The organism is Plantactinospora solaniradicis (assembly GCF_042658085.1).
Lineage (GTDB): Bacteria > Actinomycetota > Actinomycetes > Mycobacteriales > Micromonosporaceae > Plantactinospora > Plantactinospora solaniradicis.
On the sequence record NZ_JBHSPR010000001.1, the window covers coordinates 992,249 to 1,049,919 of the forward strand.

A 57,671-nucleotide genomic window follows, 5' to 3' on the forward strand; every position below is an offset into this window, starting at 1 on the left:
TGGACCGGGTCTGCCGGGACCTCGCCGCGCGGTTCCACGCCGACTACCGCCGCACCCTCGACGACCTGTTGCCCGATCCGTCGGACGGGCTCTGGACCGAGAGCGCGGCGAAGGGCCTGGGCACCACGGTCGGACACGCCGGGGAGCGGCCGGTTCCGCTCGGCTTCGACGAGCGCACCCCGCACTGGCTGGTCGGCGGTCGGGCCGGCGCCGGCAAGAGCGCCTTCCTGGTCAACGTCCTCTACGGTCTCTGCGCCCGGTACCACCCCGACGAGTTGGCCCTCTACCTGGTCGACTTCGCCGACGGCACCGCGTTCACCGAGTTCGTTCCGGAGCGGGCGGACGGGTTCCTGCCCGAGGACGGCGCCGACTCGGGCCGATCGTGGTTGCCGCACGTACGGGCGGTCGGCGTACAGGCCGATCGGGAGTACGGCCTCGCACTGCTCCGCGAACTCGACGCGGAACTGGATCGTCGGGCCACCGAACCGGAGCAGCGGAGGATCCTCTGCGTGCTGGACGAGTTTCCGACGCTGCTCGCCGAGGACGACGCGTTGACCGCCGAGGCGCTCAGCCGGCTGGAGTCGGTGGCCCGGCGGGGGCGCTCGGCGGGCGTACACCTGATCCTGACCAGCCGGCCGACGCCGGCCCTGGCCGCGCTGCGCGCCCGGCGGGACTCCTTCCTCGCGCAGTTCCCGGTCCGGGTGGCGCTGCCCGGCGGCGCGGACGTGCTGGAGCCGGCGAACGACGCCGCGGCCGGCCTGCCCCTGGGTACGGCGGTGGTCAACACGGCCGGTGGGCTCGGCGGGCCACGCGGCGCGACCCGGGGACACGAACGGATGGTCCGGTTTCCCGACCCGCACACCGACACCGACGCCCTCGCCATGCTGCGGCACCGGCTCTGGGCGGACCGGCCCGCCGGATCGACCGGCCCGGCCGTCTTCACCGGCTACCTGGCGCCGCCCCGGCCCGACGCTCCGGAGCCGGCCGCCGAACCCGCCGGACCGGTTGTCGCACTGGTCGGCCAGGTGGTCGAGGTACCGCTGCGCCCGGCGGCGGTCCCGCTCGACCCGTCGCCGGGCCGACATCTCGCGGTCCTCGGGCCGGGACCGGCCGCCGAGGACATGCTGGACGGCCTGGCCCGGAGCCTGGCCGCACAACACGCCCCCGGCGACGTCCGGTTCGTGGTCGCGTCGCTGGTCCCCGAGGCGGACCCGACGGCGACGGCGTTGTGTGCCGAGCTTGCCCGGCGGCACCCCGTCGACCGGGTCGACGCCGCCGGCCTGGCCGGTGCGCTGGACCTCACCGGGCCCGGCTATCTGGTGGTCTTCGGGATGGACGGGACAGCTCCCGGCGCCGTTCCGGCGGAGCGGCTGCGGGCGCTGCTCCGGGACGGGCCGGGCCGGGGCGTACACCTGATCTCCTGGTGGCGCGGGGTGCGGCGGTTCGCCGACCAACTCGCGGCCGTGGCCGAGCCGGAGCCGACCACGGACGGCGTCCCGGAGCCCGACGGCACGGGCCCCGACCACACGGGCCCTGGCGGCACCGGCCCGGACGGCACGGAGTCGGGAAGCGCGGAACGTCACACCGGGGCACCGGGGAACGCGGCGACGATCGATCACCTGCTCTTCCTCGACGTACCCGAACCGGAGGTGGCCAGGTTGCTGGGTCGGGCCGTACGGTGGCGACCCCGTTCCGGCCGGGCCCTGCTCTACGACCGCCGCACCGACCGGACCAGCCTGGTCGTCCCGTACGCCACGCCGACGGGGGTGAGCACGCGGTGAGTGAGGACGCCTGGCAGGACTACCTGGCCGCCGCCCAGCGGCTGGACGCGGTACGCCGGACCGCCGCCACGGCCGCCGGTGAACAGGCGCAGGGCGTGCGCACCGCCCGGGAGGAGCTGACCGGAATACGGGCCCGGCTGGTGCCTCAGCAGTCCCGGCTGCGGGCGCTGGGCGTACCCGAGGGGGACCTGCGGCCGTCCGAGCCGGAGGTGGCGGCGGCCGGGCGGGCGATGGCCGCCGGCCCCGAGGCGGTGCTGGCGGCGCTGCGGGAGGCCCGGGCGACCGCCGACGCGGCGGACTCGGCCACCGAGCTGCCGGGCGCCGGTCCACTGGCCCGGCCCCGGGTGCTGCTCTACGGTGCGTTAGCGCTGGGGGCGCTGCTCCTGCTGGTCGTGCTCTGCGTCGGCGGGATCTACCTGGCCTGACGCGGTCAGCCGTGGATGATCAGGGACATCGCCTCGGCGCGGGACTTGGCGTCCTGCTTCAGCAGGCCACGGACCGCCGAGGTGATGGTCTTGGCACCGGACTTCTGGATGCCGCGCATCGCCATGCACATGTGCTCGCACTCCAGCACGACCAGCACGCCGCGCGGTTCGAGCCTGGTCATCAGCAGGTCGGCGATCTGCGAGGTGAGTCGTTCCTGCACCTGCGGCCGGCGGGCGTAGACCTCGACCAGCCGGGCCAGCTTGGACAGCCCGGTGATCCGGCCGCTCTCCCCCGGGATGTAGCCGACGTGCGCCACGCCCCGGAACGGCAGCAGGTGGTGCTCACAGAGGCTGATCACGTCGATGTCGCGGACCAGCACCAGCTCGTCGTGGTTGGCCTCGAAGCTCGTACTGAGCACCTGGGCCGGGTCCACCCGCAGCCCGGCGAAGAGTTCGGCGTACGCCCGGGCGACCCGGGCCGGCGTCTGCCGGAGCCCGTCGCGGTCCGGATCCTCGCCGACGGCGATCAGGATCTCCCGTACCGCCTTCTCGATCCGGGCCAGGTCGACGGCCGCCTCGATCGGACCTCCGCCGAGCTTGCCGTTGACCAGCCGGGCGGCGAGGTAGTCCAGCTCGTCGTCGTCGCTGTCCGGTTCGGTGGCGGACACGGCCAGGCCGCCGGCAGAATCGCCGGCGGCCTGGTCGGTGCTGCTCCCGTTCAGTGGGGGCCGTCCGAATTCGGCGCGGTGTTGTTGCTGTTGCCTCCGATGGCCGCCCGGAGGCCGTCGGCCTCGGCCTGCGCCTTGAGCTTCTCCTTCTCGCCCGGGGTGAGCACCGGGGGCTCGGTGGACGGCTGCCGCTTGCCGAACCCGTTGTACGGGGCCATCGGCGGCCGCTTGACCACCCGGGCACAGATCCGGGCCATGTCGGCCGTGGAGAGGGTCTCCTTCTCGATCAGCTCCAGTACGAGGTTGTCGAGGACGTCCCGGTATTCCACCAGGATCTCCCAGGCCTCGTCGTGAGCCAGTTCGATCAGCGACCGCACCTCGGCGTCGATCTCGGCTGCCACCGCGTCGGAGTAGTCCCGCTCGTGGCCCATGCTGCGGCCCAGGAACGGCTCGTCGCCGCTGGTGCCGTACTTGATCGCACCGAGCTTGGAGCTCATGCCGTACTGGGTGATCATCGCTCGGGCCAGCGCGCTGGCCTTCACGATGTCGTCTGCGGCACCGGTGGTCGGCTCGTGGAACACCAGTTCCTCGGACGCCCGACCGCCCAGCGCGTACGCCAGCGTGTCGATCATCTCGGCCCGGGTCTGGGTGTACTTGTCCTCGGTCGGCAGTACCAGCGTGTGTCCGAGGGAGCGGCTGCGGGAGAGGATCGTGACCTTGTGCACCGGGGCGGAGTGCGGCAGCGCCCAGGCGACCAGGGCGTGCCCGCCCTCGTGGTAGGCGGTGATCTTCTTTTCCTTGTCGCTCATCACCCGGGTCCGGCGCTGCGGGCCGGCGACCACCCGGTCGATCGACTCCTCCAGCGCGTCGTTGGAGATCGCCCGCTTGTCACCACGGGCGGTCAGCAACGCCGACTCGTTGATCACGTTGGCGAGGTCCGCACCGGTGAACCCCGGGGTACGCCGGGCCACCGCGTCGAGGTCGACGTCCGGTGAGAACGGCTTGCCCTTCGCGTGCACCCGCAGGATCGCCTTGCGGCCCTCCATGTCCGGGGTGTCCACCGCGATCTGCCGGTCGAACCGACCCGGACGCAGCAGCGCCGGGTCCAGGATGTCCGGCCGGTTGGTCGCGGCGATCAGGATCACGCCGCCCTTGGTGTCGAAGCCGTCCATCTCGACGAGGAGCTGGTTGAGCGTCTGCTCCCGCTCGTCGTGCCCGCCGCCCATGCCGGCGCCACGGTGCCGACCGACGGCGTCGATCTCGTCGACGAAGACGATCGCCGGGGCGTTCGCCTTGGCCTGCTCGAACAGGTCGCGCACCCGGCTCGCGCCGACACCGACGAACATCTCGACGAAGTCGGAGCCGGAGATGGAGTAGAACGGCACGCCGGCCTCGCCGGCCACGGCCCGGGCCAGCAGCGTCTTACCCGTACCGGGCGGACCGAAGAGCAGCACGCCCTTGGGGATCTTGGCGCCGAGGGCCTGGTACTTCGCCGGGTTCTGCAGGAAATCCTTGATCTCGTGCAGTTCCTCGACGGCCTCTTCCGAGCCCGCGACGTCGGAGAAGGTGGTCTTCGGGGTGTCCTTGGTGATCATCTTCGCCTTGGACTTGCCGAAGTTCAGGACCCGGGAGCCGCCACCCTGCATCTGCGACATGAAGAGCAGTAGCAGGATCACCAGGATGGCGATCGGCAGCAGGTTGACCAGCAGCGACACGAAGATGTTGTCGCCGGAGACCTCGGTGTCGGTCGGACCGGTGATCCGGCCCGCCGCCTTGGCCGCGGCGACCTGGTTCCAGACCTCGTCGCCGACCTCGTACGGGAACTGGGCCTGGATCTTGTCCGTGTCCGTGTCGCCGAACTTGGCCGAGTCCTTCAGGTCGAGCTGGAGCGTCTGCTCCTTGTCCTGGAAGATGGCCTTCTGAATGCCGCCCTTGTTGAGCTGGTCGAGGACCACGTTGGTCTCGACCTTGTGATAGCTCGGGCCGCCACTGAAGAATGAGCTGAGCGCAATCGCACCGATGATCACCAGGATGATCCAGACCACCGGGCGGCGGAAGAAACGCGTACGTTCCATGCTGTATCGAGCGCCGTAACGCCCGGACCCTCCTGATCGACGTCCTGATCGTCTGGTTGCCTTCTGTCGTCGCCGAAGCGACGGCCGAAGCCGTCTATGTGCTAGCCGGCTCGACACCGGGCGCTAAGTACCGCGCCGCGGTCATTCGACGGTACACCGTGAACGCGAGGAGCAAGCCTGCGAGCCCTGGGGTAACGGGTTCACTCCCGCTCGTGTGCCGGGTGACGGCAGACCAACTCCGGCCATCCGCCCTGGATGGTCGACCCTTTCGGGTCAAACAGGGCAGGAGGCCCGGCGCGGGATGCTTGCGTGCCACCACCGCATACCGTAACCGTGAATCCTGGGAGCGCGCTGTACGTCGACTCGATATTTCCCCGCCGACGATCAGGACGGGCGGGGCGCAGCGGACGGCTCGGCGGGTGCCGGACCGCTCCGACCGGCAGCTATCGGGACGGACGCCCCGGATCAGGACCGGGCGTAGACCTCGGGCTTCAGCACGCCGACGTAGGGGACCTCGCGGTAGCGCTCGCCGAAGTCCAGGCCGTAGCCGACGACGAATTCGCTCGGAATGTCGAAACCCACGTACTTGACCGGCACCGAGACCTTGATCGCGTCCGGCTTGCGGAACAGCGCGACCACCTCGACGCTGGCCGCCGCCCGGGACTCCAGGTATCGGAGCAGCCAGGAGAGGGTGAGCCCGGAGTCGACGATGTCCTCGACCACCACCACGTGCCGGCCGGCGATGTCCCGGTCGAGGTCCTTGCGGATCCGTACCACCCCGGACGAGGTGCTGCCCTGCCCGTACGAGGAGAGGGCCATGAACTCGAGTTCGGCCGGCGGCCCGTGCCGGCCGAGCGCGCGGGCGAAGTCGGCCATGAACATGACCGCTCCCTTGAGCACGCACACCAGCAGGAGTCCGTCCGCGACGGGGGCGTAGTCCGCGGCCACCTGTTTGGCCAGTTCCGCGATCTTTTCCCGAATCTGCTCCTCCGAGATGATCACGTGGTCGATGTCGGCGTCGTACCAGGAGCCCTGAGCCATGGGCCTAGCCTGCCGTACGCCAGTTCGGGCCCGTCGCCGGGGCGGCACCTTCACGCGGTGTCCACCCCGGCTGGCCAGGCACGCACTTCTCGGCGCCGTCGTCAGGAACGCGGCGAGGATCGCCAGCCACCGTTGCTGGGCCGCCAGTCGGCCGAGTCACGGCTGTCGGAGGTGAACCCGAGCAGGGAGGCGAGGAGCAGGACGAGGAAGAAGAGGGTGAGGAAGAGTTCCATGGCGGCGTGACCTCCCGGTCAAAATTCCGATCGGGCCGGGACGGATTTCCCGGTCTTGATCAGGTGTTCTGGGATTTCGCCGCCGGTGCGCACCGGCTGATGGGTCAATTCTCGGCCGGGCGGGCCGAACCGGACAGTGGCAGCTTTGCCATGCATCATCGATTTCCTGCCACTGTTCGGGTAGCCTCGGGACATGCTCCGCAACGTGGCAGTGATCGCCCTGGACCCGGTGGCCACCTTCGAACTGGGGGTGCTCTGCGAGGTCTTCGGCACCGACCGGACCGAGGACGGGTTCCCGGGCTACCGGTTCCACCTCTGCACCGCCGACGGGCAGCCGATCCGGACCCGATCCGGCTTCGGGCTGACCCCACACGCCGACCTGACCCCGGTGGAAGACGCCGACCTGGTCGCCGTGCCGGCGGCACACACCATCGGCGCGTCGATCCCGGACGTCGTACTGGACGCGCTGCGCCGGGCCGACGAACGCGGGGCGTACGTGCTGAGCGTCTGCTCGGGCGCCTTCGTGCTGGGCGCGGCCGGTCTGCTCGACGGGCGCGCGTGCACCACCCACTGGCGGTACGCCGACGACCTGGCCCGGATGTACCCGAAGGCGGACGTGCGGTGCGACGCCCTCTACGTGCAGGACGGCAACCTGCTCACCGGCGCCGGCACCGCCGCCGGAATCGACGCCTGCCTGCACCTGGTACGCCAGGAGCACGGCTCGGCGCTCGCCACCAAGCTGGCCCGGCGGATGGTCGTCCCACCGCACCGCGACGGCGGGCAGTCGCAGTACATCGAGGCACCCATCCCGCGTACCCCGGACGCACCGACCCTCGAACCGGTGCTGAGCTGGTTGATGAACCACCTCGACCGGCAGCTGACCGTCGACGACCTGGCCGGACGGGCACACATGGCACCCCGGACCTTCGCCCGCCGGTTCCGGGCCGAGACCGGCACCACACCGCACGACTGGATCACCAACCAGCGCGTCCTGCTGGCCCGGCGCCTGCTGGAGGAGACCGAGCTGGGCATCGAGGCGGTGGCCACCCGGGCCGGATTCGGGGACGGCGCCACCCTCCGGCACCACTTCGGCCGGCGCGTCGGCGCCACCCCGCACGCCTACCGGTCGACCTTCCGGGGCCGGGTTCCGGCAACCTCGGGCGACTGGGCACCGGCGGCGAACTAGCCCTCGATCCATCGGGCGGCGCCGAGCGGGCCCAGGGTGGCCGGCCTCGGCCGGCCACCCTGGCGGAATCGGCACCCGTTGCGCTCAGAACCGCATCGCGACCCGCGCCCGGTTGTTCTCGCGCGCCTTCTCGCCGTACCCGAAGTCCGGATACGCCCGCACCATCACCGGGCCCGGCTGTGGCGCCTCGGTGCGCGGCGTGAACTCGAACCGCAGGGTCTCGCTCGCACCCACGTCGACCAGCCGATCGACGCAGGTCACCCGCGAGTCTTTCCCGCTGGCGTCGACGACGCAGCCGGGGGCTTGCTCCAGTTGGAACCTTCCCCGCAGATCCAGGAAGACCGTGTACGGCACCTTCGCCGGACCGAGGTTGCGGACCGTCACCTCCATCGAGCCACGGCGCAGACCGTCGACCGGCGCACCGAAGACCAGGTCGGTGGCGTCCACCGTCAGGTCGGCGGCCGCCCGGTCAACCGGGGACGCCGCCCGGGCGAACCGGGATCCGTTCCAGGCGAAGGTCCGCCATTCCTGCCGGGCGCCGGGCGGCGGCTCGGCAGCGCAGTGCGTCGGGTGGTCGACCACCAGGACCGCCACGGTCCCGCCGACGCCCGCCGCGACGTCGCAGATCGCCTCGACCTCGCCCGTCTGTGCCGCGACCTGCCCGACGGTGCGGATCCCATCCTGGCCGTACCGGTCGAAGGCAACCACCTGGAAGGTGCTCGCCTGGTTTCCGCAGGACAACCGGTTCACCATCTCCGGCGTGCCGTCACCGTCGATGTCGATCTCGACGCCCCGGTGGAGTTGGAGCCGGAGCGGACCCTGGGCGGTGTGCTCGCCTCCGACGAAGGCCAGCGAGCCGGACGGGCAGCCCGGCACGATCGCGTCGGGCGCCCAGGCCGGTACGTCGAGGGTCGCGTTGGCGGGGTCCACCGGGTCGCCCGCCGACGTGGCCGGGCGGACCCAGTGCCCGCCGGACGCCGACGGCCGAGCAGCCGGGTCGACGTCGACGGCCAGCGGCGCGCGACCAGGCTCGGTGCCGACCGCCGCGTACGCCGCCACGGGTCCCACCACGAGCAGCACCGCGAGCGCGCTCGTGGTGATCGCGCGAACCCGCGTTCGTCCGCGTACCGTCGCGTGCGCGGCGGCCACCCCGGCGGGCCGGACCAGAGGCGTCGCGGAGTTGCGGAACCTGGCGAAGGCACTGGTCAAACGCTCGTCGTCGGAATCAACCCTCATTGCGCTCCTCCTCCGTCAGTCGAGCCGCGAGCGCCGCGCGCCCCCGGTGCAGCCAGGACCGGACGGTGCTCTCGTTGACACCGTCCTGCCGGGCGATCTCGTTGACCGGCAGGTCCGCGAGGTAGTACAGGATCACCGCACGACGCTGCCGGGGCGGCAGGGTCTCCAGGGCCGCGGCCAGCGCGACCCGGTCCGGGCTGGGCGGCTCGACGTGCCGCTCCTCCCGCTGCCGCCGGAGGAACTGGGTCGCGGTCCTCGCCCGGCGCCAGCGGCTGGTGGCGAGGTTCCAGGCGACCCTGCGGACCCAGGCGGCCGGATCGTCGAGGGTGGCGACGCGTCTCCAGCGTGCGAGCGCCCGGCAGAACGCCTCCTGGACCACGTCCTGGGCGGCAGCCATGTCACCGGTGTACGCGAACAGTTGGATCGTCACCGAATGGAAGTGCGCGGCGTAGAACTCCTCGAAGTCGAGGCTGTGCGGCGGGCCGGTGTCGGTGGCCGCGACGAGGTCGCCCTCGTGGCGCAAGATGATCACGCTGCCCTTCCTCCTCTGGCGCGACCGGTCCGTCCCGGCCGTTCGGCGACAACACGTGCCGGCCGCTGATCACGTTGCAGACGCGATCCGGGATTTCGGGGTGCGGGGAGTTCGGGCGGGTCGGGAGACCCTGCTCAGTACCCGATGGCGCACCCGTCGGCGCGCGGTTCCGAGCCGGCCACGTAGCCGCCGTCGGGCAGCCGCCAGATCGCCTGGCCGTACCCGAAGGCGGACGGCTCGGCCTCGACGGTGATCTCGTGCCCCCGGGACCGCAGCCGCCGGACGGCGTCGCGGCCGGACTCGTCGGCCAGCAGCGCCGGTTCGACCAGCACCGACCGGTCGGCGTGCCAGTACCAGCGCGGGTGGTCCAGCGCCGCCTGCGGGCCGAGGCCGGCGTCCACGGTCGACGAGATGACCTGCACGTGCCCCTGCGGCTGCATGTGCCCACCCATCACCCCGAACGGGCCCACCGGCTCACCGTCGCGGGTCAGGAAGCCCGGGATGATGGTGTGGAACGGGCGCTTCCCGGGTGCCACCACGTTGGGGTGGGCCGGGTCGAGACTGAACCCGGCGGCCCGGTTCTGTAGTCCGAAGCCGAGACCCGACGGCACGACGTACGAGCCGAAGCCGAGGTAGTTGGACTGGATCAGGCTCACCATCATCCCGCTGGCGTCGGTGGCGCACAGGTAGACGGTGCCGCCCTTCGCCGGGTCGCCCGGTGCCGGCGTACCGGCGGAGGAGGTGACCAGGGACCGGCGGGCGGCGGCGTACTCCGGCGTCAGCAGTTCCGCCGTCGGCACCGTGACCCGGTCCGGATCGGCCACGTACGCGTGCGCGTCGGCGAAGCCGAGCTTCGTCGCCTCGATCTGCCAGTGCAGCCGCTCGTCCGGGGACATCGCGGCCAGGTCCACCCCGTCCAGGATGTTCAGCGCGAGCAGCGCGGCCACGCCCTGGCCGTTCGGCGGCAGCTCCCACACCTCGTGGCCCCGGTAGGCCGCCCGGATCGGATCCACCCAGCTCGACTCGTGCTTGGCGAGGTCGGCGCCGGAGAGCAGCCCGCCGGTCCGGGCGGCGTACCCGGCCAGCAGCTCGGCGATCTCCCCGGTGTAGAACGCCGCCGAGCCGCTGGCCGCGATCCGGCGCAACGTGCCGGCGGCGTCCGGATTGCGCCAGCGTTCCCCGGCCCGGGGTGCCCGTCCACCGTCGACGGTGAACACCCGGCCCCATTCGGCGTACTCCTGGCCGACCAGTTCGGCGTGCTGGCGTACCGCACGGTCCCAGCTCGCCGCGACGTTGGGCGACACCGGGAAGCCGTGCTCGGCGTAGCCGATCGCGTCGGTGAAGAGGTCGGCGAAGGGCAACGCGCCGAACCGGTCGTGCAGGTCCCGCCAGCCCGCCGGTGCGCCGGGCACGGTCACCGAGAGCCAGCCCCGGGCCGGCATCGCCGCCCCGGTGGCCTGCGCCCCGCCGTGCGCCCCGGTCGGCTCCGCGCCCCGGCCACCGGTCGCGGCGAGTACCGCGTCCCGGGTCAGCGCGGCCGGCGACCGGCCGGAACCGTTCAGCCCGTGCAGCCGCTGCCCGTCCCAGACGATGGCGAACAGGTCACCGCCGATGTCGTTGGAGCCGGGCTGGACCACGGTGAGCGCGATCGCGGTGGCGAGGGCGGCGTCCACCGCGTTGCCGCCCCGACGCAGCACCGCCAGCCCGGCGGCGGCGGCGAGCGGCTGACTGGTGGCGACGGCGCCGTTCGGCGCGAAGACCGGCTGTCGAGGGTAGGCCATGGGTCATGTCTACTCCCCGAACGGCCTGTCGCTCCACTCCCCGTCCACGCCGTCGGCCTGCTCCACGAGCGGCCCGTCGTTCTGCTCCGCGACCACCCCGTCGGCCTGCTCGGCGACCACCTCGTCGGCCTGCTCCGCGACCAGCTCCGCGCCGCGTCGGCTCGCCCGGATCCCGCCGGGCAGATGCACCGGACCCTGTCCCCGCCATCCGGTGACCAGGGCGTCGAGCGCCGCGACGTGCCGATGCGACAACGCGGCCGGCGACGCGCCCAACTCCCGGGACCACAGGTGCAACACCCGGGTACGCACCGCGTCCGGCATCGCCGCGAGCACCGGTACCCCCAGCCCACCCGGCCCGGTCCGCGCCTCGGCGTAGCCGGCCCGGGCGAGTTCGTCCAGCGCGGCGGTGTCGGCGGCGGCGAGCCGGGCGGTCCGGGCCAGGTTGTCCAGCACCCCCGGACCGAGCGTCCGGACCAGCACCGGCAGCACCTCGGCCCGGACCCGGGCGCGGGCATACCGGTCGTCGGTGTTGTGCGGGTCCTCCCACGGAGTCAGCCCCAGCATCGCGCACGCCTTGCGGGTCTGCTCGCGGGAAACGTCCAGCAGCGGGCGGGACAGGACCACGCCGGCCAGTTCCCGGTTCACCGGCATACCGGCCAGCCCTCGCGGCCCGGCCCCTCTGGCGAGCGCCAGCAGCACCGTCTCGGCCTGGTCGTCCCGGGTGTGCCCGAGCAGCACCGTGGACGCGTCGTACCGGTGGGCCGCGGCGACCAGGGCCTGGTAGCGGGCCTCCCGGGCCGCCGCCTCCGGCCCACCCGGCCGCCCGGCGACCTGGACGGCCACCGCCTCGGCCGGCACGAACCCGAGCCCTCGCGCCCACGCCGCCACCTCGGCGGCCCGGCGTGCCGAACCGGCCTGTAGGCCGTGGTCGACGCTGACCAGGCCGGCGGCCACGCCGAGCCGGGGCGCCACGAACGCGGTGGCGGCGGCCAGCGCGAGCGAGTCGGCGCCGCCGGAGCAGGCGACCAGGACCGGACGACCCCGGGGTACGTCGGTCAGCGCCCGCCGGACGGCGACCCGGACGGCCGCGACCGGCGGAGGCAGGGCAGCCACGACGCCTCCGGGTCAGCCGGTGGCGGCGACCGGTCCGACCGGACCGTGCACCCGGGCGACCCAGGCGTCGGGGTCGGAGAGTTCCTCCAGCCGGGGCAGGGTGAGCGGAGAGCTGAAGATCCGGTTGAAGCCGTCCATCCCGACCCGGTCCACCACCCCGTGCACGAACTTCCGCCCCTCGGCGTACTGGCGCATCTTCACGTCCACGCCGAGCAGCTTGCGGATCGCCTTCTCCAGGGGGTTGCCCGACTCCCGGCGCCGGTTGAACCGGGCCCGGATCGTCTCCACGCTCGGAATGACCTCCGGCCCGACACCGTCCATCACGAATTCCGCGTGCCCCTCCAGCAGGGTCATCAGCGCCGTCAACCGGTCCAGTACGGCCCGCTGGCCGGGCGTCTGCACGATGTCGAGCACGCTGGCCCGGCTGTCCGGGTTACGGACCGAGTCGGAGAGCATCCCGACCCCCCGGCGCAGCCGGTCCAGGAAGTTGTCGCCACCGGCCTGCGAGGCGTCGACGAACGCCTGCACCTCGCCGAGGAAGTGTCCACGCATCCACGGCACGGCGGTGAACTGGGTCCGGTGGGTCACCTCGTGCAGGCAGACCCAGAGCCGGAAGTCCCGGGGATCGGCCTGCAACTTCCGCTCGACCTCGACGATGTTGGGCGCGACCAGCAGCAGTTGGCCCGGGTCGGCGGAGAAGACCTCGTACTGGCCGAGCACCCGGCCGGAGAGGTACGCGAGCACCGTACCGGCCTGTACGCCGGTCAGCCGGGACCCGATCGTGTCGGTGATCACCCCCGGCGGTTTGTCCCCGGACAGCCGGTTGATCAGCGGAGTGATCACCTCACGCAGCCCGGCGATGTTGGTGGCGGCCCAGTCCCGGCGGTCCACCACCCGCACCGGCGGATGGGCGACCTGTGGCCGCAGCCCGGTGTACGCCAGCACGTGCCCAGCGGCCTCGTCCGTCAGCCGCCGTAGCTCGGCGACCACCTCGGTGGCCTCGTCGTAGGAGACCCGAGGTCCCGATTTTCCCAACGCCCCGGCGGTGGCGGCGGCCAGATCCCAGTCCACGAACTGCGCCATGCATCCCACCGTACCCGGACCACAACACCCCTGACGTGGTGTAAGGAAGGGCCCCTTCTTATCGCTTTTTGTATAAGAAGGGGCCCTTCCTAACACTCTCGGAGCAGCTCAGCGGCAGCCGCACTGTGCCAGGGCGGTCACGATCCGGTCCAGTTCGGGCTGCGCCTGGTCCTGGCCACCCGGAACCTTGTTGGCGAGCACCGCGAACGCGAGCAGCCGGCCGTCGAGCGTCGTCACCACGCCGGAGATCGCGTGCACCCCGCTCAGGGTGCCGGTCTTGGCCCGTACGACTCCCGCTCCGGCCTTCGTCGGGCGGTCGCCGGAGCGCTCGAACCGGTCGTCGAGCGTGCCCGACCAGGCCGCCACCGGCAGTCCGGGGAACAGGCCCGCGAGTTCCGGTCGGGTCCCCTTGGCGGCCAGCGCGAGCACGTCCGTCAGCAGCCCGGGGGTGACCCGGTTGGAGCGGGACAGGCCGCTTCCGTCGGCGAGCGAACTCTCCGACGCCGGCAGGCCGAGTTCGGCGACCATCTCGTCCATTGCGGCCGCGGCCCCCTCGAACGAGGCCGGCTTGTTCCGGGCCAGCGCGACCTGCCGGGCCAACGCCTCGGCCACCACGTTGTCGCTCTCCCGGAGCATGAACTCGACCAGCCGGATCATCGGCGGCGAGTGGATCTTGCCCAGTTCGGTGCCGGGGGCGATCGTCGCGGGGCTGGCGCTGGCGGCGGCGGCCGGTGAGGCCCCGGAGGACGCCGGCGCCTTGCCCTCCACCACCGCCGACGTCGGCAGGTCCAGCAGCTTGGCGAAGGACCGGCCGGCGGCCTGGCCGGGCTTGTCCGACCGTTCCGGCCCACGGGACTTGTCCGTCGGATCGATCCGGGCGCCGTTGGTCATCAACGCGGTGATGACCGCCCCGAAGCCGCCGACGTGGGCGTCCGCATCCCAGCCGGGACCGACGATCGGGCCGGGGAAGAGGCTGCCGTCGACGATCACCTTCGTCGGGGCGATGCCACCGAGCGCCTTCTTCACCTGGGCGGCGAGCCGGTCGAGCCGCCCCGCGCCCGGGTACCAGGCGGTGGCGTCCACCGCCAGCGTCGGATCGCCGGACCCGATGATCACCACCTCACCCGGATTCGGCCCGGCGACCACCCGGGTGGGGATCCGGTACGCAGGCCCGCGGGCCGCCAGGACGGTCGCGGCGGTGACCAGTTTCGTCGTCGATGCCGGCACCGTCGGAGTGTCCTGGCCGTTCTCGTAGAGCGCCTCACCGGTGACGGCGTCGACCACGGAGATGTTCACCTCGTCGCCCAGCACCGACGAGGTGAGCAACGGGGTGAGCACGGCCCGTACCCCCTCGGGGGTGGGTGCCGGGGCGCTGGTCCCGGCGGCCGTCAGCACGGGCGGGGGCGGCGGCTCGCTCGGATCGGCCTCGGCTGCGGGCGTGGCCGGGCCGCCACCCAACCAGCCGTCCACCGGACCGGGACGGACCACGACCACTCCGGCCAACGCCAGACCCAACACGAGTACGGCCGCGAGCGTGAGGACCAGGCGGCCCCGCCGACGTGGCCGCCCCGCCGGTACGCCTTCCGGCGGTACGCCGTCGGACGGTGGTCCGCCCGCTCGTGGCCCTTCCGGTGGCTGGCCGCCCCGCGAGGGCTCGCCGCCCGGCGCCGCACTGGTCGGCTGGCCCGGCCACTGCGGCGCTCTGGCCTGACCGGAGAAGGCCGGCGGGCCCTGCGCGGGTGTCCCGGGCAGGTTCGGTGGCCCGGACTGCGCCGGTCCGGCCAAGCCCTGCGGCTGATCCGACGCGGCCCGCCCCGGCCACTCGGGCGGCGGCACCGACGACCATCCGGAACGGTCCGGCGCGACCGGCGGCGGCTGACCGACCCGGCCCGAAGCACCCGTCGACGGCACGGACGGCAGCTGACCCGAGCGGCCCGGCGACAGGGGCAGGGTCTGACCGGCCCAGCTCGGAGCGCCGGACGGCGGAGGGGCGGGCTGACTGGAACGCTCCGGCGACACCGGCAGCGTCTGACCGGCCCAATCCGGGGCACCGGACGGCGGAGGGGCCGCCTGACCGGGCCGCTGCGGCGGGCCCGACGGAGTCGCCGAGGGCGGGATGGGCAGCGTCGTGGGCAGCGGCACGACGGCCCGGCCCCGGGCCGGCGGCGAGCCGGCAGCGGGCTGCGGTCCTCCGGCGCCGGGCACCACGACGCGCCCGCGCGGACGGTCCGACGGGCTGTCACCCGTCAGGTCCGAGTGTGAATCTTCACTCCCCACCGGCCCCTCCTCCCCGTCGAATTCTGCCTAGGCGACACTACTTTGGTCCGAACACCGCACGGCGGCCGGCGCGAACCAGGTGAATCGCCAGATCACCCGCGCCGGTATGCGACGTTGTGGTTCCGTTGGCCAGCGCCGGCAAACGAGGGAGCGTGCGAGATGGATTTCGACGTCACGGTTGAGATCCCGAAGGGTCACCGCAACAAGTACGAGGTGGACCACGCGACCGGCCGGATCCGGCTGGACCGCACGCTCTTCACGTCGACCCAGTACCCGGCGGACTACGGTTTCATCGAAGGCACACTGGGCGAGGACGGCGACCCCCTCGACGCTCTGGTACTGGTACCCGAACCCACGTTCCCAGGTTGCCTCATCCGGTGCCGGACGATCGGCATGTTCCGGATGACGGACGAGAAGGGTGGCGACGACAAGGTCCTCTGCGTGCCGTACGAGGACCCGCGTCAGGAGCACCTCCGGGACATCCACCACCTCGGCGAGTTCGATCGCCTGGAGATCCAGCACTTCTTCGAGGTCTACAAGGACCTGGAACCGGGCAAATCGGTCGAAGGCGCTACCTGGGTCGGTCGGACCGAGGCCGAGGCCGAGATCCGGGCCTCCTTCCGGCGCCAGCAGGAAGCCGTCGAACGGGGCGAGTCGGCGCACTGACGCCGGAAACCACCGTCAAAGCCGACAGCCCTTGACCGGCGGAAGTCCGTAGGACTCCATCGGTCAAGGGTTGTCGTGCGGCATCCGCCCCGAACACCGGGGCCGCCGGGATTCAGCCGATCAGGCTGCGCGCCTGGGCGTACAGGCCCAGCACCGCGCACGCCACCGGGACCACCGCCACCACCATCAGGGTGTCGATGATGTCGGCGGTCCGGCCGAGGTATGGCCCCGGCTCGCGCTTCGAGTAGGTCGCGCCGGCACCGATGGTCACCAGCGCGAGCCCCAGCCCGCCGGCCGCGAGCAGGAGCAGGCCGGTCTCCTGGACCCGCAGCAGCAGGGCGATCCCGAGCACCACGAACGAGACGACCCCGGCGACCACCAGCGGAACCCGTTGCCGAACCGTGACGAAGAGCCGGGACCGGAGCAGCAGCGCGGCCGCCGAGACCGCCACCATCAGCCGGCCGGAGAACCCGCCCGAGACCACCAGCAGCAGCGCCGCCGCGACGGCCAGCACCGCGTGCCCGATCAGCATCCCGGTGAGCATCTCCTCGGTCCGGGCGACCGCCGCGAAGACGCGTCCCCGGTCCGGCCGCTCCCGTACGCCGCCCTGGGTGGAACTGGCCGCGCTGAAGCCCTCCGCCGCCTCCGCCCCGGTGGGCAGGGTGATCGGCGGCATCGGCAGTTTGCCGAACCTGATCGCCAGCAGCGGCAGCATTCCGATCGCACAGACCAGCACGGCCATCAGGATCGCGGCGGCCCCTGCGGCCGACAGTACGAACCCGGCGAGCGCGGTCAGCGCGCCGAGCAGCCCGATGGAGACACCGGCGGCGAAGACCCGCAGCCCGGAAGCCACCCCGACCAGGCCCAGCACGGCGATCAGGAGCAGCGCCACCGAGCCGGCCAGTGCCTCGGGTGCGCCGAGCCAGCCGACCGGACCGAGCACTCCGACCCGGTCGCCGGAGGCCACCAGCAGGGCACCGCCGAAGAAGGCGAACGGCATCGCGTACCCGCCCAGTGCGGCGCCCGCCGTCGCGTCCCCGTACGCCCGGGAGGCCACCACGGCACCCACCGCCAGCAGTACGGCGGTGCCGAGCGCGACGAAGGCGCCGAGGGACCAGACCGTGCCACCGGCGACCACCGCGAGCAGCCCGACGGTGAGCAGCCCGCCCGCGGCGCTCAGCGTCCCGATCCGGGTGTTCCGCCCGGACCACGCGCTGCCACGTCGACGGGCGCCGTCGGCGATCGCCTCCACGACGTCGTCGTACTCCAGTTCCGGCCACTGCGCCCGGGCCGGCACGAGATGCAGCACGTCGCCGTCACGTACGCCCTGCGGCAGCAGGGCCTTGCCGGCCGCCAACGGTTCACCGTCGGTCCGGCGCAGCAGCCACCCGCCGTGCTTCTCGCCGTCGTCCGCCAGTCCTTCGCCGGCGTGCCGCAGCACCTCTGGTAAAAGTTCGGCCAGCGGCAGGTGTTCGGGCAGCGCGACGTCCACCCGTCGTTGCGGCGCGCTGATCGTGACGCGGGCAAGCCCGGTACTCATCGACAGTCCTCCATCGAGGGGGCAACCCATGGCTGCGCGGACGACCGCACTTTACCTAGGATGGGGCAAGCTCGTCCGACCGAGCACGAGGACATTTGCGACGCGGCCGCGTCGGATGGCCCGCCGGCACCGGATAACTGCTCCATTGCCGCGGCCTTAGGGGAGGTCTCACATGGACACGGGTAACCAGTGCCGGTGCGGTGTCAACCGCGCCGGACGGGCCCGCAGGCTCGACACCGGGCCGCCGCCGGGCGACCGATTCCGGCGGGAACCCGCTGGTCGGCAGGGCGGAGGAGCACGGTGAGCACCGTCGTCATCAAGCGCCCTCCCCGGCGGCCGGCACCGGACATCCCGACCGGCGAACTGACCGTCGAGCCGCCACCCGAGATCCCCCAGGCCACCGGCAGCAAGTGGCAGCAGATGATGATGGTGCTGCCGATGCTCGGCGGCTCGGTCGCGATGGCGATGATGTTCGGCCGTGGCGGCGGCGCCTACTCGTACGTCGTCGGTGCGATGTTCGGCGTCTCCTCGCTGGCCATGGTGGCATCGTCCTGGGGCAGTTCGTCGGGAACACCTAAGAAGTCGGAAATGATGGCCGCCCGCCGCGAGTACCTCCGACACCTGGCCACGCTGCGGCGCCGGGTCCGGGAGACCGCGTCGAAACAGCGGTCGGGTCTCTTCTACCGGCATCCCGACCCGGCCCAGCTCTGGTCCACTGTGGGCAGCTACCGGGTCTGGGAGCGCCGCCCGAGCGACGGCGACTTCGGCGTGGTCCGGGTCGCGGTCGGCCCGCAGACCCTGGCCACCCCGCTCGTGCCGCCGGTGACCCGGCCGCTGGAGGACCTCGAACCGATGACGGCCGGCGCGCTGCGCCGGTTCCTCGACGCGTACTCGGTGGTGCCGGACCTGCCGGTGGCGCTCTCCATCCGCGGCTTCGCCCGGGTCTTCATCCGCAACGCGCCGGGCGGGCGGGACCAGTCCCGCGATCCGGCCGGCGGCGACCCCCAGGCGGTGGCCCGGGCGGTGCTCACCCAGCTCTCGGTCTTCCACGCGCCCGAAGAACTGCTGATCGCGATCTGCGCCGGTCCGGAACGGCGGGCCCGGTGGGAGTGGACCAAGTGGCTCCCGCACGTGCACCACCCGACCAGCACCGACGCGCTCGGCCCGGTACGCATGGTGGCCAGCTCGGCTGTCGAACTGGAAAAGCTCATCGACGACGTGGTCGGCAACCGTTCCCGGTTCAGCCTGTCCGGCCCGGCGACCGACGGTCCGCACGTGGTGATCGTGCTCGACGGCGGTGACCTCAACGGCGCCAGCTACCTGGCCGGCGACAGCGGCATCGACGCGGTGACGATCATCGACCTGGACAGTTCGCCGCCCCGGCTGCTCGACCGCGCCACGCTGGTCCTGGAGCTGACCGGTGGCCGGCTGAACACCTTCACGATGGACGGGCAGGCCGAGGTCGGCACCCCGGACCGGCTCAGCCTCGAAGAGGCCGAGGCGGTCGCCCGCCGGCTGGCGCCGCTCCGGCTCGCCGCCGCGACGAAGGGCTCCACCGACGCCCCGCTGGCCACCGAGATGACCCTCGGCGAACTGCTCGGCGTGGGCGACCCGGAGAACTTCAGTACGGCACAGGGCTGGGCCCCACGCCCCAACCGGGACAAGCTGCGGGTGCCGATCGGCGTGGGCGCCGACGGCGGCGCGATCGACCTGGACCTGAAGGAGTCGGCCCAGGACGGTATGGGCCCGCACGGCCTGCTCATCGGCGCCACCGGTTCCGGAAAGTCCGAGCTGCTGCGTACCCTCGTGCTCGGGCTGGCGGCGACGCACTCCTCTGAGGCGCTCAACTTCGTACTTGTCGACTTCAAGGGTGGCGCGACCTTCGCCTCGCTGGACCGGTTGCCGCACACCGCCGCGGTGATCACCAACCTGGCCGACGAACTGCCCCTGGTCGACCGGATGGTCGACGCGATCAACGGCGAGATGATCCGCCGGCAGGAGTTGCTCCGCAAGGCCGGCAACTACGCCAACCTGAAGGACTACGACAAGGCCCGGTCCGGCGGGGCGGCGCTCGCACCGCTCCCCTCGCTGCTGATCATCTGTGACGAGTTCTCCGAGCTGCTCAGCGCGAAGCCCGACTTCATCGACCTCTTCGTCCAGATCGGCCGGTTGGGCCGGTCGCTCGGCGTACACCTGCTGCTCGCCTCGCAGCGGTTGGAGGAGGGCCGGCTGCGCGGGCTGGACACCCACCTGTCGTACCGGATCGGTCTGCGGACCTTCTCGGCGCTGGAGTCCCGGGCCGTGCTCGGCGTGCCGGACGCGTACGAGCTGCCTCGGGCACCCGGACACGGCTACCTGAAGTTCGGCACCGAACCGCTGATCCGGTTCAAGGCGGCGTACGTCTCCGGCCCGTTCCAGAAGACCAGCGCGAGCGGCCCGGGTGCGCAGGGCTACACCGGTCCCCGGCTGCTGTCGTACTCCACCCACTTCGTGCCGGTCCCGAAGCCGGTGGTGCCGGCCACCCCGAAACCGGGACCGGAGGAGGCCACCGGGGAGAGCCTGCTCGACGTCATGGTGTCCCGACTGGTCGGGCAGGGCCCACCGGCCCACCAGGTGTGGCTGCCCCCGCTGTCCCAGGCAACGGCCCTGGACGAGATCCTCGGCCCGGTCATCACCGACCCGGCCCGTGGGCTCACCTTCGGCAACCCCGAACTGCACGGCGCCCTCCAGGTGCCGGTCGCCCTGATCGACAAGCCCTTCGAGCAACGACGTGACCTGCTGTGGCTGTCCCTGGAGGGTGGCGCCGGGCACGTCGCCATCGCCGGCGGGCCGCAGTCCGGCAAGTCGAGCCTGCTGCGGACCCTGGTCTGCGGCCTGGCCCTGACCCACACACCGGCCGAGGTCCAGGTCTACTGCCTCGACTTCGGTGGCGGATCGCTCGCCGCGCTGCGCGACCTGCCGCACGTCGGCGGGGTCGCCGGACGGTCCGAGGCGGCGGCGGTGCGGCGTACCGTCGGCGAGATCTCCACCCTGCTCAACGAGCGCGAGCAGCGGTTTGCCGAACTGGGCGTGGAGTCGATGCCGGCGTACCGCAAGCGGCGGGCCGCCGCGGGCGGGGTCGGGGTCGGCGCGGACCCGTTCGGTGACGTGTTCCTGGTCGTGGACGGCTGGCCCACCCTGCGGGGCGAGTACGACGACATGGAGCCGCTGATCACCGACATCGCCACCCGTGGCCTGTCGTACGGCGTGCACGTGATCGCCGCGGCGCCACGCTGGATGGACTTCCGGCCGGCGATCCGGGACCTGTTCGGGTCCCGGCTGGAGTTGCGGCTCGGTGACCCCACCGACTCGATCGTCTCGCGCAAGGCGGCGGCGAACGTGCCGGAGAAGTCGCCGGGTCGGGGCATCACCGCCGAGAGCCTGCACTTCCTGACCGTCCTGCCGGAGCTGTCCAGCTTGGGCGGCGGGCAGACTCAGGCACTGGTCAAGGCGGTGGCCGGCAACTGGGGTGGCGCGCCGGCGCCCCGGGTCCGGCTGCTCCCGCCGATCCTGCCGTACGCCGATCTGGACGTGGCCGGCGCGACCGGCCTGCGGCTGCCGATCGGCATCTCGGAGGCGGATCTCCAGCAGGTGGCAATCGACTTCGCCTCGGAGCCGCACTTCCTGCTCTTCGGCGACGCCGAGTGCGGCAAGTCGTCGTTCCTGCGTGCGCTGGCCATCTCGATCACCACCCGGTACACGCCGGAGCAGGCCCGGGTGATCCTGGTCGACTTCCGGCGCAGCCTGTTGGGCGTGGTCCAGTCCGACCACCTCATCGGGTACGGCACCGCCGCCGCCGCGACCAGCGAGCTGATCGAGTCGGTGGCCGGTTACATGCAGCGCCGGCTGCCCGGCCCGGACGTGACCCCGCAGCAGTTGCGGGACCGGTCCTGGTGGACCGGACCGGAGCTGTTCGTGCTGGTCGACGACTACGACCTGGTCGCCACCGGCCCGAACAACCCCCTGACGCCGCTGGTCGAGTACCTCCCGCAGGCCCGGGACGTCGGTCTGCACCTGGTGCTCACCCGGCGCTCGGGCGGTGCCTCGCGGTCGCTCTACGAGCCGATCATCCAGCGGCTCCGGGAACTCTCCTCGCCCGGTCTGGTGATGTCCGGAAGCAAGGACGAGGGTGCGCTGATCGGTTCGGTACGCCCCGGACCGATGCCGCCCGGCCGGGGCCGGCTGGTGACCCGGAAGGAAGGCATCCGGCTCGTGCAGCTCGGCTACCTGCCGCCCACCTGACGGCCCGGTTCGACCGGTGACCGCCCAAGGTCACCGGTCGGACGTGGGGGCGAGGTCAGCGGTCGGCGGGCGGTCCGTGAGCACATGGTTGGCGTTCCGACGAGGTCGTCGCGAAGTTTCGCCCCGCGACGGGGGTGAAACGGGGTAACCTCCGTGCATCATGTGTCTCCCGGGGTGAAATGGCCATGCTGTGACCAGGCTGCCGCATCAACAGGACCGCGCTGTCGCCCGGGTCGCCGGGACGGCGTTGCTCGCCACGGCCGGGCTCGCCAGCTCGCTGGTCGCCCCGGCGCCGGCAACCGCCGCCGTACCGGCGCGTCCGGTCAGTCTGCCCGTCGTCGCCGACGCGATCCGCGACAAGCAGTGGCAATTGGACATGTTCAACGCGAAGGCCGCCTGGCGGGTGTCGACCGGCAAGGGCGTGACGGTCGCGGTCATCGACTCCGGAGTCGACGCCTCACACGCCGACCTCGCCGGGCAGGTGTTGCCCGGAATCGACCTGGTCGACGGCACCGGCAACGGGCAGACCGACCCGGTCGGGCACGGCACCACGGTTGCCGGGCTGATCGCCGGGCGCAACGACGACACCCGGGGCGTCGCCGGCCTGGCTCCCAAAGCCAAGATCCTGCCGGTCCGGGTGCTCGACGAGGAGAACCGCTACGACGACGCCCTGATCGTCGCGAAGGGCGTGCGTTGGGCGGTCGACAACGGCGCCCAGGTGGTGAACCTGTCCCTGGGCGGCAGTGGGGACAGTCCCGCGCTGGCCGCCGCCCTCGACTACGCCTTCGCCCGGGACGTGGTCGTCGTCGCCTGTACCGGCAATCTGGGATCGTCGGCCGGCAAGCGTGTCTGGTATCCGGCCCGGGAGCCGGGCGTGGTCGCCGTGGCCGGTCTGGAACGGGAGAGCGACGCGCTCTGGTCGGGATCGATAACCGGCCCGGAGACGGTGCTCTCCGCGCCGGCAACGGGGCTTTCCGGTGCCCGTCCGGGCGGTTTCTGGCAGGTCCAGGGCACCAGCTTCGCCGCGCCGCTGGTGGCCGCCTCGGCGGCGCTGGTTCGGTCGCACTGGCCGAAGATGTCCGCCGGTGACGTGGTCAACCGGTTGATCAATACTGCCCGGGACGTCGGTCCGTCCGGTCGGGACGACCGGTTCGGCTTCGGCGTCGTCGATCCCGTCGCCGCACTGAACGGCGAGGTTTCCACCGTGCAGCGGAACCCGCTGGACGACGGAGAGGCGGCGCCCGCCGTCTCCGGGTTCGGATCGGCGCCCGGCCAGGAGCAGTCGCCGGAGCGGGCGGAGGACGGCTCCGGCACGGTGGGAACGGCGGCTTCCGGCCGCTCGGCGAACTGGTCGGCCGAGCCGGCGGGCAGTCCGATCCCCGGCTCCCGGAACGGTCTGTTCAGCAGCGGTCTGCTGTTCGTCGTGGTCGTCGCCGGGGGCGTCCTGCTGGTCCGCCGGCTGGGCCGCAAGGGCTCCTGACGGGGCCGATCCCTGTTCAGGTGCAGGATCCGGTACCGGTGACCCGGGTCCGCTCGACTCCGGCGGCCGCGGTCGACCGCGCCTCGTCGGCCGTCACCGCGAACCCGGTGTTCGGGTCGTCGGCCGCCGCCGCGAAGATCACGCCGAGCGCCTGGCCACCGGTGGTCACCAGTGGTCCGCCCGAGTTCCCGCTCCGGACCAGTCCCCGGATCGTGTAGATCTCCCGGTTGACCCGTCCCGACTCGTAGATGTCCGGACCGCTGATCTCGCCGACGTCCCGGATCCGGGCCGGCTGCGCGTTGTACGGGCCGTCCAGCGGAAAGCCGAGCACGATGGCGTCGTCCTCCACCTCCGCCTCCCTGGCCGCGAACGGCATGATCGGTGCGGACAGGTTCTGCACGAAGAGCACGGCCAGATCGCGGTCCGGGTCGTAGACGACCACCCGGGCGTTGTGCCGCTCGCCCGCCAGTTCGACGGAGACGCTCCGGGTCCCGGCGACCACGTGGGCGTTGGTCATCACCCGGTTCTCGGCGTACACGAAGCCGGACCCCTCGATCCGGCGGGAACAACTGGGCGCGTTGCCGAGCACCTTGACCACCGAGCGCCGGCCGTTCACCACGGCCTGGGAACCGGCGAGCGCCGGATCCGGCGAGGCCACCTCCCGGGATCGGGTCGGGGTCAGCCCGCCGAAGACGTCCGGGAAGCCGTTGGTGTCGACCGTGTCACGCAAGGCCCGGGAGAGCGCCTGGGCCTCCGGCGGCAGCACCCGGTCCACCACGGTCAGCAGCGCACTGTTGCGGACGGCGCTGGCGAGCCACGGCAGCGAGGACGATGCCAACGGTACGGCCACCAGCCACGCGACGAGCAGTACGGCGAGCAGCGAGACGACGGCGCCGCCGACGTCGTCCGCCCGCCGCCCCGCCTGGCTGGTGATCGCGTGCCGCAGATGCGAGCCGAGCCAGCCGGCGAGCGCCTGGCCGAGCACCGCCAGGCCGAAGATCGCGATCAGCGCGACCACGACCCGGGTCGAGTTGTTCGAGAACTGCTCCGCGAGCAGCGGGCCGACCTGCAACCCGATCAGCGCGCCACCGAAGAACCCGGTGAAGGAGAGCAGTCCGATGACGAAGCCCTGCCGGTAGCCGCTGATCGCGAACAGCAACATGAGCAGGATGAGGACGACATCCACCACCGACACCCGTCCAGGGTACGGGGACGACCTGAGAATGACGCCGCCACGACGGAGACAGCCGAATCACTTTCCGACCCGGTCGACCCGGCGGACGGTGGGTCGTTCTGTTACTCCGCCTCGTCGGCGCTCGCGTCGGGTGCCGGCGGAGGGCTGGTCGGCGGCAGTTCCAGTACCCGGTCCTGTGGCCAGGGCCGGGCCCAGCCGGCCATGTCGAGCAGCGCCGCCAGCACCCCGGCCGTGAAGCCCCAGACCAGCATGCCGCGGGCCTGGAAGGCCGGGCCGATCCACCCGCTGGGATGGCGTACCCGGACCCGGTTGGCCGGGTCGACCAGTTCGGTGATCGGCAGCCGGGCCACGTGCGCCACCTCGGCCGGCTCGCGGGGGTGCACCGGATGGGGCCGGTGCCACCAGGCCAGGACCGGGGTGACGACGAAGTCGCTGACCGGAATCCACAGCCGGGGTAGCTGGGCCAGCACGGTGACGCTGTCCCGGTCGAGGCCGACCTCCTCGTGTGCCTCCCGCAGCGCGGTCGCGGCGGCGTCGGAGTCCTCCGGGTCGCAGGCGCCACCGGGGAAGGCCGGTTGGCCGGCGTGGGTACGCAGGGTCGCCGCGCGTTGCAGGATCAGTACGTCCGGCCCGTGTGCCGGCTGTTCACCGAGCAGCACCAGTACGGCGCTGGCCCGCCCACCGTTGACCGGGGTACGCAGCCGGGTGAAGTCCTCGGTACGGGCCGACCGGACCCGGGTGAGTAGCGGCTCGCACCACGTCGGGAGTTCACGGTCGGTCACGACGACACCGCCACCCCCAGATGCTGTCGTACGAGGTCGGCCAGCTCCGCGTCGTCCAGCGCGCCCGTCTCGTCCCGGTGCCGGATCCGCCCCTCCCCGTCGACGAACAGCGTGATCGGCATTACCGCGCGCCCGAGTGCCAGCCGCAGCCGGTTGTCCGGATCGTAGAGGGTGGGAAACCGCAGCCCGAAGTCCTCCCCGATCGACTGCGCGGCGGACCGCCCGGTCTGGGTGCTCACTCCCACCACCCGCAGCTTGCCGGCGGTCCGCTCGGAGAGGCGTTGGAAGGCGGGGAGTTCCTTGCGGCACGGCCCGCACCAGGAGGCCCAGAGGTTGATCACGGCGGGCCCGCGCAGCGCGCCGACGGACACCTGCGTACCTCCGGTGAAGCAGGGCAGGTCCAGGGCCGGCAGCGGTTCGCCCGAGCCGGCTGCCGCCTTCGTATTGGCGGACGGGGACGGGGCCAACGGTGTGGTCAGGGTGCCGCAGTCCGCGAACGCCGTGGTGGTCGCGGCGGTCTGGCCGGTCGGCGCCGGGCGAGCCTCGGAGTCCGCGTCCGACCCGGTGCAGGCGGTGGCGAGCAGCAGCAGCGGCACGAGCGACCCGCCGAGCAGCAGTCGTTTCACGGTGCGTCCGAGACGACGGCGGTCGCCGGCACCAGATCGGGGTCGACCCCGGCCTGTACCGCCAGTTCGCGGGCCCGGGGGCCCTTGAGGAGTTTGGCGGCGGCCGCGGCCTCGGTCGGCCCGGTGCCGTACGACGGACAGACCTTGGCCAGCGTGCAGGCCCCGCAGGCGGGCTTGCGGGCGTGGCAGACCCGTCGGCCGTGGAAGATCACCCGGTGCGACAGCATCGTCCAGTCGCGCCGCTCGAACAGCGCCCCGACGGCGTGTTCGATCTTGACGGGGTCGGTCTCGGTGGTCAGCTCCCACCGGTGCATCAGGCGCTGGAAGTGGGTGTCGACGGTTATCCCGGGCACCCCGAAGGCGTTGCCGAGGATGACGTTGGCGGTCTTCCGGCCGATCCCGGGCAGTGTCACCAGGTCGACCAGCCGGCCCGGCACCTGGCCGTCGTACCGTTCGACGAGCTGCTGCCCGAGGTTGATCAGCGAGTTCGTCTTGTTCCGGAAGAACCCGGTCGGCCGGATCATCTCCTCCAGCTCGGCCCGGTCCGCCCCGGCGTAGTCGGCCGCCGTCGGATAGCGGAGGAACAGCTTGGGCGTCACCTCGTTGACCCGCTGGTCGGTGCACTGGGCGGAGAGGATGGTCGCCACGGCCAGTTGCAGCGGCCCGGAGTGGTTGAGCTCGCAGTGGGCGTCGGGGTGGGCCTCGGTCAGCAGCCGCCCGATCCGCCGGGCCCGCCGCTTTCGGCCAAGATCGGTTTCTACCGTACGGCGAGACGGCCGCGCGGCCCGGATCGCCTTGGTCGCCGCGCCGGGCGCCGTCACGACCCCGGTGTCGACGGAATCGTCTGTCGCACTCACGTCGGCCAGCCTACGTCGCGGCGACGACGGCGAGGTCCGGGAGCCGGACGAGGCCGAAGCACGGGACGCGTGCGGCCGGGTGGTCAGCTCGCGGCGGCCGAGGGCGAGATCTTGCCGTCGGCGGCGAGCTTCGCGCCGGTCTTCGGAAAGTCGGACTTGCCCAGGTCGCGTACCAGGCCCAGCGCGCGCTTCTGGCCGTCCATGGTCGGCTTGCCCGCATCGTTCATGTACGTCGAGATGAGCTGCCCGCCGGCCCAGCTGCCGTCGGAGGCGAGCGAGACCTTGAGGACCGCGCCCCAGCCGAGCCGACCGTCGTTGCTGAGCGTGCCGCCACCACCGGCGAAGTTCCCGAGGCTGTACGCGATCAGCCGGCCCTTGTAGAACTCCATCGCCCGCATCACGTGCGGCCCGTGGCCGACGATCAGATCGGCGCCCGCGTCGATCATCGAGCGCGAGAACTTGATCGGATCGCCCCGGTTCTCCCCGAGGAACAACTCGGTGCCCGGCCGGACCCGGGTCTTCTCGGAGCCCTCGCCGCCCATGTGCACCTGTACGACGACCAGGTCGGCCATTGTCGCGGCCTTCTGGATCACCTTCTTCGCCGAGGCGATGTCGGTCAGGCTGTTGGACCAGGGGTACGACGAGAAGCCCGCGACCGCCACCTTGACGCCCTCGACCTCGGCCACGGTGATCTGGTTCGGCGCGCCGGTGTGCTGGAGGTCGTACTTCTCCAGTGCGAGCTGGGTGTTCCGGTAGCCCGCCTTGCCGAAGTCGTACCCGTGGTTGTTCGCCTGGTTCAGCAGCTCGAAACCGGCTTCCTTCAGGTGCGCCGCGTAGGACGGCGGGGCCCGGAACTGGAAGCAGCGGGTCGAGTTGGCACCGCACTTCGAGGTGCCGGTGTCGTCGGTCAGCGGCTCCTCAAGGTTGCCCATCACCAGGTCGGCGGCGAGCGCCTTCTTGACCGAGTTGAAGAAGCCCTTACCGCCGCCCGAGGGCAGCCGGCCCGGGGCGTTGCCCATCACGATGTCCCCGGTGGCCGACATGGAGATGACCTTCGGCGCCGGCTTGCCGGTCGGCGACGGGTCGGCCGACGCGCTTCCGCTGGCGGCACCCGGCGTCTCCGGCGCGGCGGAGTCGTCGCCCATGACGTTGAACACCGCCACTCCGGCCACACCGGTACCCAGGAGCACCGTCAGGACCGCGGTGACGATGAGGAGGGTCCGGCCGGTGCGGCGTGGCGCCCGGCGGGACTTCGGCGGAGGTCGATTGGTGTCGTACATCGCCCGGTGACAGTACCGGGAGTGGGCAAGACGGGCGACCGCCGACAGGCCGGAATCTGCACCCCGATTTGCCAGCCGCCGTCAGCGGCTCAGCCGTCTGGCTCGGTCACCGGTCCGACCAGGGGACGCCGGGGATGGTGCCGCCGACCCGTACCGCCTGACATGCGGCTCGGGCCAGTGGGCCGCCCCAGCGGGAGCGCGGACCGCCGTACGGGGCGGCCGGGCCGTCGGGCGGGCAGAGCAGGGTCACCGCGTCGGTGGCGGTGCCGGTGGCCGGCAGACCCAGTTCCCGGAGCGCCTGGGCCTTCGCCTCGGCGACCGTGGCGACGGCGTTGACCAGTGCCGCGTCGCTCAACCGGACCGGCAGCAGCGCGACGATGTTGACGGTGCCGACCGGCCGCGCCGGCTCCATCTCCCCGGTGTCCGGCTGTATCTCCCTGGTGTCCGGCTGTGCGGCGTCCCGCTGCTCCGGCGCCGGAGCATGCTCCCGGTCGGGGGCGGCGGCCCAGATCGGGGCACCGAGGCCCACGGTGGCCCAGAGCCGGACACCGGTGTCGGTAGCGGTCACCACCTGGCCGACGTCGACGCCGGTGAGCAGGCCGATCCCGGGTCCGCGCAGGGCCAGCCGGTCGGCCAGCTCACCGAGGTGGACGTCGGGGTCGTCCCGGCGGTACGACATCGGCACGGTCGCGTTGACCACCCAGTGCCGTACGCCGATCCCGCCGCCGAGCGGAGCGGAGCTGATCGCCAGTACCGGGGCGGCGAGGCGCCAGACCAGTACCGGAATGTCCCGCCCGTCCTCGGTACGGAACGTCAACTGCGGCTCGGACGACACCGGTCGACCCTACGACCCGCCCGGCTGCCGATCGATTCCCCACCGGCCACCTGCCGTTTCCCGCCCGATCGCGGTTCCGCAGGCTGTCCGGGCCAGTATGATCCGGGCCGAGCCGGACTCGCCCGGCTGGTGACATGGCGGGTCGAACCGGGCGTACCCCCGCTCATCTGCTCTTACGCGCGTTCGACTCCGGATCAAGATTCCAGGGGCCACCTCCGATTACTCTTCACATGCGCCTAGACTTGGCGGCGCGCGGGGGATCACCGGCCACGAACCCTGGCCGGCGGGACGGCCCGCGTAGGCGGAGGTGCGCAATGGACGAGGTACTTGCCCGCAGCGGGATCTTCCAGGGCGTCGACCCGGAGGCTGCCGAGGCGCTCGCAAAGGACATGGAGACGATCGAGGTCCGTAAGGGCGAAATCGTCTTCAACGAGGGCGAGCCGGGCGACAGCCTTTATATCGTACTGAGCGGCAAGATCAAGGTTGGTCGGCGGGCCGCCGATGGGCGGCAGAACCTGATCGCCGTGATGGGCCCCTCGGACATGGTCGGCGAACTGTCGCTGTTCGACCCCGGTCCCCGTACGGCGACCGCCACCGCTGTGATCGACACCCGGCTCGCCCGGCTGCGCAAGCAGGCGCTGCGGCCGTGGCTGAACAACCGGCCGGAGATCGCCGAGCAGTTGCTGCGGGTACTCGCCCGCAGGCTGCGCCGGACGAACGACAACCTGGCCGACCTGATCTTCACCGACGTGCCCGGCCGGGTGGCGAAGAACCTGCTCCAGATGGCGGGCCGGTTCGGCACCCGGGACGGCGGCGTACTCCGGGTCACCCACGACCTGACCCAGGAGGAGATCGCCCAGCTCGTCGGCGCCTCCCGGGAGACCGTCAACAAGGCGCTGGCCGACTTCGCCTCGCGCGGCTGGCTGCGTCTGGACGGCAAGAGCATCATCATCCTCGACCCGGAGCGCCTGGCCCGGCGCGCCCGCGTTTGACCGAGCGCGTCCGACCGACCGTACCGACCTCCGAGGCTGCCGGCCGTGAAGCCGGCAGCCTCGTTCGTCGTCGGCTGACCCGAGCCGGTCAACGGCAGGTGGTTGGATGTGGTCGTGGATCAACCCGTTCTCGAGCGCGACGCCGATGACATCCGCGCGTACCTACGGGGCCGGGTCAACAGCGCGATCCGTCGCCTCGGCGTGTTCGGCGGCGAGGTCAGCCTGGTCCTGCTCGGCGAGGCGCTCGCGTACGCCTGTGGCCAGGAACAGCAGTGGGAGCGGCAACGAGCGGAGTTGAAGGACCGGGACGCGTTCTACCCGACGGGTGTGACGGGCGCGGCCCAGGACGTCCTCCGCCGCGACGACCGACCCGACGATGCCGTCGCCTCGGTCTACGCCGAACTCGCCCACCGCAACGGCTGGCTGAACCTTGATCGCACGCTGACCGTGGCCAAGTACGACCGGTTGAGTGAACAGATCGCGGCGATGTGCAAACGCGACTGGACCCTGACCGAGCTGACTCTGCGGCTGGGGGCACCGTCCGTGCTCTGCGGGGGCGGCAACCCGAGGTACCCTAGCTCCCTCGTCTACCTCGCCGAGGACCCCGAGCGACCCGCCGTCTGCCTGCACTTCTGGAACGGTGCCGACGAGCGCACCGGACAGTGGCCGAAATTCTCCGAGCCGATTCTGTTCGCCGTCCGCCACGGTCCGGGGCGCTTCCGGGAGTCCTTCACCTTCACCCCGGCCGGCAGCGCACACGTCCAGCGTTAGCAGCCGTTGTACGGCGGTCCTTCACGGGCCTCGGCGTCCGCCGCCGCGTCGGCGGTCCGGGCGGCGATGATCAGCGCGTGCCGGACCCTCGACTCGTTCCCGTCCGGGTCCGCCGACTCCCCGTTCGGCTACTCCACCGGGGCTGCGCCCGGAGCGTAGCCGCCGCGCTGACCGGCGTACGCCGTCGCTGGTCCGATCGCGTCGAGTACGGGACGGGGCCGCCGAGCCCATCGCAATCACCGATCGAGGGGAAGGCAGCACCGCACCGGCGGAGTGGACGCGACGCGCGGCCGTACCGTTGCCGACAGAGGTCGTGTCGTCGTGTCCAGTCACAGACGGTAGAAGTGACGTGACGGAAAATGATTGCGTCCTGCAATCAGCCGAGTTGGTGGTCCAGCCCGACGATTGCGGCGGCCCGGCGCATTGGCTTGCTGAGCGCGTTCTTCCTCGTCCTGCGTATGACCACCGCTATGGCATTCCGTACGGTCGGGCGCAGCCGGATGAACTGCGGCGCTATCGCCTCGGCGCGGAGGAACGCCGCAATCGCTTCCTCATCCCGCCGCTGACTGACCAGAGCCTGTCCGAGGTCCAGGTAGAAGGGCGCCTGACGGACCGCCAACGGAATCCGCTCGGGTACCACCGATGCCGCCCGTTCGATGGCCAGGCCCGGTTCGCCGAGTTCCAGTTGCACGGCCAACCGCCAGATCTCGACGTTGGTCGGCCCGAACGCGAATCGGGCGAGCCCCAGATTCTCCGGTTCACCCAGTGAATCGGCGGCGTCCCGTGCCTCCCGCAGATGGTCCCGAGCGTCGTCCGGACGCCGGTCCACAGCCGACCGCAGCGCGGCGTACAGGTGCAGCATGCCGTACGCCTGGCGCATGTTCGGATCACCGATGCTCGGCTGGAGGTCGTCAGCCATCCGCTGCGCGCGGGTGGTGGGCACGGTGGGCAACTCGGGAGGCAGGCTCAAGATCCGAATGAACTCCGCCGCGCCGATCCAGGCCGGATCCTCCACCTCTTCCGCCGCGAGGACCGCCAGCCGAGCGGCATCCCGAGCAAGATCGGGATATCCGAGGTGCTTGAGCGTGAACACGGCCACATGGCAGACCTGGATCAGGTCGGGGCCGGTCAGCCCCGCAAGCAGACCCGACAGGATGGGGGCGGCGGCGGCGAAGTCGTAGGCGCCGCCGGCCCGCATCAACTCCTCGACGCTGCCGACCGGCGACCGGCCCTCCCCCACCTCCCGCATGATCAGCGTTTCCCGGATCGCGGGCACGCTCGCCGATGAACAGTTCTTCGCCAATCGTGGCCGGCATCTGCTACTCCCGAGGAGGCTGGCCGGAGACCGCTGCCGCAGCCCGCCACCCTGGACGGTACTCCGGCGCCATGGGCGGCGCCGACCCGCGACTGGGAACGGCTAGACCGGCGGGGACGACCGCAGCGGACTCCGGCTATGGACCCGACCTGGGTTCCAGCAGCGGGCGGAGTCCGACGTTGTCCCGGAACCGGCCGGTCCAGTTCGAGATCAGGTCGAATCTCGACGTCGTGCTGTCCTTGAACGAGGTCGTCCAGGACCCACCGGCGAGGCTCAAGTCCCCGTAGGCCAGATCGCCGAGGACGACCTCGTAGACATTGCCGATCAGGTCCCGGACCGGCGCGCGGTCGCCGGGAAACACGCCCACCTCCAGTGGGTGGGCCGCGATCGCCCCGCCCGCGACGTACCGGAGGTGGGCGTGCCGGCCCCGCTCCGGGTCGGCGTCGCCCCACGGCCAACGCCCGGTGGTCGTCGCCGAGAGTCCCAGCCACTCGTCGGCGGTGGGGAGTCGCCACCGGCCGTGCTCACCGAACTGCTCGTTGAGCAGACGTACGATCTCGTCGATTTCGTGCCGCGACTTCAGGGTGTACGGGCGGATCGGGTGGGACTCGCACAGTGACTCATCCCGGCGGAGCATCCCGACCTGGTAGCGGGTCAGCGGGTACTTCGTGGCGGCCAGCGGAGCGCCGACCGACACCGTCATGGGCGGCATCGCCATCCCCGGATGGGCCCGTACCGAGGCGGCGAACCAGGCCAGGGATCTCAGGGTTACGTAACCGGCGTCGGCCGGGTTGTCGAGCGTTTCGAGCACGCCGTTCCGGGTTGCCTCCCGGGCCCGCTCGTCGGCGGCGGCGTACATCGCGGTGAGGATGTCCGCCGGCTTCTGCTGGCGCAGCGCCCGGGGGAGCAGCTGGCCGAGGAACACGTCGGGATAGCGGGTGAGCGTGCCCAGCAGCGTGCCGACCTTCGCCTCCTCCTTCGCCGCCGCCCACTGGAGCAGTGAGTTGAAGTACTGCCCGCGCTGGCCGTACCGCCGACGCGGCTCGTCGCTGAGGAACGACGCGTACGGCTGCACCTCCACCGCGTTCGCGATCGCCGTCACCACCTCGAACTCGGCCTCGTCGTCGAGGTCGGCCGGGACGGCGGCACTGGTCGCCCCGACGATCACCGTACGGTTGCTGGTGCCGATCTCGACTCTCCGCTCGACGGTCAGCGGCGAACATCGGAAGATCTCGTCGATCACCTCGGGCACCTGCGCGAAGTCGAGTACGGCGATCGGCATGATCCCGCTGCGGCGCAGCGCCGGCGAATTCGCGCGGATGGCGGCTATCGACATGATGGCGTACCCGCCCCGCCGGTAGGTCAGCTCGACCGACCGCAGCGACTCGTTGACGTCGTCGTCCGCGAAGCCGAAACCGATGAACAGGGGCCGCAGTTCGAGGACGCCCCAGAGTTTGCTCAGCCGGCCGTCCGCCAGGTAACCCTCGTCGTACGCCCGCTGCTCCAGGACCCAGGAGTCGGGGTCGTGCAACGTGCCGTGCACCTTTACCAGCACCGGTCCGGTACGCGCGGCTCCCCGCAGCAGGCGTTCGGCGTCCGGCTGGCTGCCGACGATGACGTTCTCCGGTCGAAGTGCCCGGCCGGCCAGCTCGAAGGATCGTTCGAGCGCGTAGTCCAGATTGGTGGTGAAGACGTGCCGGACGTTCGCCCCGACGATCGCCTGGTGCGCGAGACTCGTCTGCTGGTCGGAGGTGGAGAGCCACTGCTGCACGAGCGTTTCGTACGCCGAGACGCCTAGGCTCTGACGGAACCTGCCGAAGAGTTCGCCGGGCCGGTCGCCCGGTCGCTGCTCGACTCCGGAGGCCGCGCAGAGCCGGCCGACCAGGCCGCTCCAGGTCGGGGCGCCGAGCGGCACCGACAGGCCGGCCCCGACCACCGGTGCCAGGCGCCCGACGTCCCGCCGCGCCGCCTCGAGCGGAATTCGGAGGTACTGCTCGCGCTCGTCGTCCGTCAGTTCAGGCACCGCGGGCTCCTCGCCAACTCGGATCGCCGTCACTGTAGAACGCCGCCGTAACCGTTACCAGCGGTCGTGGGAGCCGACGACCGATCCCTGCGCCGAGACCGGCGTCCGGGCAAACTGCCCGTCAAGCGGACGACTGGATGAGACCCAGCAGCCGCTGGTACGTCTGCTCCACCTCCCCCTCCACGGAGGGCAGCACTCTCGTCATCGGCCGGGCGGCGACGACCCGCATCAACCGGTCGTACATCGCCGCCAGCTCGTCCAGTCCGCCGGGACGGTCCAGCAGCTCACCCGCCTCCACGTGAGCCGGTTCGGCCGCCGTACGGGTCCGCTTCTCGAATCGCCGAAGCGCGTTCTCCCTGCCGTCGAGCAACACCACCTCGTGGAACTCCGCACCAACATCCCGGGCAACCCGCTCGATCTCCTCGACGAACTTCAGATCGGCCACGAGCTGCGGAATCACCACGTCGTAGCTGGCCGCGACATGGGTCCGCGCGGCGGCGAGCGCGATCGCCCGGGCGAGCAGGCCCGCCGCGTACGCGTCCTCGCGCCACCGGCCGAGCAACCTCCGGACACAGTCGATATCGAGGTTGAGCGCGAGCGGGTGCTCGTCGACGTACCGCTGGGCGAGCGTCGACTTGCCGCAGGCCGGCGGCCCGTTGAGCAGGATCAGTCGCGGCACGCGGCAAGCTTATGAGCCATCGCCGGGCAGGACGCCGGCGACGTTCTGCGGACAGCCCCCGCCTTCACGGAACCCGCCCGTCCGACCCGGCCCCGGACCTGCCCCGGCTCACCGCCTCCGCCGACCTGACGACGTGACGGCGCGGCGCGAGGAGATCCTCACACGAGTATTCGGAGATGTCGCTCAACCTTCCCGCCCGACCCGTCGTCCTTGGTGGCGACGGAAGGAGAGCCCGTGCGCTGGAGAAAGAGCTTCGAGGGGTTGGACACCCTCGTGGCCGAACGGGGCAACGCCCTGCTCGCCACGGCTGTGTTGCTGACCGGCACCCGTCCGGCCGCCGAGGACCTGCTACAGGCGGGGTTGGAGCGGCTGATGCGGCGCTGGAACCGGGTGCACGGCGACAAGGAGGCGTACCTGCGCCGCGCGATGTACCACCTCGCGGTCGACCAGTGGCGGAGCCGCAAGCGACGGCCGGAGGTCCTGGCCAACGTGGAGCCGCCGAGCACGGCTGACGGTACGGACGTGCTGAACCTTCGACAGGCACTCATCCAGGCGCTGGCCACGCTACCGCCCCGGCAGCGGGCGGTGCTGGTACTGCGCTACTGGGAGCAGGTCAGCGAAGCGGAAGCCGCCGAGATGCTCGGATGCTCGATCGGCACCGTCAAGTCCACGGCCTCGCGGGGGTTGTCCCGCCTTCGCGAGGTCATGACTACCTGGGCGGTTGAAGACGCCCCGGCTCGGAATGGAGCAGGAAGATGACCATTGACATCGAAGAGCAGTTGATCGCGGGTATGCACCGGGAGACCGCCGGCGTCACGCTGACCTCGGACGTCGTCGGCGCGGCGAGGCGGCGGCACCAGCGTCGGACGGTTCTGCTGCGGGCGACGTACACCATGGGTGTGCTGGGCCTGGCCGGGGTGACCGCAGCGGTGCTGACGGTCGGCGGGAACGGGCAGGCCGGGCCGACGGCGGGCCCGCCACCGGTCACCAACGCCGCAGCGCCGCAATTGAAGCTGGTCGCGGCGGTCGCGGCCAGTGAGAACGTCAGCTACCGGATGCGGCTGACCACCGGCAACCAGTCCGGGCAGGGCGGACTGACCTACGAGGGGGCGTTCGACCCGAAGGCCAGGACCGGGTACGTCCGTGTGCCGCAGGACGACTCGGTGATGACCGAGCTGCTGATCAACGGCACCAGGTACATCGGCGGGGAACCGCCGCTGGGCGAACTGCCGCCCGACAAGGGACCCGGTGAGAAGTACGGCCGCTATGGCCAGTACCCGGGCAAGCACGACCGGCTGTCCCTCTACGGCGACGGGGACACCGTCCTGGATGCCGCGGCACCCGACCCGGCGGCGCTGTTCAAGGCGCTGAGGAGCGCGAACGCGACCATCAGCGAGAACCCTGACGGCAGCCTGCACTTCGAGTACGCCACGCAGTCCAAGGACGGCTCGAACACCACGTCCGGAGACGTCACCCGGGATGCCCAGGGCCGGGTCGGGAAGGTGGCCCTCAGCGGTACGTGGCAGTCGACGGCGAAGGGCCGACTCGACACCGGCACGTACACCGCGACCCTGGAGCTGTTCGACTACGGCGTCGAGGTGAAGGTGGAGCGCCCGACCGACGTCGTCATGGCCAGGTAGGTAGTTCGCTCCTGGACGACCACTGTCGTGGTCCCACGCATTCCATTGCCGAGCTGCCCGCGACCGGACGGTCACGGGCAGCTCGGTCTTCTCCCTACTCGAAGAAACAAGCAGGCTTGACTGTTTGTTTAGGGGCCGGCAGGCTGGGCTGGTGTCCGGCGCACCGACCCGTACGCCTCAGCAGGAGCGCAGCCGCGCCACCCAGACCCGGGTGCTGGAGGCCACTGTGGAGTGTCTGTTGGCGCTGGGCTGGTCCGGCACCACGACCATCGTGATCGCCCGCCGCGCGGGCGTGTCCCGGGGTGCCCAACTGCACCACTACCCGACCAAGAGCGCGCTGGTGATGGCGGCCGTCGAGCACCTGGCCGAACGCCGGGCCGCCGAGATCCGCGCCGAGGCGGCCACCCTGCCCGCCGGCCCCGAACGCCTCGACCGGGTGATCGACATGCTGGCCACGGCGTTCACCGGGCCGCTCTTCGTCGCCGCCCTGGAGCTGTGGGTCGCCGGGCGGACCGATCCGGAGCTACGGAACGCGCTGGTGCCGCTGGAGGCCCGGGTCGGCCGCGAGATGCACCGGCTCACCGTCGACCTGCTCGGCGCCGACGAACGGCAACCCGGGGTACGCGAAACCATCCAGGCCACCCTCGACCTGTTACGCGGACTCGGGGTGGCGAACCTGCTCTCCGACGACTCCGCCCGGCGTACCGTCCTGCTCGAGAACTGGAAACGGCACCTCGCCACGACCCTGGCTTCGACGCCGGCACCGTCCCGCGCCACACCGGAGCCCAGCGCCACACCGGAGCCCAGCGCCACCCCAGTGCCCAGCGCCACACCGGTGCCGACCACCGCCCCACGGACCGCCGCCGACTGAACCGACGTCCACCGCCGCATCGCCGTCGCACAAGGAGCTTCGCATGGTCGACCTCGACAGCCTGCTGACGGATCTCGCCGCCGAGTCGGACGAGCTGGACGCCCTGGTCGCCGGGCTGCCGCAGGCGGACTGGGCCCGGCCCACCCCGGCTCCGGGCTGGACCATCGCGCACCAGATCGCCCACCTGGCCTGGACCGACCATGTCGCACTGCTGGCCGCCACCGACATCGACGGCTTCGCCGAGTCCATCCAGCACGCCGCCACCGACCCGTACGGTTTCATCGACCGGGGCGCGGCGGAGTTCCTCGCGCCCGTACCGGAACTACTGGCCCGGTGGCGGTCCGGCCGGACCGCCCTGGCCCGCGCGCTTCCCGGCATCCCGGCCGGGGTCAAGCTGCCCTGGTACGGCACCCGGATGTCCGCCACCTCGATGGCCACCGCCCGGATCATGGAAACCTGGGCACACGGCGAGGACGTCGCCGACGCGCTCGGCCACACCCGTACGCCGACCGCCCGGCTCCGGCACATCGCCTACCTCGGCTCCCGTACCCTCGGGCACAGCTTCGCCACCCACGGACGCCCGTTCCCCGATGCGCCGGTCCGGATCGAGTTGCGCGGGCCCGACGGTGACGACTGGTCCTTCGGCCCGGCCGACGCGGTCAACCGGGTCTCCGGGCCGGCACTGGACTTCTGCCTGCTGGTCACCCAGCGACGACACCGCGCCGACCTGTCCCTCGTCGCCGTCGGGCCGGTCGCCGACGAGTGGCTCGACATCGCCCAGATCTTCGCCGGCCCGCCCGGCACCGGCCGCGAACCCGGGGCCGGCACCGGCAGCCACGAACCTGGGGCCGCCGCCGACAGCCGAGAACCCGGCGCCGACAGCCGCGAATCCGGGAGCGGTCAGGAGCCCGGTGGCGGGATCGTCGCCGAACCGGGCCGGCCGCAATGACGAATTCGGGCCTCGGTGGCACCCCGGACGTCCTCCGGATCGGCAACGCCTCCGGCTTCTACGGCGACCGGTTCACCGCCTGGCGGGAGATGCTCGACGACGGCGAACTCGACGTGCTGACCGGCGACTACCTGGCCGAGCTGACCATGCTGATCCTCGGCCGGGACCTGCGCCGCGACCCGGAACTCGGCTACGCGAAGACGTTCCTCCGACAGCTCGAATCCTGCCTCGGCATCGCACTCGACCGTGGCGTACGGATCGTGACGAACGCCGGCGGGCTCAACCCCGCCGGGCTGGCCGCCGCGCTGCGTACCGTCGGCGACCGCCTCGGGGTGCCGGTCCGGATCGGGTACGTCGAAGGCGACGCAGTGCGCCGTCCGGACGCGTTGACCGCGAACGCCTACCTGGGGGCGTTCGGCATCGCCGCCTGCCTCTCCGGTGGCGCGGACATCGTGGTCACCGGCCGGGTCACCGACGCCTCGCTGGTCGTCGGCCCGGGAATCGCCCACTTCGGCTGGCGGCGTACCGACTTCGACCCGCTCGCCGGGGCGACGGTCGCCGGCCACCTGCTCGAATGCGGCGCCCAGGTCACCGGCGGCAACTTCAGTTTCTTCACCGAACTGCCGGACGGCGGGCGCCGGCCTGGCTTTCCCATCGCCGAGTTGCGGGCGGACGGGTCGGCACTGCTGACGAAGCACCCGGGCACCGGCGGCGCGGTCAGCACCGAGACCGTCACCGCGCAACTGCTGTACGAGGTCGGCGGCCCCGGCTACCTCGGCCCGGACGTGGTGAGCCGGCTCGACTCGGTGACCCTCACCCCGGACGGCCCGGACCGGGTACGCGTCAGCGGCGTGGTCGGCACACCCCCACCGCCCACCCTCAAGGTCGGCGTCACCCGGCTCGGCGGCTTCCGCAACTCGATGACGTTCGTACTCTGTGGACTGGACATCGAGGCGAAGGCGGCACTGGTCCGGGCCCAGCTCACCGACTCGATCGGCGCGGACGGGCTGGAGTTCACCCTCGCCCGTACGGACCACGTCGACGCGGCCGACACCGAGGCGGCGAGCGCGCTGCTGCACGTACACCTGCGGGACGGTGACCCGAAGCGGGCCGGACGGGCCTTCTCGGCCGCCGCCGTCGAACTGGCGCTGGCCTCCTATCCCGGCTGCACCCTGACCACGCCGCCCGGCGACGCCACCCCGTACGGGGTGTTCAGCGCCGACGAGCTGCCGCAGGACGAGGTCCGGCAGGTCGCCGTCCTGCCCTCGGGGGAGCGCGTCGACATCCCGCCCCCGGTGGTGACGGCGAAGCAGCAGGCATCGAGCCCTGATCCAGGGACTGACGGCCAAGCGACCACCTCATCCGATGACGGCCGGCCGACCCGGCGGGCGGCGCTCGGCGAGGTCGTCGGGGCCCGGTCGGGCGACAAGGGTGCCGACGCCAACCTCGGGGTCTGGGCCCGCTCGGCCGCCGGATACGGCTGGCTGCGCGAGTGGTTGACCACCGAACGGCTACGCGGCCTGCTGCCCGAGACCGCCGACCTTCCGATCGACCGGTACGAGTTGCCGAACCTCCGAGCGGTCAACTTCGTCCTGCACGGCCTGCTCGGCCAGGGCGTGGCCGCGTCGACCCGGTTCGATCCGCAGGCGAAGGCGCTCGGCGAGCTGCTGCGCTCCCGAATCGTCGACCTGCCCGCCGACCTGCCCGCCGGGCCGGTGGAGAACCCGGCCACACCGACCGCCGACCCGGGCCGGCTCGGAGGCGGGCGATGACCAGTAGTCGCCTCCTGCCAGCACGGGAACGGGCCGACGAGAGCCTCGAACGGCGGCAGCTCCGCGAGCTGACCCGGCAGTTCGTCCAGCGGGACGTGTTGCCGTACCTCGACGCTTGGGAACGGTCCGGGGAGGTGCCCCGTACCCTGCACGCCACCGCCGCCGAACTGGGGCTGCTCGGCGTCGGCTTCCCGGAGCAGGTCGGCGGCAGCGGCGGCGATCTGCTGGACAGCCTGCTCGTCGCCGAGGAGCTGATCCGGGCCGGTGGTTCGTCCGGGCTGGTCGCCGCCCTCCTCACCCACGGCATCGCGCTGCCACACATCGTCGCCGCCTGGCGGGACGCCGGCCGACCGGAGCCGACCAGCGACGCCGGCCGACCAGAGCCGACCAGCGACGCCGGCCGACCGGAGCCGACCAGCGACGTCGGCGAACTGGTCGACCGATACGTCCGGCCCACCCTGGCCGGCAGCCGGATCGGGGCGCTCGGCATCACCGAGCCGGACGGTGGCTCGGACGTGGCGGGACTGCGTACCACCGCGCGGCGGGACGGGGACCACTACATCGTCAACGGAACGAAGACCTACCTCACCAGCGGGGTACGGGCCGACTTCGTCACCACCGCCGTCCGGACCGGACCTCCGGGACCGGGTGGCATCTCCCTTCTGGTGATCGACAAGGACTCTCCGGGCTGCACCGTCGACCGCCGATTGGACAAGCTCGGATGGCACTGCTCCGACACCGCCGAGCTGTCGTTCGTGGACGTACGGGTGCCGGTGCGGAACCTGGTCGGCGCGGAGAACGCCGGCTTCGTCGCGATCATGCGGCAGTTCGCGACCGAACGGCTCTCCCTGGCCACCCAGGCGTACGCGACCGCGTGGCGCTGCCTCGACCTGACCGTGGCCTGGTGTCGGGACCGGCACACCTTCGGTCGTCCGCTCGCCGACCGGCAGGTCGTCCGGCACCGGCTCGCCGAGATGGCCACCCGGGCGGCAGCGGCGCAGGCGTTCGTCACACAGGTGGCGACCCGCACCGCGGCCCACGACCCACTGGCCGGTGCGGCGTTGGCGGCCGAAGCGGCGATGGCCAAGAACGCGGCGGTGGCGGCCTGCGACTGGGTGGTGGACCAGGCCGTACAGCTGCACGGCGGGTACGGCTACCTGCGCGACGCCGAGGTCGAGCGGCACTACCGGGACGCCCGGATCCTCGGCATCGGCGGCGGCACGACCGAGATCATGAACGAGATCATCGCGAAGGGCATGGGGATCTGATCGTGAGCGTGCTACGCACCGCCGTCGATCCGGCCGGTCCGGCGTACCAGGAGAACCGGGCGGCGATGCTGGCCCGGCTCGCCGACCTCGACGCGGCGTTGGACGCCGCCCGGGGCGGTGGCGGCGAGAAGTACGTGGCCCGGCACCACGCCCGGGGCAAGCTGCTGCCCCGGGAACGGATCGAGCTGCTGCTCGACCGGGATGCTCCGTTCCTGGAACTCTCCCCCGCCGCCGGCTGGGGCACCGACTTCCCGACCGGTGCCAGCGTGGTCACCGGAATCGGCGTGGTCGAGGGCGTCGAGTGCGTGATCGTCGCCAACGACCCGACGGTACGCGGCGGCGCGGTCAACCCGTACTCGTTGAAGAAGACCCAGCGGGCCGGCGAGATCGCGTTCGCGAACCGGCTGCCGATGATCAACCTCGTCGAGTCCGGCGGGGCGGACCTGGCCAGCCAGTCGGAGATCTTCATTCCCGGCGGCCGGGTGTTCCGCGACCTGACCCGGCTCTCCGCGGCCCGGATCCCGACCGTCTCGGTGGTGTTTGGCACGGCGACGGCCGGCGGAGCGTACGTGCCGGGCATGTCCGACTACACGATCATGGTCCGGGACCGGGCCAAGGTCTTCCTGGCCGGACCGCCCCTGGTGAAGATGGCGACCGGCGAGGACGCCGACGACGAGTCACTGGGCGGCGCCGCGATGCACGCCGGCACCTCCGGGCTGGCCGACTTCCTCGCCACCGACGAGCGCGACGGCCTGCGGCTGGCCCGACAGTGCGTACGCCGACTGAACTGGCGCAAGCACGGCCCTCCGCCCCGGACCGCCCTGCCCACGGCACCGAAGTACGACCCGGAGGAACTGCTCGGGATCCCCGGCACCGACCTGCGGGTGCCGTTCGATCCCCGCGAGGTGCTGGCCCGGATCCTCGACGGCTCCGAGTTCGACGAGTTCAAGCCCGGCTACGGGACCGCGCTGGTGACCGGCTGGGCGGAGCTGCACGGCTATCCGGTCGGCGTACTGGCGAACGCCCGGGGGGTGCTCTTCTCCGAAGAGGCCCAGAAGGCGGCCCAGTTCATCCAGCTCGCCAACGTCGCCGGAACGCCCCTACTGTTCCTCCAGAACACCACCGGCTACATGGTCGGCACCGAGTACGAGCAGCGCGGCATCATCAAGCACGGCGCGCTGATGATCAACGCCGTCTCGAACTCGACCGTGCCACACCTGACCGTCAACCTCGGCGCGTCGTACGGGGCCGGCAACTACGGCATGTGCGGGCGGGCGTACGACCCACGGTTCCTCTTCACCTGGCCGAACGCCAAGTCCGCCGTGATGGGGGCGGCACAGCTCGCCGGAGTGCTGTCGATCGTCGCCCGGCAGGCCGCCCAGGCGAAGGGCAGGCCGTACGACGCCGACTCCGACACGGCAATGCGGATGATGGTGGAGCAGCAGGTCGAGTCGGAGTCGGGCGCGCTCTTCCTCTCCGGGCGCCTCTTCGACGACGGTGTGATCGACCCCCGGGACACCCGTACCGTCCTCGGGCTCTGCCTCTCTGCGGTCCACAGTGCACCCGTCACCGGCGCCGCCGCCGGCTTCGGCGTCTTCCGAATGTAAGGAAGGGCCCCTTCTTATCGTTTTCTGTAGAAGAAGGGCCCCCTCCTAACACCTCAAGGATGGAGCGGCGGATGATCCGCAGACTTCTGGTGGCGAACCGGGGCGAGATCGCCCGCCGGGTCATCGCCACCTGCCGGGCGCGCGGCATCGAGACCGTCGCCGTGTACGCCGACCCGGACGCCGACTCCCCGCACGTGGCCGAGGCCGATGTCGCGGTACGCCTACCCGGCGCCGCGCCGACCGACACGTACCTCCGGGTCGACCTGCTCGTCGCGGCGGCCGTCCGGGCCGGGGCCGACGCGGTGCACCCCGGCTACGGCTTCCTCGCCGAGCACGCCGGATTCGCCGAGGCCGTCATCGACGCCGGGCTCACCTGGGTCGGCCCGCCCGCCAAGGCGATCGCGGCGATGGGCGACAAGATCGCGGCGAAGGCGCTACTGGCCGACGCCGGGGTGCCGATGCTGCCGACGTACACCGATCCGGGCCGGGTCGACGCGTTTCCAGTACTGGTGAAGGCGGCAGCGGGCGGCGGTGGGCGCGGGATGCGGATCGTCCGGGGTCCGGACGACCTGGCCGAGGCGATGGCGTCGGCCCGGCGGGAGGCGGCGGCCTCGTTCGGCGACGGCACGGTCTTCGTCGAGCGGTACGTCGAGCGGGCCCGGCACATCGAGGTGCAGGTCCTCGCCGACACGCACGGCACGGTGCTCTCCCTCGGCGAGCGGGAGTGTTCGATCCAGCGCCGCCACCAGAAGATCGTCGAGGAGGCTCCCTCGGCGGCGGTCACCCCGGAACTCCGGGCCGCGCTGACCACGGCGGCGGTGGCCGCGGCCCGCACCGTCGGCTACCTCGGGGCGGGCACCGTCGAGTTCGTGGTCACCCCGTCCGGCGAGTTCTACTTCCTGGAGATGAACACCCGGCTCCAGGTCGAGCACGCCGTCACCGAGTGCGTCACCGGCACCGACCTGGTCGGGCTGCAACTGCTGGTCGCCGAGGGCGGCGCGCTTCCGGCGGCGGCCCCGCCGGTGGTCGGGCACGCGATCGAGGTACGGCTCTGCGCCGAGGACCCGACCGCCGACTGGCTGCCGGCCACTGGCACGCTGCACCGGTTCGCCGTACCGGGGGTGACCACCGAGTTCCGCCCCGGCACCGGGGGCGGTTCCGGGTTACGGCTCGACTCCGGGGTGCGGGACGGCTCCGTCGTCGGGGTGCACTACGACTCCATGGTCGCCAAACTGATCGCCTGGGCGCCGACCCGGGCCGAGGCCGGCCGGATGCTCGGGAACGCCCTCGCCAGGGCCCGGCTGCACGGCGTGACGACCAACCGGGACCTGCTGGTCCGGGTGCTGCGCCATCCGGCGTACCAGGCCGGCGAGATCGACACCGGCTTCCTCGACCGGCATCCGGAGGTCTTCGCCCCCCTCCTCTCCTCGGCCGACGGGGTCCGGCTGTCCTGCCTGGCCGCCGCGCTGGCCGGCGCCGCCGCCCGCCGGGCCGCCGCGCCGGTGCTGGCCTCGCTGCCGTCCGGCTGGCGCAACGTGCCGGCCGGGCCACAGACCATCGGGTACGACTGCCCGTCCGGCCCGGTCGAGATCGGCTACCGGCTCGACCGCGCAGGCGTTCTGGCCACCTGGTGGGTCCGGCCCTGGCCCGCCGCGGCAGAGCAGCCCGCCGCGGCAGAGCAGCCCGCCGTGGCAGAGCAGCCCGCCGAGCCCGACCCGGTCGACCTGCCGTCGGTGACGGTGGTCCGGGCGGAGCCGTCCCGTACGGTGCTGGAGGTCGACGGCGTACGACTCGACTTCGCCGTCCAGCAGGTCGGTGCGATCTCCTTCGTGGACGGTCCCGAGGGCGCCGTCACGCTGACCGAGCGTCCCCGCTTCCCCGAGCCCGTACCGGAGGTGGCCGAGGGTTCGCTGCTGGCGCCGCTGCCCGGCACGGTCAGCCGGGTGCACGTCGTCGCCGGTCAACGGGTCGGTGCCGGCGAGCTGCTGCTCACGCTGGAGGCGATGAAGCTCGAACATGCCGTCCACGCTCCGGTAGCGGGCGTGGTCGCGGAGCTGCCGATCACCGACGGAGACCAGGTGGATACTGGCGCTGTACTCGCCGTCCTCACGCCCGAGTAGCCCGGTTCCGAGCCACGAAGCACTCCCCGGACATCCATCTCCCGTGGAAGGCGCCCTCATGGACTTCGACCTCACCCCCGAGCAGCAGCAGCTCCGCGACGCCGTCGCGTCCCTGGGGCGGCGTTACGGCCACGGATACTTCGTCGCCAAGGCGAAGTCCGGCGGACACACCACCGAACTGTGGGACGAGGCCGGTCGGCTCGGCTACCTCGGCGTCAACATCCCGACCGAGTACGGCGGTGGTGGCGGCGGAATCACCGAACTCTCCATCGTCTGCGAGGAACTGGCCGCGGCCGGCTGCCCGCTGCTGCTGCTCGTGGTCTCGCCGGCGATCGCGGCGACGGTCATCGGGCGGCACGGCACCGAGGCGCAGCGCCGGCGATTCCTGCCGGGCTTCGCCGACGGGTCGCTGAAGATGGTCTTCGCGATCACCGAACCCGAGGCGGGCTCGAACTTCCACCGCCTCGGCACCGTCGCCCGCCGCAGCGGCGACGGTTGGATCCTCTCCGGCCGCAAGTGCTTCATCTCGGGGGTGGACGAGGCACCGTACGTCCTGGTGGTCGCCCGGGTCGCCGACGACGAGCCGGACGCCGCCGGCAGGTCCGCTAGCGCCGACGGTTCCGCCAGTTCGGCCACCGACCGGCTCAAGCCGGCGTTGTTCATCGTTCCGACGGACGCACCCGGCCTGACGCGGTCGAAACTGGACATGGAGATCGTGTCTCCGGAGAACCAGTGGTTGCTCTATCTCGACGACGTCCGGCTGCCCGCCGACGCCCTGCTCGGCAGCGACACCGGGGCGGACTACCGCAGCGGGCTGGCCGTCGGGCTTCCCGCGCTCTTCGCCGGGCTGAACCCGGAGCGGATCACCGTCGCCGCGATGGCCGCCGGCACCGCCCGATACGCCATCGAGCGGGCCTCCACCTACACCGCGAGCCGACAGGTCTGGGGCCGCCCGATCGGCGCGCACCAGGGCGTGTCGCATCCGCTGGCCCACGCCGCCGTACAGGTGGAACTGGCCCGGCTGATGATCGCCAAGGCCGCCACCCTGTACGACGCCGGCCGGGACACCGAAGCCGGAGTGGCCGCCAACCTGGCCAAGTACGCCTCGGCCGAGGCGGCGGCGCTGGCCGTGGACACCGCCATCCAGGTGCACGGCGGCAACGGCATGACGACGGATTACGGGGTGGCCACCCTGCTCGGCGCGGTACGGGCCGGCCGGATCGCACCGGTCAGTCGGGAGATGATCCTCAACTTCGTCGCCCAGCACGTCCTGCGGCAGCCGAAGACCTACTGACGGCGGCGGGTATGCGGATCAGCGCGCGGCGGACGCGGTCGCCCGGCACGTCGCGTCGACCCGGGTGACCGGACGTACCCGCCGGCCCATCCCCTCCAGCAACGAATCCTCCACGTGGAAGTCCCGGACCCGCAGCCGGTAGCGGGGCAGCTCGCCCTCGGTGGGGCAGAGCACCTGCGCCACGACCTGGTCGGCCGGCACGTACCGCACCCCACCGCGCTCCTCAAGGATCGCGGTGCTGACGTCGTCCACTGTGATCACATGGCCGCGGATGTCCTCGGTCGCGTCGGCGTCGGCCCGGACCGTGGTGACGGTCAGCGGCAGTACCGGCGTGGTGATCACCGGTAGGGCCGCCCAGCACAGCATCGCCAGCACGGTCCACTGGGCCGTCATGGCCAGCGGACGCGCGACGACCGGGGGGATCGGTCCGGAGACGAAGAGCGCCAGTACCGGCGGGGCCGCGATCACCAGCACGGCGAAGGTCTCCCGCTGTTGCCACGCGTCCCAGAGGGTCGGCAGCATCAGGTACGCGTAGCCGGCCAGCAGCCCGCCGAGCAGCAGCAGCCGGGGCACCCGTCGCTCGTCCAGGCGGTCCGGGCTGAACTGGAGGGCGGCGGCGAGCGCCGGCAGCAGCAACGGCAGGTAGAGGATCGGCCAGGTGGCGAGCGCCACGGCGAAGGTGGCGACGACCAACCAGGGTGGGGTGATCGCCCGCCAGCGCGCGAAGAGCGGCGGGTGCCGTCCGATCCAGTGTGTCGGCGCGGCGGTGGAGCTGGCCGCCAGAACCGCCCCGATGGCGAAGATCGCCACGAGGCCGGCGGAGGCCAACCGGGCCGCCGTGGTGACCAGCGCCGCGGCCAGGTTGACCGGATTCACGTTCGCGACGAGCAGCAGCGTCGTCTGCAACTCACCGCCCGCCTCCACACCCAACCGAAGTACGGAGAAGATCGCCGGCACCCCGACCACCAGTGTCCAAAAGGACTGGCTGGCCCGGGACTTCCGATCGGTGAGGTCCGGCACCCCCCAGTCCCCGCCCGCCGGCCCATCGTCGCCCGCCGAGCGACCCTCGGCGGCGGCCGGTGGCGCGTCCCGGCCCGCCCGGTCGTGGTCCGGTACCGGCGGATCGCCGGGCGCCGCGGTCCGGGGAACCGTCGACTCCCGGCCGGACAGGGTCACACCGGTGCCTTGTCGTCGAAGTCCACCAACTCGGGAACGTTGAGCGGCGGCGGCTGCTCCCGCTCGCCATCGAGCCAGGGGCCCAGGTTCTGGTGGTACGCGGTGAGCCACGGGCTGGTCTTGCCGCTGCGCCCGGCCAGGTAGCTCTGGTGCAGGAAGTACGCGACCAGGTCCCGAAGGGCGGGGTCGCTGATCGGCACTCCCACCCCGAGTTGTTCGCTGGTTCCGAACGGCAGGTCGACGATCTCGAACTCGGTCGGGTACATCGACCGGAACCCGGCGAGGATCGTCTCGTCGGAACTCACCGCGTCGTACAGGCGCTTCTTGTTGCGCATGCCGTTGACGCAGTCCCGGACGTTCTTCACCACCAGCGTCTTGATCCCGTGCTTCTCGAGTTCCGCCTCCGTGGTCGAACCGCCGCCGACACAGACGCGGTAGTTCGGGTTGCGCAGGTCCTCGATGGTCCGGATCTTGTTCTTCATGGCGACCGGGATCATCACCTCCTGAGTGGTGACGAAGTACGGGCCGGCGAAGCTGACCAGCTTCTGACGTTCCTCGGTGATGGAGAAGCTGGACACCACGATGTCCACCTGGCCGCTCTGGAGCGCGGGGATCCGATCCTCGGTGGCGAGGTGGATGAACTGGATGGCGTCACCCTCGTACCCGAGCGATGCCGCGATGTACCGGGCGATGTCGATGTCGAAGCCGACCAGCTTGTTGTTCTCCAGCACTCCCATCAGCGGCTCGTAGGTCGCCACCCCGATCCGCAGCTTGCTCTGGCCGAAAATGTGCGTCTGCTCGAGTTTCTCCTGCACCGAGGGCAGTTCCGGATCCCGCTGGCTGTCGCAGCCCGCGCCGGCCGCGAGCAGGAGGGTGAGCACGACCGCCATGGTCGTGGCGAGCAGTCGGACACGTCCTCGGAGCGATGCGTTGATCATCGGCGGACCCCGGGTCTGAAGGGCGGGATGCGAAAGCCCAGGGTAGCGGGCAAAGTCCATTCTGGTGATCGGACGGGGCGGTGTCGGGCGGGGCGGGGCGCGCGGTCAGCTGGCGGTGAGGGTGGGCCCGGCGAGCTGGTTGACGCCCTTGCCGGCCAGGCAGCGGAACGTCCGGCTGGCCGGACCGGCCGCACCGGTGGTCTGCGGCGGCAACACCTCGAACCGCCAGCCGTCGGTCTCGATCAACGTCGTGGTCAGCCGGAAGACGTTCGTGTTGCAGATCCCACGTACCGTCGCGTCCTGCTTCACCGCCGCGTGATCGGTCGCGTCGACCTCGAGCGGCAGGTCCCCTTCGGCGTACGACTCCCAGGTGTGCCGGCCGGTACAGGGCAGTCGCTCGGCCTCCGCCTCGGTGTTCCTGACCCGGACCGGCCCGAAACACTCCAACTCGACCGGACACCGGGCGCCACCGGGCAGCGACACCAGGCAGCCCCGCAGCGCGCCGCCACCGGGGAAGACGCGGGTGGCACCGGTACTGGCCGGTGCGGTGGTGCCACGGCTGCCGCTCTGCGACGGGGCCGGCAGCCCCCGGTTCGCCGCGTACCAGGAGCCGCCCGCGATGGTGGCGACCAGGACGATCGCGCCCAGCCCGCCGAGGAACCAGAACAGCGAACGGCGACGACTGGGGCGGGGTGTCATCGGCTGCTCGTCGCCCTGGGACGGGTCGGCGGCGGACCGGGGCGGTGGCGGGGTGTAGGAGCTCGACAGGTAGACGCTCGGCGGCGCACCGCCCGAGGTCGGCACCCCGGAAACCGGTACCCCGGAGATCGGGGCCGCGGAGACCGGAGCGCCCGACGTGGGCGTGCGGGGTGCGGGTGCCCCCGACGCCGCTCCGGATCCGGAATCCACCGCCGAGCCGGCGGACGGCGGAGCGGCGCCGCCGGCCGGAGCGGACCCGGAAGCCCCGGACCAGGAGCCGCCGGACCCCGACCCGCCCGACACCGGTATCCCGGAGACCGGTACGGCAGCGATCACCCCCGGGTACGGACCGGCGCCGCCCGTGGGAGGGTCCAGCGGGACGCTGGCGAGCAGATCCCGCAACTGCTCGGCGGAGGGCCGGTCCGAGGGATCGTTGGCCATTCCGTAGCGGAGCAGGTCCAGCAGCCTGGTCGGCACGCCCGGCAGCTCCGGGATCGGCTCGGTGAACAGCTCCAGCAGGGTGAGCAGCCCGGGATTGCGGTCGGCCTGCCAGCGCGGCGGCTTGCCGTGCATCACGGCGTACAGGGTGGCGCAGAGTGCGTACACGTCGACGGCCGGCGAGGGCGGGCTGTGCCGGAACATCTCCGGTGGCGCGTACGCCGGGGTGAGCACCTCCATGGTGATCGCCGTATCCCGGGCCTCGGCGAGAACGGCCAGTCCGAAGTCGGCCAGCGCCGGTTCGTTGAACCGCGAGTAGAGGATGTTGGCCGGCTTGACGTCGCGGTGCAGCACGCCGAGCTGATGGGCGTCGGCGAGCGCGTCGGCGATCTTCACTCCGACGTCGCGTGCCTCGACCGGGGTGAGCGGCGAGCTGCGCATACGCTCCGCGTACGAGCCGTCACACAACTCCATGATCAGGTACGGGTGCTGGTCCTCGGTGACCCCGGCGTCGAAGAGGTCGACGACGTGCGGGTGGGACGACATCCGGCCGGCGGCCCGGGCCTCGCGGAGGAATCGCCGCTGGTCCCGCTCGCTGTCCAGGGTGCGGTTCTCGACCTTCACCGCGACCTCGCGCCCCACGGACTGCTGGGTGGCCCGGTAGACCGTGGCGTAGCCACCTCGGGCAAAGACCGACAAATCCGTCAGGCCGGGCACCACGGGCAGAGGCAGCGCGCCGGGCGGGGTGTCAGTCACAGACTCGAAAATACCGAAGACATGAGACGATTCAGCCCCCCGCACCCGTGGCTGTTACCGCCTGGTTGCCAATCTGACGCCGGTCCAGCCACAACGCGACGCCCGTGGCGACCGCTCCGACCCCTTCCCAGAGCGCGACGCCGAGGAAGCGCGGCGGCGCCACCTCGGTCACCACCAGCACCGTGAACACGGTGAAGGTCAGCAGCCGGAAGACGACGGTGAACCGGAAGAACGGCTGCCAGCCCGAACTGGCGGCGAGCAGGTAGTAGACACCCATGTTGAACGACGCCATCGACGAGGCGATGACGAATGTCCGGGTGTAGTCGCCCGAGGCCCGTCCGGCAGCCGGAAGCACCTCGAAGCCGAGCAGCGTGAGCAGCGTCTCCGGCCGGACCAGACCGACGGCGCCGAGCAGGAGGGCAAGTCCTCCGAAGACGGCGATCGTCCACGCCGCAGCCGAGCGGGGCAGCCTCACAGACTCCGCCCTTCGTGCCGACGCCCGTCCGGTGTGGACGGAATTGGATCTAGGCTATCGGCTGCCCGGGCTGTGCGGTATCCCGGAGATCGACGGATCCGATCCTGGTACCGGGCACGACCTCGTCCGGCACCCCATGGCCGGGCACGCTCCCGGGTTCGCGCTGCCGGATGATGACCAGCCCATCCCCGGTCGGCTGTGGGCCCCGGAGCAGCCGGGCCCGCAACGCCTCCGCGGCGGCCCGCTCACTGGTCTGCTGGGTCGAGTAGGCCAACCGGACCGCCTCGTCGGCGACCAGGCCCGCCTCCGCCCGCTCACCGGCCTCGACCAGCGCCTCGGCGAGCACCCGTGCCGCGATCACCTGACTGCGGACGTCCTCGCCCGGTGCCTCCACCGCCTGCCGGGCCCAGTCCAGCGCCACCGCCGTCTGCCCGTCGGCGAGCAGTGCGGCGGCGTACCGGGCCAGGGCCTGGCGCCGGGAGAAGATCACCGACGGCACGGCGCCGGCCGCCGCGATCGGTTCGAGCAGGCTCACCGCGGTCGGCGCGTCACCGTCGGCCAGCCGGCAGGCGGCGAGCAACATCCGGGGACCGAGCTGGGTCGGTGCCAGCGGGTTGTGCGGCTCGACGGCCGCGAGCACCGCCTCGGCGTCCCGCTCGGCTCCGGACACGTCCCCCCGGTCCAGCGCCACGAATCCCCGCAACGTGCCGGCGAGGCCGGTCAGCAGCGGGTGCGAGGTGCGGCGGCCGTACGCGAGCGCGTCGGTGAGCAGGTCGACGGCGTGCTCCGGCTCGCCCACCCCTCGGGCGACGGCACCCCGTACGACCAGGGCGAAGCCCCGGCCCCAGTCGTCGGACGCCGCGGCGAAGTCCCGGTACGCCCGCCGCGCCTCGCGGTCCGCCTCGGCGAGTTCGCCCAGTTCGGCCGCTGCGAACGCCTCCACGGCGCGCAGGGTGCCGACCGCCCACGCCTCGCCGACCCGCTCGCCGAACGGCAGGAAGACCCGGGCCAGCCGGCGGGCCTCGCCGAGCCGGCCGGCGAGCAGCCGGGCGAACGCGGTGGTGCCGCGCAGCCAGGCCTGCCCCACCGGATCGTCGATCTCGGCGAAGAGCCGGGCCGCCCGGCCGAGCACCGCGTCGGTGCCGGCGAAGTCTCCCCGGGTGGTGGTCACCCAGGCCAGGTTCTGGAGGGACCAGGCCTGGCCTCGCGGATCGTCGGCGTCCAGATTGACCTGGTACGCCCCGGCGAACCGGCTGCTGGCCTGACTCAGCCGACCGCTGACGAAGTCGGCCATCCCGAGCCGCCGCATCGCCGACGCCCGTGGCCCGGGCAGTCCTGCCCCGGTGGCCACCTGCAACGCCTCCTGCCAGGTGCTCACCGCCCGAGCCCGGTCGCCCTGCGCCTGGTACGCCTGCCCGACGACGAGCAACGCTCCGGCCCGGACGGCGGCGTCGTCCCCCGCGTTCGCGCCGATCTTCTCCGCGAAGGCGAGCGCGTCGGCGATCCGGCCCACCTGGAGCAGGGCGCGGGCGTGCACCAGCCGGTCGCCGCCGGGCACGGACTCCCCGGCGAGCCGGGCGGACCGCTCGGCGTACTGGACGGCCTGTGCCGGTTCCCCGGCCACGAGAGCCCGCCGGGCGGACCGGTTGAGCGCCGCCATGCCGAGCGGCGCCACGTTTCTGGCCGTGGCATCGGAGCGCAGGCTGACCACGTCCGCGAGTGCGGTCGCCCGCTCGGCGTGCTCGGCGATGAAGGCGTCGCGTTCCGCCTCCGGCATTCCGGTCGACCCGCTACCGGTCCGGACGACCTGAGCCGGCAGGGCCCCGCCGCTCTGCACCACCTGGCCCAGCAGGGCCACGGCGACGGGCGGCGCGGCCCACTCGGCGAGCGCCGCGTGCCGGTCGGCGCGGTCGGCCTTGCCGATCCCGGCGTAGACGGCCTCGCGCATCAGCGGGGTGGCGAAGATGTAGCCGTCCCGGTTGCGGTGCAGCATGCGACGCTGGAGCAACTCCTCCACGGCCCGCTCCAGCTCGACCGCGACGACCGCCGTCGGCCGACCCTCGCGCCCGGCCCGCCGCTCGCGCAACGCCTCCAGCGCGCCGGCCGGCACCGTGTCACCGATGACGGCGGCGTCGCGCAGGGCCGCCCGCGCGTCAGCCGGCAACGCGTCGATCCGGGCCGCCAGTACGGCGGCGAGGTCCCGGGAGAGCAACCGGCTGCCCAGCGAACCGGGTACCAGCCGCCAGAAGCCGGCAGGGCCCGGCCCACCGGGTGATGGTGGTGGCCCGGCGGACCCCGGACCATCGGCCGGGCCGGACGAGGCGTCGGTGCCGGCCGGGACGCTGGCGGCCGTACCGGTCCGGGTGGCGGTCCGGTCGAGCACCGTGGTCAGGGCACCCCGCTCCATCAGCAGGGTGACCAGTTCGGCCAGATAGAACGGGTTCCCCTGGGCGGTGGCGAGCAGCCGGTCGACATCGGCCTGCGGCAACCGCCCGCCGCCGAGGTACGCCGTCAGCAGCCGGGCGGCGTCCGCGCCCCGCAGCGGCGGCAGCGAGTGCACCTCGGCGTCGGCCAGCCGGGTCAACGCCCCGGCGGTGCGTACGAGTTCCGGCCGGCCCAGCAGCAGCACCAGCACCGGCCCGGTCAGCCGGGACAGGGTGACGCCGAGGGCGTCCGTGGTCTCCGGCGTGGCATCGTGCAGATCGTCGACGATGACCGCCAGCGGAGTCTCGGCGGCGAGCGCGCTGAGCAGCTCGGCGACCGCGGCCGGGATCGCGTCGGCGGCCGATTCGGGCTCGCCGGCCGACCATTCGGCGGGGCCGGCCGGCACGGTGCCGTGCGCCGGGGGCAGGTCGGCGTAGCCCAGCAGCGCGAGCAGGAGGTCGACGGCGACCGGTGGCGGGTCGGGACGGTGCCGGGCCAACCGCTGGCCGAGTCGGCGCAGCCGCTCCTCGACCACCGGCCGGGTCACGGCGGTGGCCGGGCCGTCCGGCAGGCCGACCGCGGCCCGGACCAGGTCGGCCAGCGGCGCCAACCGGCGGCGCTCGCCGAACGCCGCGCACTTGACCGAGAGCACCCGGGCACCGGTGTGGGTCGCGTACCGTCCGGCGCCGACGTCGTAGCCGGCGGCCAGCCGTTCCACCTCAGCGCCGAACCGGGACTTGCCGATGCCGGCCTCGGCCGTCATCAGCAGTACCCGGGGCTGCCCCTGATCGATGACCTCGGCGAGCCGGCCGGCGACCCGGCCGATCTCGGTCTCCCGACCGACGAACGGCGCCTCGTCGCCGAGCCCGGACCGGGTGCCGGGCGCGTCGAGCAGGCCCAGCAGCTCGTACGCCTCGACCGGCTCCCGCTTGCCCTTCAGCCGCAACGGGCGCAACGCCCGCCAGGAGGCGACCCGCCGAGTCGCCGCCGCCGTCCGGGCCCCGGCGTAGACGGCGCCGATCGCGGCGGCGTCGGCCAGCCGGGCTGCCGTGTTCACGGTGTCGCCGATGACGGTGTACTCGATCGCGGCCTGGATGCCGGCGACCACGTCTCCGGTGTTGAGGCCGACCCGCAGCCCGAGTGGGGCACCGCCGCCCTGCTCGTCGTCCAGGACCCGGCGGACCGCGCGTTGCATCGACAGTGCCGCCCGGACCGCCCGCTCGGCGTCGTCCTCGTGCGCGACCGGCGCCCCGAAGACCGCCATGATCCCGTCACCGGTCAGCTTGTCGACGTGCCCCCCGAAGGTCTTGACCGCGCCCGCCAGGGCCGCCAGCACCCGGTCGGTGACCGTGCTGACCCGTTCCGGATCAAGGTCCTCCGACCAGGAGGTAAAATCGGACAGGTCGCCAAAAAGTACCGTTACCACCCGCCGCTCCGCCTCCGGCAGGGTAGCGGCAGCGGGCAGCGCGACTCCACAGTTGTGGCAGAACCGCGCTCCGGGTACGGCGACGGTTCCACACACCGGGCAGGTCACGGTGTGTCCAACCCACCGGCCCCCGGGCCGGATTCCCGGTTCTCTTGATCGAGATAGGCGAGCTGTGCCCGGACGGACCATTCGGCCGCCGGCCAGAGCGTCCGGTCCACGTCGGCGTAGACCGTCGCCACCACCTGTTCGGCGCTGCTGGCGCCGTCGGCCACCGCCCGGCGCACCTGGTCGAGCCGGGCCCGCCGATGGGCCAGGTAGAACCGGGCCGCCGTGGCGCAGTCGGCCAGCGCCGGGCCGTGCCCCGGCAGCGCGGGTGTCTCGTCGTACGCCGTCAACGCCGCCAGGCTGTCGAGGTAGTCCCCGAGATCGCCGTCGGGATGGGCGACGACGGTGGTGCCCCGGCCCAGGATCGTGTCCCCGGTGCAGACGGCCCGCTCGTTCCCGCCCTCGACCACGAAGCACAGCGAGTCCGCGGTGTGCCCGGGGGTGATCAGCAGCCGTACCCGCAGGCCGGCGGCCTCGATCGTCGACCAGCCGCAGCGGAAGATCAACTCCTCGGCCCCGGTCAGCTCCAGGAACCGGTCCATCCCCTCGGCGTGGTCGGGATGCCCGTGCGTGAGCAGCACTCCGGCGACCGGCCCGAGCGCGGCCACCGCCGCGAGATGCCCCTCGTCGAGCGGACCGGGATCGACCACCAGTACGCCGTCGGCGCCCGGGACGCCGAGCACCCAGGTGTTGGTGCCGTCCAGGGTCATCGGTCCCGGGTTCGGGGCGCGGACCAGCCTCGCCCAGCTGGGTAGCTGGTCGGCCAGCGCCCCAGCCGGCGCCGTTACGTGCCCGGTCATGGCTGAGATGGTACGACCCACAGATGACAACCCCGCGACGCGCGGCTGTCCTCAACCCGACCCGGCTCGGCCTCCGTCAGGCGACCTCGACGATCACCTCGACCTCGACCGGGGCGCCCAGTGGCAGTTCGGCGACGCCGACCGCACTCCGGGCATGCCGTCCGGCCTCGCCGAACACGGTGCCGAAGAGTTCCGATGCGCCGTTCACCACCGCGGGCTGGCCGGTGAAACCATCCGCGGACGCCACGAAACCGGTCACCTTGACGATCTTCACCACGGTCTCGAGGCCGACCAGCGCGTCGATCGCGGCCAGCGCGTTGAGGGCACACCGGGCGGCCAGATCCTTCGCCTGCTCGGCGGAGACCCCCGCGCCGACCCTGCCGGTGGCCAGCAGCTTGCCGTCCATCAGGGGCAACTGGCCGGAGACGTACACGTGCCGACCGGACTGGACCGCCGGGACGTAGTCGGCCAGCGGTGGCACCACCTCGGGCAGCGCCAGGCCCAGCTCGGCGAGCTTGGCGTGTGGCCCAGTGGTCACGGCTTCGCCCGCTTGAGGTACGCGACGAGCTGTTCGGGGTTGGGGCCGGGCACCACTGCCACCAGCTCCCAGCCGTCCTCGCCCCAGTTGTCGAGGATCTGCTTGGTGGCGTGCACGAGCAGCGGCACCGTGGCGTACTCCCACTTCTGCATTGCTAGAGGTCTCCCTCGGTCTTGGGCTGTATCGGCGACAGCCTACGGGCTGCACCTCCACGAGGAGTACGCCTCCCGGCCGGTTCGCCGGAGTTGACGCACACCCCGTCCGGTACGGCCCCGGCTGGCCACGGCGGGTTACCCTCGCCGCGGTGGGTCATCAAGCTCTTCCGGCACGCTCATGACCACGCCAGCCCTCGCCACCCGCCGGCCGGGCCACGTTGACCACCGCATCGGGGCCTACCGGGGATTGGGGACACCATGACGCAGCCACCCGTCGACGACGAGGCTCCCGGCCCGGCAGGTGAGCGCCCCGCACCCGTCGACCCGACCGAGTCGCCCTCGACCACCGCACCGGACAGCGCCCCGGCAGCGGAAACCGTCGCAGCACCGGACGACGCCCCGGCAGCGGAAACCGTCGTGGTAGCGGACGGCGCCAGGGCAGCGGACGACGCCACGGCACCGGACGACGTCCCAGCAGCGGGGAGCCGGGCCACGCCGGACGCCGATCCGGTGTCCACTCCGGCGTCTACCCCAGCGCCCGATCCGGACATCGGGGACGGACAGGACGGATTCCCGGCCGGACCGGTCCCCGCGCCACCGCCGCCGTACGGTCAGCCGGGCTTCGGGCAATCGGGGCCGGGTGACCCCTATCCCGATGCCGCCGGTGCGGCCACCGCTCCCGGCTACGCCCCGATCGGGCTCGCCCCGGCGCCGAGGAAGCGCCGTGGCCTGCTCTTCGCGTCGATCGCGCTCGCGACGACGCTGCTGTTCTGCGTCGGCGGCGGAGTGTCCGCCTACCTGCTGCTGCGCAACGCCGACCGGGGTGAGGGCGCCGCCGAGCCGGCCGCGGCCGTGGACGACTTCCTGAAGGCGGTCTACACGGACCGGGACGCCGACCGGGCCGCCAGCCTGACCTGCCCCGAGGCCCGCGACGACGACAAGATCGCCGCGAAGGTCGAAGAGGTGACGGAACAGACGAGTACGCACGACACGCCCCGGTTCCGATGGACCGAACCCAAGATCGACGAGCAGGACACCGAGCGGGCCCTCGTGTCGACGACGCTGACCATGACGACCGGCGACGAGCGGACGGTCGATCAGTTGCTGGGGTTCATCGTGGTCGAGGAGAACGGCTGGTGGGTCTGCGACGTGGTCTGACCGGCCCGACTGGATAGGCTCGGAGGGTGCGAGCGGGCGAGGAGTCGGTCGACCGGGCGGACGCCGAACGGGCCAGCGCCCGTTGGCCCGCCCGGCTTCACGTGGTCACGGGCAAGGGCGGGACCGGCAAGACGACGGTCGCCGCCGCGCTGGCGTTGGCGCTGGCCAGTGGCGGGCGCCGTACCCTGCTGGTCGAGGTGGAGAGCCGGCAGGGAATCGCCCAGCTCTTCGGCACCGACCCCCTGCCGTACGAGGAACGGCCGATCGCCACCGCCCGGGGCGGCGGTGAGGTCCGCGCCCTGGCGGTCG

Annotated in this window: 43 protein-coding genes and 4 pseudogenes (2 of these 47 running past the window's edge); 19 read left to right on the plus strand and 28 right to left on the minus strand. The window is 72.2% G+C overall.

Features of this window, described 5'->3' with window-relative positions; genetic code table 11:
• Both ACFP2T_RS04575 and ACFP2T_RS04580 read left to right on the plus strand, forming a co-directional pair.
• Positions 1–1,781, plus strand: partial view of an FtsK/SpoIIIE domain-containing protein gene (locus tag ACFP2T_RS04575; protein ID WP_377417538.1) — the 3' portion only. It extends 949 nt beyond the left edge of the window; only the last 1,781 of its 2,730 coding nucleotides appear in the window; the start codon falls outside the window, past its left edge; the stop codon is at positions 1,779–1,781.
• The gene (locus ACFP2T_RS04580; RefSeq protein WP_377417540.1) at positions 1,778–2,206 is read left to right on the plus strand and encodes a hypothetical protein; all 429 of its coding nucleotides are present in this window, start codon (positions 1,778–1,780) and stop codon (positions 2,204–2,206) included. The genes ACFP2T_RS04575 and ACFP2T_RS04580 overlap by 4 nt, the downstream gene beginning before the upstream one ends.
• Positions 2,207–2,211: 5 nt before the next feature.
• Here ACFP2T_RS04580 and folE read toward each other — a convergent pair whose 3' ends face one another.
• The 4 genes from folE to ACFP2T_RS04600 all read right to left on the minus strand — a co-directional run bounded on the left by folE (position 2,212) and on the right by ACFP2T_RS04600 (position 6,223).
• Positions 2,212–2,880, minus strand: a complete 669-nt coding sequence (folE, locus tag ACFP2T_RS04585; protein WP_377417916.1) for a GTP cyclohydrolase I FolE — start codon at positions 2,878–2,880, stop codon at positions 2,212–2,214.
• Between the two features lie 44 nt (positions 2,881–2,924).
• A complete protein-coding gene (gene ftsH / locus ACFP2T_RS04590) occupies positions 2,925–4,949 on the minus strand; it encodes an ATP-dependent zinc metalloprotease FtsH (protein WP_377417542.1) in 2,025 nt (674 codons plus the stop codon).
• Positions 4,950–5,414: 465 nt separating this feature from the next.
• Positions 5,415–5,990: a hypoxanthine phosphoribosyltransferase gene (gene hpt / locus ACFP2T_RS04595; protein ID WP_192766514.1), complete on the minus strand. Its 576-nt coding sequence runs from the start codon at positions 5,988–5,990 to the stop codon at positions 5,415–5,417.
• Positions 5,991–6,091: 101 nt separating this feature from the next.
• A complete protein-coding gene (locus ACFP2T_RS04600) occupies positions 6,092–6,223 on the minus strand; it encodes a hypothetical protein (protein WP_377417544.1) in 132 nt (43 codons plus the stop codon).
• 193 nt (positions 6,224–6,416) lie between these two features.
• On the opposite strand from ACFP2T_RS04600, the gene ACFP2T_RS04605 reads away from it, so the two are divergent.
• Positions 6,417–7,409, plus strand: a complete 993-nt coding sequence (locus tag ACFP2T_RS04605) for a GlxA family transcriptional regulator (protein ID WP_377417546.1) — start codon at positions 6,417–6,419, stop codon at positions 7,407–7,409.
• Positions 7,410–7,493: 84 nt separating this feature from the next.
• On the opposite strand, the gene ACFP2T_RS04610 is transcribed toward ACFP2T_RS04605, so the two are convergent.
• The 6 genes and pseudogenes from ACFP2T_RS04610 to dacB all read right to left on the minus strand — a co-directional run bounded on the left by ACFP2T_RS04610 (position 7,494) and on the right by dacB (position 14,699).
• Complete coding sequence (locus ACFP2T_RS04610) at positions 7,494–8,645, minus strand: hypothetical protein (RefSeq protein WP_377417548.1); 1,152 nt, start codon at positions 8,643–8,645, stop codon at positions 7,494–7,496.
• On the minus strand, positions 8,635–9,168 hold the full coding sequence (locus ACFP2T_RS04615; protein ID WP_377417918.1) for an RNA polymerase sigma factor: 534 nt from the start codon (positions 9,166–9,168) through the stop codon (positions 8,635–8,637). Before ACFP2T_RS04615 ends, ACFP2T_RS04610 begins: the two co-directional genes overlap by 11 nt.
• Positions 9,169–9,311: 143 nt before the next feature.
• Positions 9,312–10,958 carry a gamma-glutamyltransferase family protein gene (locus tag ACFP2T_RS04620; RefSeq protein ID WP_377417550.1) on the minus strand — a complete coding sequence of 549 codons (1,647 nt, stop codon included), beginning with the start codon at positions 10,956–10,958 and terminating at the stop codon, positions 9,312–9,314.
• 138 nt (positions 10,959–11,096) lie between these two features.
• Positions 11,097–12,071, minus strand: a pseudogene (tilS, locus tag ACFP2T_RS04625) (tRNA lysidine(34) synthetase TilS); the annotation flags it as partial.
• Between the two features lie 12 nt (positions 12,072–12,083).
• On the minus strand, positions 12,084–13,154 hold the full coding sequence (locus tag ACFP2T_RS04630; protein ID WP_377417552.1) for a zinc-dependent metalloprotease: 1,071 nt from the start codon (positions 13,152–13,154) through the stop codon (positions 12,084–12,086).
• 108 nt (positions 13,155–13,262) lie between these two features.
• The gene (dacB, locus tag ACFP2T_RS04635; RefSeq protein ID WP_377417920.1) at positions 13,263–14,699 is read right to left on the minus strand and encodes a D-alanyl-D-alanine carboxypeptidase/D-alanyl-D-alanine endopeptidase; all 1,437 of its coding nucleotides are present in this window, start codon (positions 14,697–14,699) and stop codon (positions 13,263–13,265) included.
• An 891-nt stretch (positions 14,700–15,590) separates the two neighbouring features.
• Between dacB and ACFP2T_RS04640 the strand changes: the two genes are divergently transcribed.
• The gene (locus tag ACFP2T_RS04640) at positions 15,591–16,097 is read left to right on the plus strand and encodes an inorganic diphosphatase (protein WP_192766509.1); all 507 of its coding nucleotides are present in this window, start codon (positions 15,591–15,593) and stop codon (positions 16,095–16,097) included.
• A 112-nt stretch (positions 16,098–16,209) separates the two neighbouring features.
• Here the strand turns inward: ACFP2T_RS04640 and eccD are convergent, their stop codons facing one another.
• Complete coding sequence (eccD, locus tag ACFP2T_RS04645; protein ID WP_377417554.1) at positions 16,210–17,637, minus strand: type VII secretion integral membrane protein EccD; 1,428 nt, start codon at positions 17,635–17,637, stop codon at positions 16,210–16,212.
• Between the two features lie 300 nt (positions 17,638–17,937).
• Here eccD and eccCa point away from each other — a divergent pair, with 300 nt between their 5' ends.
• Both eccCa and mycP read left to right on the plus strand, forming a co-directional pair.
• The gene (gene eccCa / locus ACFP2T_RS04650; RefSeq protein ID WP_377417556.1) at positions 17,938–21,918 is read left to right on the plus strand and encodes a type VII secretion protein EccCa; all 3,981 of its coding nucleotides are present in this window, start codon (positions 17,938–17,940) and stop codon (positions 21,916–21,918) included.
• A 199-nt stretch (positions 21,919–22,117) separates the two neighbouring features.
• Positions 22,118–23,398 carry a type VII secretion-associated serine protease mycosin gene (gene mycP / locus ACFP2T_RS04655; protein WP_377417922.1) on the plus strand — a complete coding sequence of 427 codons (1,281 nt, stop codon included), beginning with the start codon at positions 22,118–22,120 and terminating at the stop codon, positions 23,396–23,398.
• Between the two features lie 16 nt (positions 23,399–23,414).
• Here the strand turns inward: mycP and ACFP2T_RS04660 are convergent, their stop codons facing one another.
• The 6 genes from ACFP2T_RS04660 to ACFP2T_RS04685 all read right to left on the minus strand — a co-directional run bounded on the left by ACFP2T_RS04660 (position 23,415) and on the right by ACFP2T_RS04685 (position 28,973).
• Positions 23,415–24,593, minus strand: a complete 1,179-nt coding sequence (locus tag ACFP2T_RS04660) for a MarP family serine protease (RefSeq protein ID WP_377417558.1) — start codon at positions 24,591–24,593, stop codon at positions 23,415–23,417.
• Positions 24,594–24,694: 101 nt separating this feature from the next.
• Entirely contained in the window at positions 24,695–25,375 is a 681-nt protein-coding gene (locus tag ACFP2T_RS04665; protein WP_377417560.1) for an NUDIX hydrolase, read from the minus strand.
• Entirely contained in the window at positions 25,372–26,001 is a 630-nt protein-coding gene (locus ACFP2T_RS04670; protein ID WP_377417562.1) for a TlpA family protein disulfide reductase, read from the minus strand. Before ACFP2T_RS04670 ends, ACFP2T_RS04665 begins: the two co-directional genes overlap by 4 nt.
• Positions 25,998–26,792, minus strand: coding sequence for an endonuclease III (gene nth / locus ACFP2T_RS04675; RefSeq protein ID WP_377417924.1), 795 nt, complete (start codon positions 26,790–26,792; stop codon positions 25,998–26,000). Before nth ends, ACFP2T_RS04670 begins: the two co-directional genes overlap by 4 nt.
• 149 nt (positions 26,793–26,941) lie before the next feature.
• Positions 26,942–28,138, minus strand: a complete 1,197-nt coding sequence (locus ACFP2T_RS04680; protein ID WP_377417564.1) for a CapA family protein — start codon at positions 28,136–28,138, stop codon at positions 26,942–26,944.
• A 106-nt stretch (positions 28,139–28,244) separates the two neighbouring features.
• Positions 28,245–28,973, minus strand: coding sequence for an adenosylcobinamide amidohydrolase (locus ACFP2T_RS04685; RefSeq protein ID WP_377417566.1), 729 nt, complete (start codon positions 28,971–28,973; stop codon positions 28,245–28,247).
• 314 nt (positions 28,974–29,287) lie between these two features.
• Here ACFP2T_RS04685 and ACFP2T_RS04690 point away from each other — a divergent pair, with 314 nt between their 5' ends.
• Entirely contained in the window at positions 29,288–29,965 is a 678-nt protein-coding gene (locus ACFP2T_RS04690) for a Crp/Fnr family transcriptional regulator (RefSeq protein WP_192766500.1), read from the plus strand.
• A 114-nt stretch (positions 29,966–30,079) separates the two neighbouring features.
• Complete coding sequence (locus ACFP2T_RS04695; RefSeq protein ID WP_377417568.1) at positions 30,080–30,736, plus strand: hypothetical protein; 657 nt, start codon at positions 30,080–30,082, stop codon at positions 30,734–30,736.
• Positions 30,737–31,112: 376 nt separating this feature from the next.
• On the opposite strand, the gene ACFP2T_RS04700 is transcribed toward ACFP2T_RS04695, so the two are convergent.
• The 3 genes from ACFP2T_RS04700 to ACFP2T_RS04710 form a co-directional block, all read right to left on the minus strand.
• Positions 31,113–32,012, minus strand: coding sequence for a tetratricopeptide repeat protein (locus ACFP2T_RS04700; RefSeq protein WP_377417570.1), 900 nt, complete (start codon positions 32,010–32,012; stop codon positions 31,113–31,115).
• A 175-nt stretch (positions 32,013–32,187) separates the two neighbouring features.
• Positions 32,188–34,074, minus strand: coding sequence for an SIR2 family protein (locus ACFP2T_RS04705; protein ID WP_377417572.1), 1,887 nt, complete (start codon positions 34,072–34,074; stop codon positions 32,188–32,190).
• A gap of 121 nt (positions 34,075–34,195) precedes the next feature.
• Positions 34,196–34,753, minus strand: coding sequence for an AAA family ATPase (locus ACFP2T_RS04710; protein ID WP_377417574.1), 558 nt, complete (start codon positions 34,751–34,753; stop codon positions 34,196–34,198).
• A gap of 234 nt (positions 34,754–34,987) precedes the next feature.
• On the opposite strand from ACFP2T_RS04710, the gene ACFP2T_RS04715 reads away from it, so the two are divergent.
• From ACFP2T_RS04715 to ACFP2T_RS04755, 9 genes and pseudogenes are all read left to right on the plus strand, one after another.
• Complete coding sequence (locus ACFP2T_RS04715) at positions 34,988–35,512, plus strand: SigE family RNA polymerase sigma factor (protein WP_377417576.1); 525 nt, start codon at positions 34,988–34,990, stop codon at positions 35,510–35,512.
• The gene (locus ACFP2T_RS04720; protein ID WP_377417578.1) at positions 35,509–36,393 is read left to right on the plus strand and encodes a hypothetical protein; all 885 of its coding nucleotides are present in this window, start codon (positions 35,509–35,511) and stop codon (positions 36,391–36,393) included. The genes ACFP2T_RS04715 and ACFP2T_RS04720 overlap by 4 nt, the downstream gene beginning before the upstream one ends.
• Before the next feature lie 151 nt (positions 36,394–36,544).
• Positions 36,545–37,144, plus strand: a pseudogene (locus ACFP2T_RS04725) (TetR/AcrR family transcriptional regulator); the annotation flags it as partial.
• A 163-nt stretch (positions 37,145–37,307) separates the two neighbouring features.
• Positions 37,308–38,087, plus strand: a pseudogene (locus ACFP2T_RS04730) (TIGR03084 family metal-binding protein); the annotation flags it as partial.
• Positions 38,088–38,209: 122 nt separating this feature from the next.
• Entirely contained in the window at positions 38,210–39,985 is a 1,776-nt protein-coding gene (locus ACFP2T_RS04735) for an acyclic terpene utilization AtuA family protein (RefSeq protein WP_377417580.1), read from the plus strand.
• A complete protein-coding gene (locus tag ACFP2T_RS04740) occupies positions 39,982–41,253 on the plus strand; it encodes an acyl-CoA dehydrogenase family protein (RefSeq protein WP_377417582.1) in 1,272 nt (423 codons plus the stop codon). Before ACFP2T_RS04735 ends, ACFP2T_RS04740 begins: the two co-directional genes overlap by 4 nt.
• Positions 41,254–41,318: 65 nt before the next feature.
• Positions 41,319–42,860 carry an acyl-CoA carboxylase subunit beta gene (locus tag ACFP2T_RS04745; protein ID WP_377417926.1) on the plus strand — a complete coding sequence of 514 codons (1,542 nt, stop codon included), beginning with the start codon at positions 41,319–41,321 and terminating at the stop codon, positions 42,858–42,860.
• A 71-nt stretch (positions 42,861–42,931) separates the two neighbouring features.
• Entirely contained in the window at positions 42,932–44,980 is a 2,049-nt protein-coding gene (locus tag ACFP2T_RS04750) for an ATP-binding protein (RefSeq protein WP_377417584.1), read from the plus strand.
• A 58-nt stretch (positions 44,981–45,038) separates the two neighbouring features.
• On the plus strand, positions 45,039–46,274 hold the full coding sequence (locus ACFP2T_RS04755) for an acyl-CoA dehydrogenase family protein (protein WP_377417586.1): 1,236 nt from the start codon (positions 45,039–45,041) through the stop codon (positions 46,272–46,274).
• A gap of 18 nt (positions 46,275–46,292) precedes the next feature.
• Here the strand turns inward: ACFP2T_RS04755 and ACFP2T_RS04760 are convergent, their stop codons facing one another.
• The 8 genes and pseudogenes from ACFP2T_RS04760 to ACFP2T_RS04795 all read right to left on the minus strand — a co-directional run bounded on the left by ACFP2T_RS04760 (position 46,293) and on the right by ACFP2T_RS04795 (position 56,201).
• Complete coding sequence (locus ACFP2T_RS04760) at positions 46,293–47,450, minus strand: hypothetical protein (protein ID WP_377417588.1); 1,158 nt, start codon at positions 47,448–47,450, stop codon at positions 46,293–46,295.
• Positions 47,447–48,388, minus strand: coding sequence for a transporter substrate-binding domain-containing protein (locus ACFP2T_RS04765; protein ID WP_377417590.1), 942 nt, complete (start codon positions 48,386–48,388; stop codon positions 47,447–47,449). Before ACFP2T_RS04765 ends, ACFP2T_RS04760 begins: the two co-directional genes overlap by 4 nt.
• Positions 48,389–48,493: 105 nt before the next feature.
• Complete coding sequence (locus ACFP2T_RS04770; protein WP_417629199.1) at positions 48,494–50,281, minus strand: serine/threonine-protein kinase; 1,788 nt, start codon at positions 50,279–50,281, stop codon at positions 48,494–48,496.
• Positions 50,282–50,312: 31 nt separating this feature from the next.
• On the minus strand, positions 50,313–50,756 hold the full coding sequence (locus ACFP2T_RS04775) for a hypothetical protein (RefSeq protein WP_377417592.1): 444 nt from the start codon (positions 50,754–50,756) through the stop codon (positions 50,313–50,315).
• A gap of 211 nt (positions 50,757–50,967) precedes the next feature.
• Positions 50,968–54,714, minus strand: a pseudogene (locus ACFP2T_RS04780) (adenylate/guanylate cyclase domain-containing protein); the annotation flags it as partial.
• Positions 54,711–55,511 carry an MBL fold metallo-hydrolase gene (locus ACFP2T_RS04785; RefSeq protein WP_377417596.1) on the minus strand — a complete coding sequence of 267 codons (801 nt, stop codon included), beginning with the start codon at positions 55,509–55,511 and terminating at the stop codon, positions 54,711–54,713. The gene ACFP2T_RS04785 and the pseudogene ACFP2T_RS04780, both read right to left, overlap by 4 nt.
• Positions 55,512–55,587: 76 nt before the next feature.
• Entirely contained in the window at positions 55,588–56,049 is a 462-nt protein-coding gene (locus ACFP2T_RS04790; RefSeq protein ID WP_377417598.1) for a RidA family protein, read from the minus strand.
• Positions 56,046–56,201 carry a DUF4177 domain-containing protein gene (locus ACFP2T_RS04795; RefSeq protein WP_196201085.1) on the minus strand — a complete coding sequence of 52 codons (156 nt, stop codon included), beginning with the start codon at positions 56,199–56,201 and terminating at the stop codon, positions 56,046–56,048. The genes ACFP2T_RS04790 and ACFP2T_RS04795 overlap by 4 nt, the downstream gene beginning before the upstream one ends.
• Positions 56,202–56,462: 261 nt before the next feature.
• On the opposite strand from ACFP2T_RS04795, the gene ACFP2T_RS04800 reads away from it, so the two are divergent.
• Both ACFP2T_RS04800 and bagA read left to right on the plus strand, forming a co-directional pair.
• Complete coding sequence (locus ACFP2T_RS04800; protein WP_377417600.1) at positions 56,463–57,362, plus strand: Rv0361 family membrane protein; 900 nt, start codon at positions 56,463–56,465, stop codon at positions 57,360–57,362.
• A gap of 26 nt (positions 57,363–57,388) precedes the next feature.
• A protein-coding gene (bagA, locus tag ACFP2T_RS04805) for an ATPase BagA (RefSeq protein ID WP_377417602.1) crosses the window boundary here: on the plus strand, positions 57,389–57,671 show its 5' portion. It continues 710 nt past the right edge of the window; only the first 283 of its 993 coding nucleotides appear in the window; it begins with the start codon at positions 57,389–57,391; the stop codon falls past the right edge of the window.

What these genes read in the sequence shown, in the direction of transcription:
- ftsH (WP_377417542.1), bottom strand. Translation starts at nt 4,949, where the DNA reads ATGGAACGTACGCGTTTCTTCCGCCGCCCGGTGGTCTGGATCATCCTG.
- hpt (WP_192766514.1), bottom strand. Translation starts at nt 5,990, where the DNA reads ATGGCTCAGGGCTCCTGGTACGACGCCGACATCGACCACGTGATCATC.
- ACFP2T_RS04600 (WP_377417544.1), bottom strand. Translation starts at nt 6,223, where the DNA reads ATGGAACTCTTCCTCACCCTCTTCTTCCTCGTCCTGCTCCTCGCCTCC.
- ACFP2T_RS04605 (WP_377417546.1), top strand. Translation starts at nt 6,417, where the DNA reads ATGCTCCGCAACGTGGCAGTGATCGCCCTGGACCCGGTGGCCACCTTC.
- ACFP2T_RS04610 (WP_377417548.1), bottom strand. Translation starts at nt 8,645, where the DNA reads ATGAGGGTTGATTCCGACGACGAGCGTTTGACCAGTGCCTTCGCCAGG.
- ACFP2T_RS04620 (WP_377417550.1), bottom strand. Translation starts at nt 10,958, where the DNA reads ATGGCCTACCCTCGACAGCCGGTCTTCGCGCCGAACGGCGCCGTCGCC.
- ACFP2T_RS04630 (WP_377417552.1), bottom strand. Translation starts at nt 13,154, where the DNA reads ATGGCGCAGTTCGTGGACTGGGATCTGGCCGCCGCCACCGCCGGGGCG.
- ACFP2T_RS04640 (WP_192766509.1), top strand. Translation starts at nt 15,591, where the DNA reads ATGGATTTCGACGTCACGGTTGAGATCCCGAAGGGTCACCGCAACAAG.
- eccD (WP_377417554.1), bottom strand. Translation starts at nt 17,637, where the DNA reads ATGAGTACCGGGCTTGCCCGCGTCACGATCAGCGCGCCGCAACGACGG.
- ACFP2T_RS04680 (WP_377417564.1), bottom strand. Translation starts at nt 28,138, where the DNA reads ATGTACGACACCAATCGACCTCCGCCGAAGTCCCGCCGGGCGCCACGC.
- ACFP2T_RS04690 (WP_192766500.1), top strand. Translation starts at nt 29,288, where the DNA reads ATGGACGAGGTACTTGCCCGCAGCGGGATCTTCCAGGGCGTCGACCCG.
- ACFP2T_RS04720 (WP_377417578.1), top strand. Translation starts at nt 35,509, where the DNA reads ATGACCATTGACATCGAAGAGCAGTTGATCGCGGGTATGCACCGGGAG.
- ACFP2T_RS04735 (WP_377417580.1), top strand. Translation starts at nt 38,210, where the DNA reads ATGACGAATTCGGGCCTCGGTGGCACCCCGGACGTCCTCCGGATCGGC.
- ACFP2T_RS04740 (WP_377417582.1), top strand. Translation starts at nt 39,982, where the DNA reads ATGACCAGTAGTCGCCTCCTGCCAGCACGGGAACGGGCCGACGAGAGC.
- ACFP2T_RS04745 (WP_377417926.1), top strand. Translation starts at nt 41,319, where the DNA reads ATGCTGGCCCGGCTCGCCGACCTCGACGCGGCGTTGGACGCCGCCCGG.
- ACFP2T_RS04750 (WP_377417584.1), top strand. Translation starts at nt 42,932, where the DNA reads ATGATCCGCAGACTTCTGGTGGCGAACCGGGGCGAGATCGCCCGCCGG.
- ACFP2T_RS04755 (WP_377417586.1), top strand. Translation starts at nt 45,039, where the DNA reads ATGGACTTCGACCTCACCCCCGAGCAGCAGCAGCTCCGCGACGCCGTC.
- ACFP2T_RS04765 (WP_377417590.1), bottom strand. Translation starts at nt 48,388, where the DNA reads ATGATCAACGCATCGCTCCGAGGACGTGTCCGACTGCTCGCCACGACC.
- ACFP2T_RS04785 (WP_377417596.1), bottom strand. Translation starts at nt 55,511, where the DNA reads ATGACCGGGCACGTAACGGCGCCGGCTGGGGCGCTGGCCGACCAGCTA.
- ACFP2T_RS04795 (WP_196201085.1), bottom strand. Translation starts at nt 56,201, where the DNA reads ATGCAGAAGTGGGAGTACGCCACGGTGCCGCTGCTCGTGCACGCCACC.
- ACFP2T_RS04800 (WP_377417600.1), top strand. Translation starts at nt 56,463, where the DNA reads ATGACGCAGCCACCCGTCGACGACGAGGCTCCCGGCCCGGCAGGTGAG.